At 67.7% G+C, this 54,216-nt stretch carries 61 protein-coding genes (2 of these 61 only partly in view); 26 read left to right on the top strand and 35 right to left on the bottom strand.

The features are described from left to right. The 11 genes from ACE3T8_RS06780 to ACE3T8_RS06730 all read right to left on the bottom strand — a co-directional run. Positions 1-398 carry the start of a serine hydrolase domain-containing protein gene (locus ACE3T8_RS06780; RefSeq protein WP_374607887.1) on the bottom strand. Its footprint begins 823 nt before the window's first position, so 398 of the gene's 1,221 nt are visible here — the first part of the coding sequence; it begins with the start codon at positions 396-398; the stop codon falls past the left edge of the window. A 4-nt stretch (positions 399-402) separates the two neighbouring features. Continuing rightward, complete coding sequence (locus ACE3T8_RS06775) at positions 403-762, bottom strand: type II toxin-antitoxin system HigA family antitoxin (RefSeq protein ID WP_374607886.1); 360 nt, start codon at positions 760-762, stop codon at positions 403-405. Further along, entirely contained in the window at positions 759-1,061 is a 303-nt protein-coding gene (locus ACE3T8_RS06770) for a type II toxin-antitoxin system HigB family toxin (RefSeq protein WP_374607885.1), read from the bottom strand. The genes ACE3T8_RS06775 and ACE3T8_RS06770 overlap by 4 nt, the downstream gene beginning before the upstream one ends. 123 nt (positions 1,062-1,184) lie before the next feature. Beyond that, the gene (locus ACE3T8_RS06765; RefSeq protein WP_374608003.1) at positions 1,185-4,340 is read right to left on the bottom strand and encodes an error-prone DNA polymerase; all 3,156 of its coding nucleotides are present in this window, start codon (positions 4,338-4,340) and stop codon (positions 1,185-1,187) included. 100 nt (positions 4,341-4,440) lie between these two features. Next, a complete protein-coding gene (locus tag ACE3T8_RS06760; RefSeq protein WP_374607883.1) occupies positions 4,441-5,877 on the bottom strand; it encodes a DNA polymerase Y family protein in 1,437 nt (478 codons plus the stop codon). Positions 5,878-5,886: 9 nt separating this feature from the next. After that, positions 5,887-6,537 carry a translesion DNA synthesis-associated protein ImuA gene (imuA, locus tag ACE3T8_RS06755; RefSeq protein ID WP_374607881.1) on the bottom strand — a complete coding sequence of 217 codons (651 nt, stop codon included), beginning with the start codon at positions 6,535-6,537 and terminating at the stop codon, positions 5,887-5,889. A gap of 1 nt (position 6,538) precedes the next feature. Continuing rightward, positions 6,539-7,150 (bottom strand): transcriptional repressor LexA, encoded by a 612-nt coding sequence (gene lexA / locus ACE3T8_RS06750; protein ID WP_374608001.1) that lies wholly within the window; start codon positions 7,148-7,150, stop codon positions 6,539-6,541. Positions 7,151-7,240: 90 nt separating this feature from the next. Then, the gene (locus ACE3T8_RS06745; protein ID WP_374607880.1) at positions 7,241-8,017 is read right to left on the bottom strand and encodes a hypothetical protein; all 777 of its coding nucleotides are present in this window, start codon (positions 8,015-8,017) and stop codon (positions 7,241-7,243) included. Between the two features lie 89 nt (positions 8,018-8,106). Next, positions 8,107-9,411 (bottom strand): type II toxin-antitoxin system HipA family toxin, encoded by a 1,305-nt coding sequence (locus tag ACE3T8_RS06740; protein WP_374607878.1) that lies wholly within the window; start codon positions 9,409-9,411, stop codon positions 8,107-8,109. Continuing rightward, positions 9,411-9,713, bottom strand: a complete 303-nt coding sequence (locus ACE3T8_RS06735) for a helix-turn-helix domain-containing protein (RefSeq protein ID WP_374607876.1) — start codon at positions 9,711-9,713, stop codon at positions 9,411-9,413. The genes ACE3T8_RS06740 and ACE3T8_RS06735 overlap by 1 nt, the downstream gene beginning before the upstream one ends. Before the next feature lie 139 nt (positions 9,714-9,852). Further along, positions 9,853-10,467, bottom strand: a complete 615-nt coding sequence (locus ACE3T8_RS06730) for a DNA-3-methyladenine glycosylase I (RefSeq protein WP_374607875.1) — start codon at positions 10,465-10,467, stop codon at positions 9,853-9,855. A gap of 139 nt (positions 10,468-10,606) precedes the next feature. Between ACE3T8_RS06730 and ACE3T8_RS06725 the strand changes: the two genes are divergently transcribed. Further along, positions 10,607-10,801: a hypothetical protein gene (locus tag ACE3T8_RS06725; RefSeq protein WP_374607873.1), complete on the top strand. Its 195-nt coding sequence runs from the start codon at positions 10,607-10,609 to the stop codon at positions 10,799-10,801. Between the two features lie 148 nt (positions 10,802-10,949). Here ACE3T8_RS06725 and ACE3T8_RS06720 read toward each other — a convergent pair whose 3' ends face one another. The 7 genes from ACE3T8_RS06720 to ACE3T8_RS06690 form a co-directional block, all read right to left on the bottom strand. Continuing rightward, complete coding sequence (locus ACE3T8_RS06720) at positions 10,950-12,923, bottom strand: alpha/beta hydrolase family protein (protein WP_374607871.1); 1,974 nt, start codon at positions 12,921-12,923, stop codon at positions 10,950-10,952. 37 nt (positions 12,924-12,960) lie between these two features. After that, a complete protein-coding gene (locus ACE3T8_RS06715; protein WP_374607870.1) occupies positions 12,961-13,548 on the bottom strand; it encodes an ACP phosphodiesterase in 588 nt (195 codons plus the stop codon). After that, a complete protein-coding gene (locus ACE3T8_RS06710) occupies positions 13,545-14,411 on the bottom strand; it encodes an alpha/beta hydrolase (RefSeq protein WP_374607869.1) in 867 nt (288 codons plus the stop codon). The genes ACE3T8_RS06715 and ACE3T8_RS06710 overlap by 4 nt, the downstream gene beginning before the upstream one ends. 82 nt (positions 14,412-14,493) lie before the next feature. Continuing rightward, positions 14,494-15,474 carry a hypothetical protein gene (locus tag ACE3T8_RS06705; RefSeq protein ID WP_374607867.1) on the bottom strand — a complete coding sequence of 327 codons (981 nt, stop codon included), beginning with the start codon at positions 15,472-15,474 and terminating at the stop codon, positions 14,494-14,496. Next, entirely contained in the window at positions 15,474-15,839 is a 366-nt protein-coding gene (locus ACE3T8_RS06700; RefSeq protein WP_374607865.1) for a hypothetical protein, read from the bottom strand. The genes ACE3T8_RS06705 and ACE3T8_RS06700 overlap by 1 nt, the downstream gene beginning before the upstream one ends. Before the next feature lie 67 nt (positions 15,840-15,906). Beyond that, positions 15,907-16,680, bottom strand: a complete 774-nt coding sequence (locus tag ACE3T8_RS06695; RefSeq protein ID WP_374607864.1) for a LytR/AlgR family response regulator transcription factor — start codon at positions 16,678-16,680, stop codon at positions 15,907-15,909. Further along, entirely contained in the window at positions 16,673-17,920 is a 1,248-nt protein-coding gene (locus ACE3T8_RS06690; RefSeq protein WP_374607862.1) for a sensor histidine kinase, read from the bottom strand. Before ACE3T8_RS06690 ends, ACE3T8_RS06695 begins: the two co-directional genes overlap by 8 nt. A gap of 186 nt (positions 17,921-18,106) precedes the next feature. On the opposite strand from ACE3T8_RS06690, the gene ACE3T8_RS06685 reads away from it, so the two are divergent. Together ACE3T8_RS06685 and ACE3T8_RS06680 are read left to right on the top strand one after the other, a co-directional pair. After that, complete coding sequence (locus ACE3T8_RS06685; protein ID WP_374607860.1) at positions 18,107-19,321, top strand: MFS transporter; 1,215 nt, start codon at positions 18,107-18,109, stop codon at positions 19,319-19,321. A gap of 31 nt (positions 19,322-19,352) precedes the next feature. Continuing rightward, positions 19,353-20,462 (top strand): GGDEF domain-containing protein, encoded by a 1,110-nt coding sequence (locus ACE3T8_RS06680; RefSeq protein WP_374607858.1) that lies wholly within the window; start codon positions 19,353-19,355, stop codon positions 20,460-20,462. Positions 20,463-20,490: 28 nt separating this feature from the next. On the opposite strand, the gene ACE3T8_RS06675 is transcribed toward ACE3T8_RS06680, so the two are convergent. Next, complete coding sequence (locus ACE3T8_RS06675; RefSeq protein ID WP_374607857.1) at positions 20,491-21,339, bottom strand: DNA ligase; 849 nt, start codon at positions 21,337-21,339, stop codon at positions 20,491-20,493. A 98-nt stretch (positions 21,340-21,437) separates the two neighbouring features. Then, positions 21,438-21,815 carry a YciI family protein gene (locus ACE3T8_RS06670; protein WP_374607856.1) on the bottom strand — a complete coding sequence of 126 codons (378 nt, stop codon included), beginning with the start codon at positions 21,813-21,815 and terminating at the stop codon, positions 21,438-21,440. 202 nt (positions 21,816-22,017) lie between these two features. Between ACE3T8_RS06670 and ACE3T8_RS06665 the strand changes: the two genes are divergently transcribed. The 5 genes from ACE3T8_RS06665 to ACE3T8_RS06645 are packed head-to-tail and all read left to right on the top strand — an operon-like array spanning position 22,018 to position 25,063. Beyond that, positions 22,018-22,437: a YciI family protein gene (locus ACE3T8_RS06665; protein WP_374607855.1), complete on the top strand. Its 420-nt coding sequence runs from the start codon at positions 22,018-22,020 to the stop codon at positions 22,435-22,437. A 24-nt stretch (positions 22,438-22,461) separates the two neighbouring features. Further along, on the top strand, positions 22,462-22,869 hold the full coding sequence (locus tag ACE3T8_RS06660; protein WP_374607853.1) for a VOC family protein: 408 nt from the start codon (positions 22,462-22,464) through the stop codon (positions 22,867-22,869). Between the two features lie 29 nt (positions 22,870-22,898). After that, positions 22,899-23,306 (top strand): VOC family protein, encoded by a 408-nt coding sequence (locus tag ACE3T8_RS06655; protein ID WP_374607852.1) that lies wholly within the window; start codon positions 22,899-22,901, stop codon positions 23,304-23,306. 58 nt (positions 23,307-23,364) lie between these two features. Beyond that, a complete protein-coding gene (locus ACE3T8_RS06650; protein ID WP_374607851.1) occupies positions 23,365-23,751 on the top strand; it encodes a VOC family protein in 387 nt (128 codons plus the stop codon). Between the two features lie 43 nt (positions 23,752-23,794). Further along, complete coding sequence (locus tag ACE3T8_RS06645) at positions 23,795-25,063, top strand: RNA polymerase sigma factor (protein ID WP_374607849.1); 1,269 nt, start codon at positions 23,795-23,797, stop codon at positions 25,061-25,063. Between the two features lie 49 nt (positions 25,064-25,112). On the opposite strand, the gene ACE3T8_RS06640 is transcribed toward ACE3T8_RS06645, so the two are convergent. The 3 genes from ACE3T8_RS06640 to ACE3T8_RS06630 all read right to left on the bottom strand — a co-directional run bounded on the left by ACE3T8_RS06640 (position 25,113) and on the right by ACE3T8_RS06630 (position 26,405). Continuing rightward, entirely contained in the window at positions 25,113-25,673 is a 561-nt protein-coding gene (locus ACE3T8_RS06640) for a DUF3016 domain-containing protein (protein WP_374607847.1), read from the bottom strand. A gap of 71 nt (positions 25,674-25,744) precedes the next feature. Then, complete coding sequence (locus ACE3T8_RS06635; RefSeq protein WP_374607846.1) at positions 25,745-26,062, bottom strand: DUF3297 family protein; 318 nt, start codon at positions 26,060-26,062, stop codon at positions 25,745-25,747. 16 nt (positions 26,063-26,078) lie between these two features. Continuing rightward, positions 26,079-26,405: a hypothetical protein gene (locus ACE3T8_RS06630; RefSeq protein ID WP_374607844.1), complete on the bottom strand. Its 327-nt coding sequence runs from the start codon at positions 26,403-26,405 to the stop codon at positions 26,079-26,081. Between the two features lie 146 nt (positions 26,406-26,551). Between ACE3T8_RS06630 and ACE3T8_RS06625 the strand changes: the two genes are divergently transcribed. Genes ACE3T8_RS06625 through ACE3T8_RS06605 form a run of 5 tightly spaced genes read left to right on the top strand, consistent with a single transcriptional unit; the run spans position 26,552 to position 30,043 of the window. Beyond that, on the top strand, positions 26,552-27,133 hold the full coding sequence (locus ACE3T8_RS06625) for an RNA polymerase sigma factor (RefSeq protein WP_374607843.1): 582 nt from the start codon (positions 26,552-26,554) through the stop codon (positions 27,131-27,133). Further along, positions 27,130-27,555, top strand: coding sequence for a hypothetical protein (locus ACE3T8_RS06620; protein WP_374607842.1), 426 nt, complete (start codon positions 27,130-27,132; stop codon positions 27,553-27,555). Before ACE3T8_RS06625 ends, ACE3T8_RS06620 begins: the two co-directional genes overlap by 4 nt. A 30-nt stretch (positions 27,556-27,585) precedes the next feature. Further along, the gene (locus ACE3T8_RS06615; RefSeq protein ID WP_374607840.1) at positions 27,586-28,650 is read left to right on the top strand and encodes a class I SAM-dependent methyltransferase; all 1,065 of its coding nucleotides are present in this window, start codon (positions 27,586-27,588) and stop codon (positions 28,648-28,650) included. After that, positions 28,647-29,357, top strand: coding sequence for a pseudouridine synthase (locus ACE3T8_RS06610; protein ID WP_374607838.1), 711 nt, complete (start codon positions 28,647-28,649; stop codon positions 29,355-29,357). The genes ACE3T8_RS06615 and ACE3T8_RS06610 overlap by 4 nt, the downstream gene beginning before the upstream one ends. Further along, positions 29,354-30,043: an HAD family hydrolase gene (locus tag ACE3T8_RS06605; RefSeq protein WP_374607837.1), complete on the top strand. Its 690-nt coding sequence runs from the start codon at positions 29,354-29,356 to the stop codon at positions 30,041-30,043. The genes ACE3T8_RS06610 and ACE3T8_RS06605 overlap by 4 nt, the downstream gene beginning before the upstream one ends. A 3-nt stretch (positions 30,044-30,046) precedes the next feature. Here ACE3T8_RS06605 and ACE3T8_RS06600 read toward each other — a convergent pair whose 3' ends face one another. Continuing rightward, a complete protein-coding gene (locus ACE3T8_RS06600; protein ID WP_374607835.1) occupies positions 30,047-30,613 on the bottom strand; it encodes a DUF1415 domain-containing protein in 567 nt (188 codons plus the stop codon). Beyond that, on the bottom strand, positions 30,606-31,088 hold the full coding sequence (locus ACE3T8_RS06595; RefSeq protein ID WP_374607834.1) for a YajQ family cyclic di-GMP-binding protein: 483 nt from the start codon (positions 31,086-31,088) through the stop codon (positions 30,606-30,608). The genes ACE3T8_RS06600 and ACE3T8_RS06595 overlap by 8 nt, the downstream gene beginning before the upstream one ends. Positions 31,089-31,137: 49 nt before the next feature. On the opposite strand from ACE3T8_RS06595, the gene ACE3T8_RS06590 reads away from it, so the two are divergent. The 12 genes from ACE3T8_RS06590 to ACE3T8_RS06535 all read left to right on the top strand — a co-directional run bounded on the left by ACE3T8_RS06590 (position 31,138) and on the right by ACE3T8_RS06535 (position 43,008). Beyond that, a complete protein-coding gene (locus ACE3T8_RS06590) occupies positions 31,138-32,031 on the top strand; it encodes a DMT family transporter (RefSeq protein WP_374607832.1) in 894 nt (297 codons plus the stop codon). A 171-nt stretch (positions 32,032-32,202) separates the two neighbouring features. After that, positions 32,203-33,597 carry a dihydrolipoyllysine-residue acetyltransferase gene (gene aceF, locus ACE3T8_RS06585; protein ID WP_374607831.1) on the top strand — a complete coding sequence of 465 codons (1,395 nt, stop codon included), beginning with the start codon at positions 32,203-32,205 and terminating at the stop codon, positions 33,595-33,597. Positions 33,598-33,607: 10 nt separating this feature from the next. Continuing rightward, positions 33,608-35,392 (top strand): dihydrolipoyl dehydrogenase, encoded by a 1,785-nt coding sequence (gene lpdA, locus ACE3T8_RS06580; RefSeq protein ID WP_374607830.1) that lies wholly within the window; start codon positions 33,608-33,610, stop codon positions 35,390-35,392. Between the two features lie 340 nt (positions 35,393-35,732). Next, the gene (locus tag ACE3T8_RS06575) at positions 35,733-36,131 is read left to right on the top strand and encodes a hypothetical protein (protein WP_374607828.1); all 399 of its coding nucleotides are present in this window, start codon (positions 35,733-35,735) and stop codon (positions 36,129-36,131) included. 26 nt (positions 36,132-36,157) lie between these two features. Continuing rightward, positions 36,158-37,000 carry a F0F1 ATP synthase subunit A gene (atpB, locus tag ACE3T8_RS06570; RefSeq protein ID WP_374607999.1) on the top strand — a complete coding sequence of 281 codons (843 nt, stop codon included), beginning with the start codon at positions 36,158-36,160 and terminating at the stop codon, positions 36,998-37,000. 90 nt (positions 37,001-37,090) lie between these two features. Continuing rightward, positions 37,091-37,369: a F0F1 ATP synthase subunit C gene (gene atpE / locus ACE3T8_RS06565; RefSeq protein ID WP_374357915.1), complete on the top strand. Its 279-nt coding sequence runs from the start codon at positions 37,091-37,093 to the stop codon at positions 37,367-37,369. Positions 37,370-37,498: 129 nt separating this feature from the next. After that, a complete protein-coding gene (locus ACE3T8_RS06560) occupies positions 37,499-37,972 on the top strand; it encodes a F0F1 ATP synthase subunit B (protein WP_374357912.1) in 474 nt (157 codons plus the stop codon). A 10-nt stretch (positions 37,973-37,982) separates the two neighbouring features. After that, a complete protein-coding gene (locus ACE3T8_RS06555) occupies positions 37,983-38,510 on the top strand; it encodes a F0F1 ATP synthase subunit delta (RefSeq protein WP_374607826.1) in 528 nt (175 codons plus the stop codon). Positions 38,511-38,570: 60 nt separating this feature from the next. Continuing rightward, positions 38,571-40,121 (top strand): F0F1 ATP synthase subunit alpha, encoded by a 1,551-nt coding sequence (gene atpA / locus ACE3T8_RS06550; RefSeq protein WP_374607824.1) that lies wholly within the window; start codon positions 38,571-38,573, stop codon positions 40,119-40,121. A 76-nt stretch (positions 40,122-40,197) separates the two neighbouring features. After that, the gene (gene atpG / locus ACE3T8_RS06545; RefSeq protein WP_374607823.1) at positions 40,198-41,061 is read left to right on the top strand and encodes a F0F1 ATP synthase subunit gamma; all 864 of its coding nucleotides are present in this window, start codon (positions 40,198-40,200) and stop codon (positions 41,059-41,061) included. A gap of 67 nt (positions 41,062-41,128) precedes the next feature. Continuing rightward, on the top strand, positions 41,129-42,535 hold the full coding sequence (gene atpD, locus ACE3T8_RS06540) for a F0F1 ATP synthase subunit beta (protein WP_374607821.1): 1,407 nt from the start codon (positions 41,129-41,131) through the stop codon (positions 42,533-42,535). Positions 42,536-42,582: 47 nt separating this feature from the next. Then, the gene (locus ACE3T8_RS06535; protein WP_374607819.1) at positions 42,583-43,008 is read left to right on the top strand and encodes a F0F1 ATP synthase subunit epsilon; all 426 of its coding nucleotides are present in this window, start codon (positions 42,583-42,585) and stop codon (positions 43,006-43,008) included. A 186-nt stretch (positions 43,009-43,194) separates the two neighbouring features. On the opposite strand, the gene ACE3T8_RS06530 is transcribed toward ACE3T8_RS06535, so the two are convergent. After that, entirely contained in the window at positions 43,195-43,581 is a 387-nt protein-coding gene (locus ACE3T8_RS06530; protein WP_374607817.1) for a GtrA family protein, read from the bottom strand. Next, on the bottom strand, positions 43,578-45,560 hold the full coding sequence (locus tag ACE3T8_RS06525; RefSeq protein ID WP_374607816.1) for a hypothetical protein: 1,983 nt from the start codon (positions 45,558-45,560) through the stop codon (positions 43,578-43,580). Before ACE3T8_RS06525 ends, ACE3T8_RS06530 begins: the two co-directional genes overlap by 4 nt. 99 nt (positions 45,561-45,659) lie before the next feature. Between ACE3T8_RS06525 and glmU the strand changes: the two genes are divergently transcribed. Continuing rightward, complete coding sequence (gene glmU, locus ACE3T8_RS06520) at positions 45,660-47,033, top strand: bifunctional UDP-N-acetylglucosamine diphosphorylase/glucosamine-1-phosphate N-acetyltransferase GlmU (protein ID WP_374607815.1); 1,374 nt, start codon at positions 45,660-45,662, stop codon at positions 47,031-47,033. A 138-nt stretch (positions 47,034-47,171) separates the two neighbouring features. On the opposite strand, the gene ACE3T8_RS06515 is transcribed toward glmU, so the two are convergent. The 8 genes from ACE3T8_RS06515 to ACE3T8_RS06480 all read right to left on the bottom strand — a co-directional run. Next, the gene (locus ACE3T8_RS06515) at positions 47,172-48,482 is read right to left on the bottom strand and encodes a PAS domain-containing sensor histidine kinase (RefSeq protein ID WP_374607813.1); all 1,311 of its coding nucleotides are present in this window, start codon (positions 48,480-48,482) and stop codon (positions 47,172-47,174) included. Further along, complete coding sequence (locus ACE3T8_RS06510) at positions 48,482-49,822, bottom strand: sigma-54-dependent transcriptional regulator (protein ID WP_374607812.1); 1,341 nt, start codon at positions 49,820-49,822, stop codon at positions 48,482-48,484. Before ACE3T8_RS06510 ends, ACE3T8_RS06515 begins: the two co-directional genes overlap by 1 nt. Before the next feature lie 21 nt (positions 49,823-49,843). Then, positions 49,844-50,332 carry a nuclear transport factor 2 family protein gene (locus tag ACE3T8_RS06505; RefSeq protein WP_374607810.1) on the bottom strand — a complete coding sequence of 163 codons (489 nt, stop codon included), beginning with the start codon at positions 50,330-50,332 and terminating at the stop codon, positions 49,844-49,846. A gap of 53 nt (positions 50,333-50,385) precedes the next feature. Further along, positions 50,386-51,612, bottom strand: coding sequence for an ABC transporter permease (locus ACE3T8_RS06500; RefSeq protein WP_374607809.1), 1,227 nt, complete (start codon positions 51,610-51,612; stop codon positions 50,386-50,388). 155 nt (positions 51,613-51,767) lie between these two features. Continuing rightward, positions 51,768-53,069 carry an ABC transporter permease gene (locus tag ACE3T8_RS06495; RefSeq protein WP_374607807.1) on the bottom strand — a complete coding sequence of 434 codons (1,302 nt, stop codon included), beginning with the start codon at positions 53,067-53,069 and terminating at the stop codon, positions 51,768-51,770. A 13-nt stretch (positions 53,070-53,082) separates the two neighbouring features. After that, on the bottom strand, positions 53,083-53,811 hold the full coding sequence (locus ACE3T8_RS06490; protein ID WP_374607806.1) for an ABC transporter ATP-binding protein: 729 nt from the start codon (positions 53,809-53,811) through the stop codon (positions 53,083-53,085). A gap of 29 nt (positions 53,812-53,840) precedes the next feature. Beyond that, positions 53,841-54,053 carry a hypothetical protein gene (locus ACE3T8_RS06485; RefSeq protein ID WP_374607804.1) on the bottom strand — a complete coding sequence of 71 codons (213 nt, stop codon included), beginning with the start codon at positions 54,051-54,053 and terminating at the stop codon, positions 53,841-53,843. Positions 54,054-54,057: 4 nt separating this feature from the next. After that, positions 54,058-54,216: the 3' portion of an efflux RND transporter periplasmic adaptor subunit gene (locus ACE3T8_RS06480; protein WP_374607802.1), read on the bottom strand. The gene runs 1,131 nt beyond the window's last position; 159 of the gene's 1,290 nt are visible here — the last part of the coding sequence; its start codon lies beyond the right edge, outside the window; it ends in the stop codon at positions 54,058-54,060.

Below are 54,216 nucleotides of genomic sequence, written 5' to 3'. Positions count from 1 at the left end.
ACCTGCCAGTAGCCGGCGCCGTCGGTCAGGCTGGCGGTGTGCGAGAGCAGCAGGCGCAGGGTGATTTTCTTTTTCGGGAAGCTGGGGTTGCGGAGGGTCCAGCCCAGCGCCTTGGAGACATCGGCATCGAGGTCGAGCTTGCCGTCCTCGACCAGCCGCATCACGCCGATCGATAGCACCAGCTTGCTGATCGAGGCGATGCGCACCGGATCATCGATGCTGATCGCGCGCTTGGTGGCGGGATCGGCATAGCCCTCGGTGCGCGTGGAGGTGATGCCGTCGCGGTCGAAGGCCACGCGCACACGGGCCGTCGGTGAAGCCGCCTGCGGTTCCGCGGCGGGGGCGAGTCCGCAAGACAAGGCGAGGATGAGGGCAACCAGCAGGGTGGGCATGCGCATGGGGTCAGACACCAATCAGGCTTTCCGCGGGGATGCCAAGGTTGCGGTGCAGGTTGCGGATCATCTCCAGCGTCAATCCACGCTTGCGGTTGAGCACTTCGTAGACGCGATTGGGCTGGCCGATGGACGGCACGAGATCTTTCACGGTCAGGCCACCTTGTTCCATGCGGAAGCGAATCGCTTCGATGGGGTCGGGCGCTTCGATCGGGAAATGCTTCGACTCGTAGGCTTCCACCAGCGTGGCCAGGATCTCGAAGCGGTCGCCGTCCTCGCTGCCCGGCTCCGGTTCATTGTCGAAATACGCGGAGACCTCGCGGAGCGCGCGCTTGTAGTCGGCCTTGGTGCGGATGGGATGGATTTTCATGCGTCCTCCACGGTGGCGGCATCGATGCGGTCGTATTGCGCGTGCGTGCCCACGAACTTGATGTAGATCGCCTGGAACTTGTACGCCACGGCGACGATGAGGCGGTAGTCGTTGCCCTTGATGTTGAAGACGACGCGGTTGCGGCCCACGAAGCTCGCGCTGGCGTAATGACGCTTGATGTCCTGGGGCGTTTTCCAGTTCGCATGGCGGGCCTCGTCATGCCATGCCTTCAAGGGTTGCTCCGCATCCGGGTGGCGACCCCAGAAGTTGCGGAGCGTGCTGATGGCGATGACCTTCATTGGCGGTGATCATAGTCCCGTTTTGGGACTAATGCAAACGATGCTGCCAATCCATTCGCTCGCAGGCGCATGTCAGGTCCGGTGATGGCGATTCCGGTTTTATGGCAGGCGCGCCGGGCGGCTTCAGTGGAAATCGCGTGACGCGGTCTGCAGATCGCCCAGCAGGTGGCTGATGTCGCGCAGGTCGCGCGCGATCAGGTGCTGCACGCCGTCCACCTGTTCCCAGCGCCCGCGCACCGCCAGCAGGCGCGCGCCGAGCAGGGCCTTGCGCGCGCGCAGGGCGACGTCGCGCCAGACCACCACGTTGACCATGCCGTGCTCGTCCTCGAGGGTGACGAAGATGGTGCCGCCCGCGGTGGCCGGGCGTTGGCGCTGGGTGACCAAGCCGGCGGCATGCACGCCGCGGCCGTGCTTGACCTCGCGCAGCTGGCTGGAGTCGAGCACGCGCTCGCGTTGCAGGCGCGCGCGCAGCAGGGCTAGCGGATGTTCGCGCAGGGTCAGGCCGGTGGCGCGATAGTCGGAGAGCACGTCTTCGCCGGCCCTGGGCGCGGGCAGGGCGATCGCGTCTTCCTCGGGACTGCCCGGCAGCAACGGGCGCTGGCGTTCGATGCCGGCCACCGCCCAGCGCGCGGCATGGCGATGGCCCGCGAGTGGCAGCAGCGCGCCGGCTTCGGCCAGGGCACTGCGCGATTTTTCGTCGAGCGCAGCGCGCAGCGAGAGATCGCGCACATCGGCGAACGCGCGTTGCTGGCGCGCGGCGACGATGCGCTTGCCCACCACTTCGGACAAACCCGCGACTTGCCGTAGCCCCAGCCGGATCGCGGCCTGCCCACCATCGTCGATGCCGCATCGGGCATACCCGCCTTCCAGCGTGTTGTCCCAGTCGCTGACGGTGATGTCGACCGGATGCACGTCGACGCCCACTCGCGCGAGATTCCCGCGGCGCGCGTCCTGCACGATCTGGCTGGCCGAGTAGAAGCCCATTGGTTGCGCGTTGAGCAGGGCGCAGGCGAACGCGGCCGGCTCGTGGCGTTTCAGCCAGCAGCTGATGTAGACCAGCTTGGCGAACGACGCCGCGTGGCTTTGCGGGAATCCGTACGAGCCGAAGCCCTTGATCTGCTCGAAGATCTGGTCAATGAACTCCGATGCATAACCCTTGGCTTCCATCAGCGTGCGGATGCGCTCGCGGTGCGGCTGCATGTCGCCACCCTGTCGCCACGCGGCCATCGAGCGGCGCAGGTTGTCGGCCTCGTGCGGCAGATAACCGGCATGGATCACCAGTTCCATCACCTGCTCCTGGAACAGCGGGATGCCCAGGGTTTTTTCGAGGATGTCCTTGATGCCTTCCGATGGATAGACCACCGGATCCAGCCCCTGCCGGCGGCGCAGGTAGGGATGCACCATGCCGCCCTGGATCGGCCCGGGGCGCACGATCGCCACTTCCACCACCAGGTCGTGGAAGCAGTTCGGCTTGAGCCGCGGCAGCATGCTCATCTGCGCGCGCGATTCGATCTGGAACACGCCCACGGTATCGGCGGCCTGGATCATGTCGTAGGTGGGTTGGTCGCCGGCCGGCAGGCGCGCAAGGTCGATCGTGTAGCCGCGATGCCGGGTGATCAGCTCGACCGCCTTGCGGATGCAGGTCAGCATGCCCAGCGCCAGGCAATCGACCTTGAGCAGCTTCATCGTCTCCAGGTCGTCCTTGTCCCACTGGATGATGGTGCGGTCCGCCATGGCCGCGTTCTCCACCGGCACCACCGTGTGCAGCGGCGCATCGCTGATCACGAAGCCGCCGACGTGCTGCGACAGATGGCGCGGGTGGCCCTGCAACTGTTCGGTCACCGCCAGCACGCGCGCGATCAACGGATTGTCGGGATCGAAGCCGGCCTCGAACAGGCGTTGCTGCATCGGCGCGTCGCCATTGCCCCAGCCGTAGCACTCGGCCAGCAGCGCCAGTTGATCCGGCGGCAGGCCGAAGACCTTGGCCACGTCGCGCACCGCGCTCTTGCCGCGATAGCGGATCACCGTGGCCGCCAGCGCGGCGCGTTCGCGGCCGTACTTCGCGTACACGTACTGCAGCACTTCCTCGCGCCGCTCGTGCTCGAAGTCGACGTCGATGTCCGGCGGCTCGTTGCGTTCCTTCGATAAAAATCGCGCCATCAGCAGGCGGCTCTCGGCCGGATTCACCACGGTGATGCCCAGCGCGAAGCACACCGCCGAATTCGCCGCCGAACCGCGGCCCTGGCAGAGGATGTCGCGCGATTTCGCGAAGCGGACGATGTCGTCCACCGTCAGGAAGAACGCTTCGTACTTGAGGTCTTCGATCAGCGCGAGTTCTTCATCGATCTGCGCCACGATCCTGTCCGGCACGCCTCCTGGCCAGCGTTCGCGCATGCCCTGTTCGGCGCGTGCGCGCAGCCAGCTGGTGGGCGTATGCCCGGGTGGCACCAGTTCCGCCGGATAGGCGTACTCGATGTCCTCCTTCAGGTCGAAGATGCAGCGCCGCGCCAGTTGCACGGCGTTGTCGAGCAACGCATGTGGATGGATGTTGCCGAGCGCACGCCGCGTGCGCAGGTGGCGTTCGCCGTTGCGGAACAGGTGCTCGCCGCAGTCGGCGAGCGTCAGCCCATGACGGATCGCGGTCATCGTGTCCTGCAGCACGCGCTGGCGGCGCACGTCCATATGCACGTCGCCGGCGGCCAGCGGCACCAGTTGCAGCGATTGCGCGAGGTCGAGCAATGCGTGCAGGCGGGCGTCGTCGTCCTGTTCGCGATGCAGTTCGATGGCCAGGTGCGCGCGCTCGCCGAACACCGCGCGCAACCAGTGGCCTTCATCGCGATCCGGTTTTGTCGCCGGGCACCACAACGCGAACAACCCGAGGTCGGCATCGGCCAGCACGGTTTCGACATCCCCGCGCGTGAGCAGGTAGCCGCCCTTCGGCGCTGCGCGGCGCGCATGGGTGATGAGTCTGCACAGCTGTGTGTAGCCGGCGGCATGCTCGACCAGCAACACGCATTTCAGCCCACAGGCGAGGACGAATTCGCTGCCGACGATCAGCTTGAGTCCGGTCGCGCGCGACGCCTCCAGCCCGCGCACGATGCCGGCCAGCGAGCATTCGTCGGTGATCGCCAGCGCTTCGTAGCCGCAACGTCGTGCGCGTTCGAACAATTCCTCCGCGCTGGCCGCGCCGCGCAGGAACGAGAAGTCCGAGAGGCAATGCAATTCCGCATAGGCGGGCAGATCGTCGTGCGTGGGGGCATCGTCGTTGGCGGCGCGCAGGCCGCGGCGCGGCGCGCCTTACCAAGCGCGTGGCATGCGGCCGCCCGGGGTTTCCCGGTCCACGCCATCGACGGCATCGTCCCAGCTCACGCGCCGTCGCTCATGCAAACCAGCCATGCAGCATCCAGCCGTCGCGTTCCCCGGCTGGCGTGAATGCCCACGCGCGCTGCCCCTGCGCGGTTTCCAGCACGTAGTAATCGCGGCGTGCGTCCTCGCCATCCCACCAGCCGCTTTCCAGCCGCTCGGGGCCGGACACGATGCGCAGGCGCGGGTCGCGCAGGGGCACCGGCTTCGGCAACAGCCACGTCGGTCGTGGCGGGCGCGTCGGTGCGATGCCGATGCGGGCCTCGTCGCCATCGATGCGTCGCCAGGCGCGTTCCGGGCGCGGGTCGCCGGTCGGCGCGATGCGATGCACGGCATCGTCGCCGAGGCGTGCGCGCAGGCGTTCGCGCAGTTGCGGCCAGGGCAGGGCCTGTTGCGCGCGCACGTCGAACAGGTCGCGGCTGGCCGGCACGAATGCGGGAAGTTCGCGCGCCAGCAGGCGCACGGCGACCACCGGTTTCGGGATAGACGTGCGTTCAAGCCGGTTGCGGGTGACCTCGAACAGCATCGCCGGTTCGCGTTCGGCGGCGAGCAGGCCGACCTCGACATCGGTATGCGCGCGCGTGTCGTGCCTGTGCACGTCGTGTTCGAGGCGCAGGACGAAGCGCTGCACGCCGCCGTCGCGGATCGACAGGCAGGTGCAGAGGTCGCCGATCAGCCGGCGCAGCGGGAACAGCAGGGCGGTGTGGCTTTCGACCTCGAAGCCCAGTTCCACCTTGGCATCGAAATGGTCCGGCGGCGTGTAGTACGCCAGCGCATCGTCGGCGTCGCCATACAGGCGATCGAGGTGCGGCAGCAGTTCCGCACCGAAGCGCCGGCGCAGGCTGTCACGCGGCAAGCCGCGCAGCGTGCGCAGGTCGCGGATGCCCATGCGCTGCAGGCGTTCGCCGCTGTCGCCGGGCAGCACCGCACGACGCACCGGCACGCGATCCAGCAGGGCGTGCATCGCCGCCGGGTTGGACACCGCTAGGCCGTCCTGCAAGCCGGCGAGTACGCGCGCGGCGCGCGGCGTTGGTGCCATCGCGATGCGGTGGGCGAAGCCGAGCGCGGCCAGTTCCTCGCGCAGGCGCGCTTCGATGCGCGGCCACGGCCCGAGCAGGCGGAAGCTGGCGCGCACTTCCAGCACGATGCAGCCGGCCCACTGCGCGCTGACCAGCGAACTGTGGCGATACGCCCACGCGGCAAGGAAACGTTGCCAGCGCGATTCCGCCCGCGGGTCATGCTCGACCGTCGCCAGCGTGGGCAACAGCGCATGCGCCGCGGCCAGGCGCATGCCGGCGCGCAGCCCGGCATGCGCCGCGCCGGCATTCACCGCATGCAGGGTGCGCAGTTGCGCGGGTCCGCTGGCCAGCGCCAGCGGCGCAGCGGGATCAGGCAAACGCCGGAGGACGGCGTCCAGCGCCAGCTGCGGCAGCACGATGCAGGCCCACAACATGCGCGCGGCTCAATGCAGGCCCGGCGCGAACGCGCGCGTGGGTGCCGGACCGCCGCGGCATTTGCGCACGCGCCAGCCATCGCCATCGCCATCGCCATCGCCATCGCCATCGCCAGTATCACCGTGATACTCCAGGCGCAGCGCGGCAGGCGACGGATTCGCCGCGTGCTTGCGGTCGCGCAGGACGAAGCCCAGGCAGTCGCCACTGTCCGCCGCAACCTGCAGGCGGCGCAAGGCCTGTGCATCCGCCTGCCGCGGCCAACCCACGACGGCCACGCATGCGCCGCTGCGCAGGCATTGCTCGAACGCCCACAACGCATCGCGCGTAGACGCTTCGATGACCTGCAGCACCCCGAGGTCGATGCCGGCCGCCTGCCACGCAGGCGCATACGGCAGGTAGGGCGGCGCGACCAGCGCCAGCGTGCCGCCGTCTCGGCTGAGCCGCGCCAGCGTGGGCATCAGCAAGGCCAGTTCGCCCACGCCATCCGCGGGCAGCAGCAGTTCGGTCAAGGCGCGTCGCGGCCAGCCGCGTTGCGGCAGCAGGGCATCGAGCGCGGCATGCCCGGTCGGCTCACCCTCGTTGGCGGTCGCCGGATGGCGCCCGGCATGCCAGAGCGTCTGCGCGGCCAGCAGTGAATCGAGGGTCGCGACCGCCTGCATCTCAGCCCTGCCGGACCAAGCCGCAGTACACGCCTTCGATCGCGAAGTCCTGCCCGCGCGCGATCTCGATCGGCGCATGCGCGGGATTGCGCGGCAACAGGCGCAGCCGCCGGGCGTTGCGCTGCAGGCGCTTGATGGTCAGTTCGCCATCGATGCGCGCGATCACGGTCTGGCCGTCGCGCGCGTCGGCGCTGCGCTGCACGCCGACCAGGTCGCCGTCGAGGATGCCGTCGTCGATCATCGAATCGCCCTGTACCTTCAGCAGGTAGTCGGGCGTGGGCGAGAACAGCCTGCGATCCAGCCAGAGCCGATCTTCCAGGCCGTTGTCCAGGCCGATGTCGGCACCGATCGGCTGGCCCGCGGCGACGCGGCCCAGCACCGGCAAGGGCAGCAGGTCCACCGGGCCACCGGGCAATCGCAATCCGCGCGAGCGTCCCGTGGCCTGCTCCAGCAGACCGTCGGCGACCAATGCCTGCACATGCTTCTGCGCGGCATTGCGCGAGGCAAAACCGAAGGCCAGGGCGATCTCCGCCAGGCTGGGCGCGCGGCCGGCTGCCAGCTCCCGCTGCAGGAAGGCGAGGACGGCGGCGCGTTGCGGAGAAAGGTGCTCGATGGCGTCCATGGTGTACATTTGTACACCGATGCGTCGCACAAGGCGAGACCGGCAAACGCCGGCCTCGCGGTCATGCGGTCTGGCGGTACCTCAGCCCGGCGCGCGCGCCGGATTGGGCAACAGCCCGCCCGGGTACTTGCGGCGCAGCATCACGGTCTGCAGCGCCAGCACCACCGCGATGCCGACCGCCACCCAAGCGGCGGTCTGCGCGCCGGCCATATCGCTGCCGGACTGCTTCACGTACACCGCCGCCAGCGCCCACAACGCGGCGACCACGTAGTCGATGTTGCCGCGCATGCGCAGGTTGACCATCAGCAGCATCAGCGCGGCCAGGCCGAAGATCGCCAGGCTCCATGGCAATTGCTGGGTGGTCGACGCGAGCTCATAAGCCACCACCACCTGCGCCAGGTTGAGGAACGCGGCCAGTGACAGCCAGCCGGCATGCAGCGAGAGCGGCAGCCACGCCCACATCCACTGGCCTTCCTGCGGCGTGCTGTCGTGCGAGAGGATCATCGCGCAGCGGATCAGGCAGAACGTCGCGCCGAAGATCACGATCAGGCACAGCCAGAACTGCGACATCGCGAACAGCGGCATCCACAGCGTGGTCAGTGCGAAACCGGCCGCAGCCCATGGCGCGATGCGGGCCAGGGTGTCGTCGGTCTTGCGCGTGCCGGTCAGTTGCCAGCCTGCGTAGATGAGGTCCAGGAGGAAGATCAGGCCCCAGATCGCGAATGCATAGCCGGCGGCGACCAGCAGGGTGGGGTAGCGGTCCGACATCGTCCCGTTGTCGGGGCCGAAGGTGCCGGTGTTGGTGAGCCACGCCACCACGGGCATGGCGATGGCGAAGAGCAGCACGAGCGCGCGCATGGCAAAGGCTCCTTGGTCGGTCGATGGGTGGCGACTCTGGACATGCGCGCGTGATGCCGGGGTGGATGCATCGCCGGCGCTGCAGGCGTTTACAGCGATTGGTGCAGCCCGGCGATGCGGGCGGTCTCCGCCTCGCCCAGGCCGGCCTCTGCGGCGAAGGCCGGCCACTCGGCCAGCGACGCGTTGACCTGGGCGAATGCATTCGCCGTGCCGCCGATCGAGAAGCGATCCGCGACCTGCAGCAGTTCGCTGCGGCCGATGCCCTCGAATTTGCCGGCCACGCTCATCTGGTGGGCGGACAACCACTTGTTGCCAGGATCCATCGCGAAGGTGATGTCGAAGGCGGGTGCCAGTTCCCACGTCCCGCCCTCGCGCAGCAGGAAGGCGAAGTTGCGGGTGTGGTCGTCCTGGTTGCGCGCCGCCACGTTGAAGGCCATGCGCGCGAACAACCGGGTCATCGCGGCATCGTCCAGGCCCAGCATGCGCGCGGTCAGGAACAGGCTTTCGTAGGCGTGGGTACGGGTGAAGTTGTAGCTCATGTGCTGCAGCGCGCACAGCGACTGCACATGGTGCTTGCGGTTGCCATCGCGGTCGAAGCGGCGGGTCATGAAATGCGCGCGCCCGCCCTCGTGGTGCAGGCGGCAGGGCTGCATGTCGATGCCGGCGCGCACGGCCATGCGGTGGTAGGCGTATTCGATGCGGCCGTAGTGCTGGCTGGGGCCAAGTTGCTGGTCGTGGCCCATGCCGTCGAACTTCAGCAGCCAGTGCTCGAAACCCTCGGGCAGGTCGAACTGGCCGGCCACCAGTTCGTTGGTCCGTGGATTCCATCCCAGCACCGCCTTCGCCCGCGCGCCGCCGGCAGAGGTCCCGACCGAAATCAGCTGGTTGAGCGCCCTGGCATCTTCATCGCTCTCCTCCAGCTGGCCCTGGAATGCGCGACGTGCCTGTTCGACCAGCCGCGCCAGCTGGATCGGGGTGCTGGAGGTGGTCTGGCCGCCGCGCGCCGGGCGGAATTCCAGCGCGCCCATGCCGCGCTTGTTCATGTACGCCAGCCGGTCGAGCGTGGTGACCTGCGCCGCACTGTAGCCGTGGGTGGCCATCCATGCGTCGATCAACTGGTTGCCGAAATGGTCCGGCAGGGCATCCGAGAGCAATCCCGGCAACTGCCGAAACGTGGTTTCGTCCAGCCCCGGGAACAGGAAGCGGCGGCTGGCAGGTGCGGGGTTGCCCGGATCGACCGGCATCATGATCGGCGCGAGTTGCACGCCGCTGCGCCACCAGTCCGGGTCGTATTCGAAGACGTGCGTGCGCCGGTTCGGGTCCCACGCCACCGCGCCGACGCGCTGGCCCCAGATCCAGGCCTCGATGACCTCGACGTGGCGGAACGTGGCCATCAGCGATTGCCCCGCGCGCGTCCCTTCGGTTGTTGCAGCATCGCCATCGGGCTGATCGTGGGGTGCGGCGCCAGCGCCTGCAGGTCGTGCTCGGCGCCCAGTGCCTTCAACGTGCGGATCAGGGTCAGTACGGTGGAGCCACGCCCGGCTTCCAGGTCGCGCAACGCGCGCAACGATACTCCCGCCTTGTCCGCCACCGTGGCCTGGGTCCACGCCTGCGACAGGCGCAATGCGCGCAGTCGCTCGCCCAGTTCCGCAGCGAGCTCATCGGGGTTCTGGATCGCCTTGTCGTTGACTTGCATGATGCAGCGATTTTCCGCCTGTTATCGGCTTCAAGTCAAATAAAAGGCGGATAAATGCCTTTTATTTCATTTTTCGATAAAAGGCAAAAAATTGCCTATTAATACAATTTAATCTATCAAAAGGCAAAACTCTGCCGTTTCAAGGAATGATTGTTGATTTGCGTGCGTCGCGGGCGATCGGGCGCACATGGCAATCGTGCTGGTGGTCGTTGACCAGTCCCATCGCCTGCATGAAGGCGTACATCGTGGTCGGGCCGACGAACTTCCAGCCGCGCTTCTTCAGGTCCTTCGACAGCGCGATGGCTTCGGGCGCGGTGGTAAAGGTACGCAGGACATCGACGGTGAGTTTCTTCGGGCGCTTGCGGGTGTCGACTTCGTATTGCCAGAAGTAGCGCGCCAATGAACCGAATTCTCGCTGCAGCTCGATCGCGCGGCCCGCGTTGTGGATCGCCGCCTCGATCTTGCCGCGGTGGCGGACGATGCCGGCATCGCCCAGCAGGCGCTCGACGTCGCGTTCGGTGTAGCGCGCGACCTTGTGGAAATCGAAGCCGTCGAAGCCGGCGCGGAAGTGTTCGCGCTTCTTGAGGATCGTGATCCAGCTCAGCCCGGCCTGGAACCCTTCCAGGCTGATCTTCTCGAACAGGCGCACGTCGTCGGTGACCGGCCGGCCCCATTCGTGGTCGTGGTAGCCGTCATACAGATCGGAGCCATCGCTCCAGAAACAGCGTTGCAACGCGGCGGCCGCTTTCGGCATCTCTGTCTCCTGTGGGATGCAGGCAGGTTAGCTGAACGAATCCCATCGATTGCGACACGCATGACTTCCTGCCCATGCGCTTTATTGTTTTGGTGTTTTACATTACCAACACACTAACAAACCAGTACAGGAGACGTTCATGTTCCGCACCCAGTCCCCCATCCCGGCCGCCTATGTCGAGCGTCGCCTGACCCCGCGCCGCGGGGACGGCGGAGCAGAGCCGGCCCGCATCCATCGTGAGCGCGACTTCGGCGTGGGCTACGGCAACAGCAGCGGCTACGCCAGCAATCGCAGCTATTCCACCCCGCAGACCAACTACTTCCGCTGCCGCTGAGTTTCAGGCCACCGGCCGGGTCGCGACTCCCCGCGCGGCTCGGCCGGTCAAGCCATCCGATCATGGTTCCTCGTCGCGCGGATGCGGGCCGGCCTCCCCTCCGGTCCGCATCCGTCCGGCACTTTCGACCAGGCTCGGAGATGGATCGTCACTTGCCGCCCGCGGCGTTCTTGACGGCACGTGCTCCCCCGACGTTATCGGCCAGGAAGTCCAGCAACTTCGTGTAGAAGGCGCGCCGGTGTTCCTCTGTGTAGAAGCCGTGGCCTTCGCTGTCGAAGTAGAGCGTGTCCACCGGCTTGCCGGCGTTCCGCAGGGCGCGCGCCATCGCCTTGCTGTGCGAGATCGGTGCGATGAAGTCGGCACCGCCCGCGGCGAGCAGCACCGGTACCTTGATCCGCGAGGCCAGTTCGGTGGGTGATCGCGCCGCCAGCGTGCCGCGTTCGCCGACCCAGTCGTCCATCCAGTTGCGTACCCACTTGGCGTCGCGCGAATCCTCGCGATGCTTGGCCTCCAGGTCGTACACGCCGACGTAGCCCACCGCGCAGCGATACAGGTCGGGTTCCTTGGCCACGCCCATCAGCGCGGCATAGCCGCCGTAGCTGGCACCGTAGATGCAGATGCGCGCGGGATCGGCGATGCGTTCGGCGATCGCCCAGCGGGTGGCGTCGGTCAGGTCGTCCTGCATCGCGCCACCCCATTCGCGCGCACCGGCCTGGTGGAACGCCCGGCCGTAATTGCCGGAGCCGCGGAAGTTGATCCGCAGCACCGCATAGCCGGCCTCGGCCAGCAGATGGGTGTCGTCGTCGAATTCCCATTCGTCGAAGAGGCCGAACGGCCCGCCATGCGGCATCACCACCATCGGCAACGGGATGGTCTCCCTCGCGCCGAACGGCAGCGTCAGGTAACCATGCAGGACCAGGCCGTCGCGGGCCTTGACCGTGATCGCGCGTGCCTTGGGCAGCTTGGCCGGATCGAACCACTCGCGCTGGATGAACACATCCTTGGCCGACATCGCCGCGGGGTCGAAGATGTAGGTGTCGCCCGGGGTGCGGTCGTTCCAGGCCTGCACCAGCGCCACGCCGTCGCGGGTATACGAGGTGACGTTCACGGCGTGGTCGGGGAAGGCCTTTGCCAGCGCGCGATGCACCCGCGACGCGGGCGCACTGTCATCCAGCATGCGGGTCTTCACGCCCCCCGACATGAACTGCACGCCCAGCACGGTGTGCCCGTCGCGGTCGTGGATGATGGCGTAGGGATCCACGGTGTCGTCGCGCAGGACCTGCTTGCGTTGATCGGTGGCGATGTACCAGGCCACCAGCGCATCCGGGCCATCCTCCGTCGAGGAATTGAAGTAGGCGACGCGCCCATCGGCGGAAAACCCGACCGGGATGTCGACGCGCCCGCTGCTGCTTTCGTCGTTCACCAGCCGCCATTCGGACTGGTTGTCGTCGCGGTAGTAGAGCTTGCTGTAATTGTCGTTCTGCGCGCCACGCGCAAAGCGGACCTGGCCCTTGGCATCGGTCAGGAACACGGCGCGGTTCACCGGTGCCGTAGCGATGCGCTTGCGCCGGCCGTTGTTCACGTCCATCAGGTCGACCGTGGTCAGCGGATTGGGGCCGAGCTTCCAGGCCGAGATCAGCACGTTCTCCGGATCATTGGGCAACGGATCGATCAGGTCGGTCATTTCCCATGGGCCGGCGTGGCCGATCACGGTGACCAGTCCGGGTTCCTGCTTCGGCCCGACCAGTTGCCTGCCGCGCTTGCCGTCCACCCCGATCGAGAACAGTTGCCCGGTGCGGTAGGGTTGGTCGCGGCTGCCGAAGCGCTCGGCCATGGCGATCACCACCTGGTGGTCGTTGACCCACCAGAAATCGGCGACCACCGAGTCCTTGATCCCGGCGGCGCCGTTGACGAGTTTCTTGTCCGAGCGCCGCAGGAGGGCCAGACCCACGCTGTCCTCGAGCTGCACGGTGGCCGCGTAGTACTCGCCGTCCGGCGAGATCTTGATGCGGCCGTAGCCATCCTGCTTGAGGTAGCGATCCAGCGATACCTGCGCATGCGCGGGGGCCAGCGCCAGCAGCAGCCACAGGACGACGAACAACGCACGCGCGATTCTTGGCATCTGCAATCCTTGCGGCCACGGCGGGAAAGCCGGAAGTCTAATCGCGCATCGCCGCCGCGGCGTCCACCAAGTCCGGGAAGAACGCCTCGAAGGCGGCATCGATGCGCGCTTCCTCGACGCGCAGCACGTCCAGGCAAGCGACCAGCTTGTCGCCATTGCGCGACAGCCGGGTGGCGATGCCGCGCACCGCGTGATCCACGTTGCCGCGTTGCACGTACGAGCCCAGCCGGTCGTGCGCGGCCATGCGCGGGGCGATGGCGTGCAGGCGCGGCGGCAATGCATCGCGACGCGCAAGCAGGACGCGATAGACACGGGCGGTGAAGTCGCCGAGCGGTGTGTCGTTCCAGCGCGACCAGTGGCGCGCCAGGCAATGGTCGAAGTGCACGTCCAGCACGATGCCGGCATAGCGGCGCAGGCCGGCATCGTCGAACAGGCCGCGTGCCACGACGACCGCCGGGTGCGCATCGGTGTACAGGTCGATGCGGCGATGGCGGACGATCTCGGCGCGCACGGCCGGCGGCCAATCCTGCAGTCCCGATTGCCCGAACACGAAGTCGCCGAGGATCGCGCCGAGGATGGCGTCGTCCGAATGGCGGGCCAGCCAGGCGTGGGCGAGGTAGTTCACGCCCCCGATGGTAACGGTGGGGCGTCGCCGTCGCGCCAGATCCATTGCAGTGCGAGTGGCGTGGCCTTTCGCGCGTTGTCGTCGTGCACCGCGCCGGGCGTTGTCAGCGCGCGCCATTGCAGGCCGCGTGGGGCTTCATCGCGCAACACGGCGAGCGCCTGTCGATAGGCCTGCGTCATCTTCGCGTTCTCAGCGCCGCCCAGGCTCAGGAACAGGCGGGTGCGTGCATCGGGCGTATCGCGCAGGAAACGTTGCAGCCGCTTCACCATCTCGCCGTCGTCGCGCCAGAGCGCGGGACTATTGGCGATCCAGGCATCGAACAGCGCCGGCTGCGTGGTCAACGCATGCACCACGAACAGGCCACCGCGCGAGTTGCCGGCCAGCACGCGCATGTCGCTGGCGCGGAATTCGCGTTCGACGTGCGGGATCAGTTCACGCTGCAGGAAGCCGAGGAAGCGAGCGGCCTCGCCATCGGGACTGTTCGCGTCGTCGCTGTCCTGGCGCATGCCCGCGGGCGTGTAGTCGCGATTGCGTTTGTCGCCGCTGGGGATGCCGATGACGATGGCCTCGGGCATCGCGCCGATCCGCGCCATCACTTCGGCGCTGGCCGCGGTGTGCGTGCTCTGCGAGGTGCCGTCGAGCACGTAGAGCACGGGATAGCGCTGCGTCGGCGAGCGCACGTAGCTGTCCGGCAAATGCACGAAATACGTGCGCGACTCGCCCAGCAGCGACGATGCGAAGGTCCTCTCCTGGATGGATGGGTCTGGAATCTCGCGACCGAACCAGTAGGCGGTGGCCAGCCAGCTCGCAGCGGCAACGAACACCAGCGAAAGCAGGCAACGGATCCGCATGGTGTTCTTCATGTCGTGCCTCTCGGGGAATGCTGTGCCGTTGCGCGTGGCCGTGGCCCCGCGCAGGCATGTCGATCCGGATGGGTGGAACGCCTTACCGCGGTGCAGCTAGCTCCCGCCTGAAGAACGCGGTGGAGCGATCCTGCAATGCCTTGCGGTCGTGGCCGATACCGGGCGCCAGCTCGAACCGCGCATGCGCGCCGGCGCGTGCGTACAGCGTTTCCGCATGCGTCCAGCGGGCGAGCGGCGTATCGCCGAACAGGCGATCCACTTCCGCGGACATCGGCTTGTCCCAGCCGTCGCCGAGATCCAGCGAGTCGTTGTCGTCGGCATCGCCCATGTAGACGTACTGCGGCACGCGGGCGAACGCGGCGGCATCGAACGGCGTCCCTGTCAGTGCGGACAGGTCGGCGATCCCGGCCGGATACGGCAAGGCATCCGCGCCGACCGTCGCCACCGGCGCGATCGGCCAGCCGCCGGGCGAGCCGATGCTCGCCGCACGCACGCGATCCGGATGCAGCGCGGTGAAGCGGTTGGCGAACAGCGCGCTGGCGGAGAAGCCCTGCAGCAGCACTTTTCCATCGACCGGCGTGCCGGTTTTCTGCAGGCGCGCGCGGGCATCGTCGATCATCGCGATCAGTTGCAGGTCGAGGCGTGCCAGCAACGGGTCGCGGGTGGTCAGCACGTCGCGGTCGAGCGCATGCGTGTAGACCTTCCAGTCGCTGGCAGTGCGTGGGAAGGCGGGTACCAGCAAGGCCACGCCGAGTTCATCGGCGATGCGCTTGCGCTCGAAGCCGGTCATCCACGCATCGCGGCGGTGCAGGCCGATGTCGTCGGAGGTCCGCCCGGAATTGTTGGGCTGCACCAGCAGGATCGCGTTGCCGTTGGCGTCGCGATGCAGCGTCTCCGGCACATACAGGTAGTAATCGGAACGGAAACCGATGCGTGGATCCGCGCTGACGTGCTGGACCCGCCACGCATACGGTCCGAGCAACACGGCAACGCCGATGGCGGCAAGCAGCACCAAGCCCAGCATCACCTTCGGTGCCCAGCGCAGGAAGCGCCGCAACGCCATCAGCGTGCCTTGGTCGCAGCCGCGGGTTGGCAGTCCGCAGCGAGTGCCGCCGCCGTTGTCGCAACGCAGGGGCGGAAGTCGATCAAGCCGGCGACCTGGTGGCTTTCGCCGCTGGCCACGGTGAAGCGTTGCAGCGGCGCCAGCTGGCAGTCGGCCTTGCCGGAGCAGGCCTCGGGATAGAGCGTGTAGTGACAGGCGCCGCTGCTGCTCTCCACGCAATCGAAGCGCGCCACGCCATCCTGCACCCGCACCTTGCTGTGCAGTTGTTCCTGATCGCTGTCGATCCGATTGCTGTAGGTAGTGCCGCCGACAGAACAACCACACAGGGCCAGCAGGAACTGCAGCAAGGCGATGAACCTGGACATGGGGATGCCTCGTTTCTTGCGCGCGCGATGCGCGGGATATGACCGCAACGGACGTCGAGTGGGTGGTTTACATCTGCTTGAACAGGGCCATGAACGGCTGGCTCACCGCCAGCGTTTCCGGGCGATGCTTCAGCCGCAGCGTGCCGCGGCCGCTGTCGTCGCGCAGGATCCCCGCGACCGCTTTCAAATTGACGATGGTCGAGCGGTGGATCTGCTTGAACGTGGCCGGGTCGAGACGCGGCAGCAGCTCGCGCAGCGGCGTGCGCAGCAGCGCTTCGCCGTCCGCGGTGACCACGGTGGTGTACTTCTGGTCGGCGTGGAAATAGATGACTTCATCGACCAGCACCAGCCGGGTTTCGCGGCCGGCGCTGGCGGTCAGCCAGGTCAGCGGTTCCGGCGAACCGGCCGGATCCGGCATCGCGCCGAGCTTGTCGAGCAGTGCGGCCAGGGTTGCGGCATCGGGCAAGGTGTCCTGCGCCTGCAGCCGCGCCACCGTGGCATCCAGCCGTTCCGGCTTGACCGGCTTGAGCAGGTAGTCGATGGCGCCGCGGTCGAAGGCATCGATCGCGTACTGGTCGTAGGCGGTGACGAAGACGATGCGCGTGCGCGGGCTGGCATCGGCGGCCGTGGTCGCCACTTCCAGCCCGGTCAGGCCGGGCATGCGGATGTCGAGGAAGGCGACATCCGGCTGGTGTTCGGCCAGGGCTTCGACCGCGCTCGCCCCATCTTCGCACTCGGCGACGATGCGCAGCGCCGGCCACGCGCGCTTGAGTTCGGCGACCAGGGCGTGGCGCAGCAGCGCTTCGTCCTCGGCCACGATGCAGGTGCGGATGTCAGACATGAGTCTTGTGTCCATTGGCCGGCACGGTCAGGGTGGCGGCGACGCCGGCGGGGAAGTTGGCGACAACGGCGAGGTTGGCTTCACCGGCGTAGCGCAGGCGCAGGCGCTCACGCACGTTCTTCAGGCCGATGCCGGTGCCGCTGGTCTTGGTGTTGAAGCCTTCGCCGTTGTCGGCGACGGTGACCGCCACGGTGTTGTCGTCGCGACGCGCGCGGATCCACACGGTGCCGCCGCCGGTACGCGGCTCCAGGCCGTGCTTGATCGCGTTCTCCACCAGCGTCTGCAGCATCATCGCCGGCATCGGCGTACCGCGCAGCGACTCGGCCACGTCGGTCTGCACGTCGAGCCGGTCGCCCATCCGCACCTTGAGGATCTCCAGGTAGGCCAGCGCGCGTTCGAGCTCCGCACCGAGCGTGGACATCTCGCCTTCCGCATTCGGCAACGAACGGCGCAGGTACTGGATCAGGTGACCGAGCATCGCCTCGGCACGCACCGGATCGCTGCGGGTCAGCAGCTGCGCGCTGGCCAGCGTGTTGTAGAGGAAGTGCGGTTCGACCTGCGCATGCAGCAGGTTGAGCTTGGCCTCGGTGAGTTCCTTTTCGGTCGCGGTCTGCGCGGCGCTGGCCTGCTCGCCGCGGCGGCGCTCGCCGATGCGGCGGGTGATCGCGCGCAGGATCGCCTCGGCGTTCTCGTAGTTGGTGCCGTCGTCGACCAGGAACCAGTCGCTCCACGCGGGATTTTCCGGTTCGCAAATCAGGGTCACGCTGCCGCTCTCGCCGGACGGCGTGACCGTGGCCAGCAACTGGTTGCGCGTCTGCCCCAGGACAAGCAGCGGGTTCCAGCGCCGCAGCGGGTGCTCGCCGTAGATCCTGGGGCGCACCACCTTGGCTTTCACCTGCAGGCTGTCGCGCGCCGACTCCACCTGCTCCACGCCCGGCAGTTCGCGGATCGCGGCATCGACCAGGTCGAAGGCCTCGCCTGCTTCGAACGGGATCTCGACGATGCGCTTCTGCCGGTTGTCCAGGGTGTCGCTGGTGACCCGGCCGGCGATCAGCTTCACCCGATGCAGGTGCGAGAACGCGCCGGCGACCACCAGGCCCATGGTGAACATGGTGAAGAGGATCGCCGGCAGCTCGAAGCGGCCCAGCAAAGGCACGCTGGAATACAGCGCCACCACCACGAACACCACCATGCCCCAGGCGATGGCGATGCGGAGGACGAAGAACAGTTTCTTGAACATGGGCGGCGGGTCGTTGATGGCGTGCCGCGAGGATAGTGGGGCATCCCGTGGATGGCAGCCGGCCTGCGACGGAACCCGGGTCGATGGCGATGAAACCGCGACGCGGCGTCATCGACCGCATGGCTGCAACAGCCCGTGCCATCGTTTCCATCCGCCGCGCACGATGCTGCGTTGCACAATACGCGGATGCCCCATGTCATCCCGCCGCACCTGACGCCACGCCACGTCGCATTGATCCTGTTCGCGCTGGCGATGGGCGGCTTCGCCATCGGCACCAGCGAATTCGTGGTGATGGGCCTGATCAGCGAGATCGCCCGCGACCTGGGCGTGACCGAGCCGCAGGTCGGTCATGTGGTCAGCAGTTACGCCCTGGGCGTGGTGGTCGGCGCGCCGTTGCTTGCGATCCTGGGCGCGAAGCAGCCGCGGCGTCGCCTGCTGCTGTGGTTCATGGCGTTCTATGCGGTCGGCAACCTCGGCAGTGCAATGGCACCCGACTACCCGACGCTGATGCTGTCGCGGTTCATCGCCGGCCTGCCGCATGGCGCGTATTTCGGCGTGGCGGCTTTGGTCGCCGCCCACATCAGCCCGTCCGCGCAGCGCGGCACCGCGGTGGGCCGGGTGATGCTGGGTCTTTCGGTCGCGTTGCTGATCGGCAATCCGCTGGCGACCTGGCTGGGCCAGGTCATGGGCTGGCGCTATGCCTTCGGCGTGGTGGTACTGGTGGCGCTGGCCACGGTGGCGATGACCGCGCGGGTACTGCCCGCGGGCCTGGGCGCGCCGCGCACCGACGCCGTCCGCGAACTCCGCGACTTCAACCGCGCGCCGGTCTGGCTGACCCTGTGCATCGGCGGGATCGGATTCGCCGGGATGTTCAGCGTTTTCAGCTATCTCGCGCCGACCCTGCAGCACGTGACCGGCACCGGGCAAGGCTTCGTGCCGGTCGCCTTGCTCGCATTCGGCGTGGGCAGCGTCATCGGCACATTGCTCGGCGGCTGGCTGTTCGACCGCTTCGGCTTCCGCGCCGCGGCACTCGTGCTGGGTGGGGCGGTGGTCGTCTTGCTGCTGTACCCGCTTGCGGCGCAGTCGCCGTGGACGATCCTGCCTGTGGTCGCCGCGACGGCCTGCATGGGTGCGCTGGGGCCGATCCTGCAGTCGCACCTGATGGACGTGGCGCGCGACGCGCAGACCCTGGCGGCGGCCTCGCACCATGCCGCGTTCAATTTCGCCAACGCGCTGGGTCCGTGGCTGGGCGGGATGGCGATCACCGCGGGATACGGCTGGACGATCACCGGCCCGGTCGGTGCGGCCACGGCCATTGCCGGCCTGCTGGTCTATGCGCTGGCGGTGCGCGAACGCCGGAATGCCGCATCGCGCGTGGATGCGAGCACTACTGCCAAGTGAACCGCGCGCTAGACTGCCCGCAGGGGGTGGCATGCCACAGCCGGCGATCGACAACCTGCGCAGCGACGCACCCGGCCTGCCCTGGGCCGAACAGGATGCGCGCGACCGCCGTGCACGCCTGACCGAACTGCTGGCGCGGGTCTCGCGCGAGGCCGCCGAGGGCGAGAACCTGGAAGCGGTGCTGCGGCGGATCGTGGACTGCCTGGTCGAGCGCATGCCGGTGGCGATCGCCAGCATCGTCCTGCTCAACGAAGCCTGCACCCACTTCGTCCACGAGGTCTGGGCCGGCGAACTGACCCTCAACGTGCTGCAGCCCGCCGACGACTGGCCGGTGAGCAAGGGCGCGGCGGGGCGCTGCGCGCGCAGCGGCGTGGCCCAGCTGATTACGAACGTCGACCTCGACCCGGATTACCTGGCCGGCAACAGTGAAGTGCGTTCCGAATACCTGGTGCCGATCCGCCATCGCGGCCGCCTGCACGGCGTGCTCAATATCGAGAGCACGCAGTCGGATTTCTTCACCGCGGAAGCCTGCGAGGTGTTCGACGCGATCGCCGCGCAGGTCGCCGGGACCATCCACCTGGCGCGGGTGGTGCGCGAACTGGAACTGGCCAATCGCAAGCTGCAGGCCTTGTCGATGCAGGACGGCCTGACCGGCATCGCCAACCGCCGCCAGTTCGATGTCGCCTTGCAACAGCTGTGGGCGCGGCTGGTCAAGGGCAGCGTGCCGCTGGCCCTGCTGATGGTGGATGCCGACTGGTTCAAGGCACTCAACGACACCGCCGGCCACCTGCATGGCGACGAGTGCCTGCGCGCGCTCGCCCGCCTGTGCGCGGCGCAGCTGCGCGACGAGGACGACCTGGTCGCACGCTTCGGGGGCGAGGAATTCGTGCTGCTGCTGCCGGGTCGCGACCTGGAGGCGGCGGTGGCCGTGGGCGAGGCCCTGCGCAAGGCCGTGGCCCGTGAGCGGCTGGCGCATCCGGCCTCGCCGATCGCGCCCCATGTGACCGTCAGCATCGGCGCCGCGTCGACCTGGCCCTCCGAGGGCGGCGAACCGGATGGCCTGCTGCTGGCCGCGGACCGGGCGATGTACGCGGCCAAGGCGCGCGGCCGCAACTGCGTGGTCGCCAAGTACGTGGGTTGAATTGCCGGGATGGCATGCGTGTCGATCTTCAATCGCGGCGCACCCGCAAGTAGCGGGCGAAGCGCGGGTTGCCCTGTTCGGTGAGGCCGTCGTAGCGGAAGGTGACGGTGCTGCCGATCGCCGGCGGCGCGGCGCGGTCGGCATCGCGCAGGCCGCTGCCCAGGGCGAAGCGGCGGCCATGCGCATCCTCCACCAGCAGCGCGCCGACCATGCCTTCGTACTTGCCCTTGCCGGGCCGGTAGCCGACTACCCGGGCTTCCGCATCGCGGCCGCGCTTGTGCTTGAGGAGGGTGTCGCTGCGCCCGGCGCGGTAGTGCGCCAGTGCGTGGTGCAGCATCAGGCCTTCGCCGCCGCCGGCCATGACGGCGTCCAACTGTGCGTCGAGCAATGCCCGATTGGTGAAGTGGCGCTGGGGGATGTACTCCAGGTGGATCGAGTCGGCGGCCGCCACCACGGCTTGCAGGCGCAGGGTGCGGCGGGCGAAGTGGCTGCCGTCGCCGGGCAGGTCGAATGCCATGAAACGGACCGCTCGCCATGCGCGGTCGTCGCGTTGCAGGGCGCGGACCAGGTCGCTGATGGCCTGGAAGCGACCACGACCGAGCCATAGTTCCCCGTCCATCGGCTGCGCGGGCCAGCCGCGGGTGAAGGCCGGCGGCGCATCGATGCGGTTGCCGCTGCGCGTCCACAGCGCGCGGCCATCCCAACGGGCGCGCACCCCATCGAGTTTCTCGCTGACCAGGTAACTGGCGATGTCGATGTCGCCGGCGACGCGGCTGGCCAGCATCGGCGCGGGCGCTGCGTGCAGCTGGGCACTGGCATGCAGGGTTTGCTGCGGGGCGAGCAGCAGCACGGCGAGCAGGGCAGGGTGGAGATCCATGGCGGGTCCGGCGATCGGGAACAGCGCCAGAATCCCGCGATCAAGTTCGCATCACCGTCCGTCGCGCCCCCGCGCGCGAGTCAGGGTTTTCCGCGTCGTCAGTCGGCGCCGACCCGGTCCCGCACCGCCTGCATGTCGCGCACCGGGCGCACTTCGATGCTGCCGAACTGCGACCACGGGAACGCGTGGGCGATCTGCATCGCTGCGTCGAGGTCGACCGCTTCGATCAGGTTGAAGCCGGCGAGGAACTCGCGGGTTTCCGCGAACGGCCCATCGGTGATCCGCGCCACGCCATCGCGCACGCGCAGGGTGCGCGCGCTGCCCGGATCCTGCAGCTGCTGCGAGGCGTGCAGGCAACCGGCATCACGCAATGCATCGGCTTTTTCGAAGCAGCCAAGCATCAGCCGGTCGTAGTCCTCCGCCGGCAGTTCGGCCATGCGTTCCGGGTCGATGTAGATCAGGGTGAGGAATTGCATCGCGGGTTCCGGTGGTGGCGCGGTGGGCGGATGATGCAGGGCATGGCGGCGGGCGACAACCTGGATGCGAACGCCCGTCCGTCTGCCCGCTTCACTCGGGATGCCGGAAATTTTTTTGGACGATGTGTCGATTGCAGCCGTCACCATCCGTCGTGTTGCATGAAGGGCGGAACCTCCACCCGATCCAACCAGGGAGTGCGAGATGAAAGTGATGGTATTGGTCAAGGCCACGGCCGATTCCGAAGCCGGCGTCATGCCGACCACCGAATTGTTCGAGGCGATGGGCAAGTTCAACGAGGAACTGGTGAATGCCGGGGTGATGCTGGCCGGCGAGGGCCTGAAGCCCAGTTCCAGCGGTGCGCGGATCGCGTTCGATGGCCCGTCGCGGCGGGTGATCGACGGGCCGTTCGCGGAAACTCGGGAGCTGGTCGCCGGGTTCTGGCTGTGGCAGGTGCGCTCGATGGACGAAGCGATCGAGTGGGCCAAGCGTTGCCCCAACCCGATGCCCGGCCCGTCCGAGCTGGAAATCCGCCCGCTTTACGAAGCCGAGGACTTCGGCGCCGAATTCACCCCCGAGTTGCGCGAGCAGGAAGACCGCCTGCGCGAGCGCCTCGGCAACTGACACGACAACCGACAGGAGCACACCATGAAACTGATCCCGTACCTGATGTTCCGCGAAGGCAAGTGCCGCGAGGCCTTTGCGTTCTACGCGCAGGCGCTGGGCGGCGAGATCGTCTCGACCGCGACCTATGGCGACATGGGGCCGGAGATTCCCGAGCCGATGCGGCCGTTCATCGCCAACATCCAGTTGCTCGCCGGTGGCGCGGTGATCATGGGCGCGGACGCCATGGAGAACCCCGATGGCCAGGCGACGACCTCGGTGAATATCGAAGTCGACAGCATCGAGGACGCCGAGCGCATCTTCGCCGCCATGTCGGAAGGCGGCGAGGTGCGGATGCCGCTGGCCGAGAGCCAGTGGGCGCTGCGCTTCGGCATGTTCGATGACCGCTACGGCCAGCCGTGGATGATCAACCTCATGAAGCCTGCGCCGTAACCCGCACGCGCCCAACGAAGGACAAAACGATGCCCCGCAACCTCTACGTCAACCTTCCGGTGAAGGATCTCGAACGCACCGTCGACTTCTTCACCGCGCTCGGCTTCGCGTTCAATCCGATGTTCACCGACGAGAACGCCACCTGCATGATCGTCAACGACGGCACCAGCGTGATGCTGCTGGTCGAATCGTACTTCGCGACCTTCACGAAGAAGCCACTCGCCGATGCGCATGCGGTCACCGAAACACTGCTCGCGCTCTCGCTGGACAGCCGCGCCGAGGTCGACGACTTCATCGCGAAGGCCCTCGCCAAGGGTGCCGTCGAGTATGCGGAGCCGAAGGATCTCGGCTTCATGTACCAGCGCGGCATCGCCGACCTGGACGGACACCAGTGGGAAGTCTTCTTCATGGACGAATCGCAGTTCCCCGGCGCCTGAGCGAGGCGCATCCTATGGCGCGGCAAGCGCTGCCGCGCCATCCACAAGGAGCAATCCGATGAGTGCATCCAATCCGGTGGTCTGGTTCGAGATCTACACCGATGATCTGGCCCGCGCGCGCGTCTTCTACGAGGCCGTGCTGGACGTGACCCTGGAACCCCTGCCGTTGCCGGACGGCACGGATGGGTTCCAGATGCTGGCCTTCCCCGCGAACATGGAAAACCCTGGCGCAGGCGGCACGTTGTGCAAGATGGAAGGCGTCTCGCCCGGCATGGGCGGCACCCTGGTGTACTTCAATTGCACCGATTGCGCGGTGGAAGCCGGCCGGGTCGAAGCGGCAGGCGGCAAGCTGCACCAGGCCAAGATGTCGATCGGCGACTACGGCAACATCGCGCTGGCTTTCGACACCGAGGGCAACATGTTCGGCCTGCATTCGATGGGTTGAATGCTGCTTGCGCGTGGCGTCGGGCGATGCTGTGATCGGCGGCGTGAATGACGCCGCCATCCATCGCCGCCTCGACGCCCTGTGGCGGATGGAATCGCCGAAGCTGCTCGCCCGGCTGGCGCGCATCACCGGCAACATCGACACCGCCGAGGAACTGGCGCAGGACGTGCTGGTCGGCGCGCTGGAGCGCTGGCCGCGCGAGGGCGTGCCGGACAACCCGGCGGCGTGGCTGATGACCGCGGCCAAGCACCGCGGCATCGACCACGTGCGCCAGCGCCAGCTGCACGCACGCAAGCAAGCCGAGTTCGGCATTGAACTGGAGCTGCACGGAGCCGACATGCAGGGCGACGATGCGCAACGACGGGCGGACGACGACATCGGCGACGACCTGTTGCGCCTGTTGTTCACCAGTTGCCATCCGGTGTTGCCGATGGAGTCGCGGGTCGCGCTGACCCTGCGCATGCTCGGCGGCCTGAGCACGCCGGAGATCGCCCGCGCGTTCCTGCAGCCGGAGCCCACCGTGGCGCAGCGCATCGTGCGCGCCAAGCGCACCCTGGCCGAGAAGCAGGTGCCGTTCGAAGTGCCGCGCAAGGCGGAGTTGCCGGAACGCCTGGATGCCGTGCTGGAAGTGCTTTACCTGGTCTTCAACGAAGGCTATGCCGCGACCAGCGGCGACGACTGGATGCGGCCCGCGTTGTGCGAGGAAGCCCTGCGGCTGGGGCGGGTGTTGGTCGGCCTGCTGCCGAACGAGACCGAAGCGCTGGGCCTGCTCGCATTGATGGAATTGCAGGCCTCGCGCATGCCGGCGCGCACCCGCGGCGATGGCAGTCCGGTCCTCCTGCCGGAGCAGAACCGCGCGCGCTGGGATCGCCTGCAGATCCAGCGCGGATTGCAGGCGCTGGCGCGCGCGATCCGCCTGGGCGGTGCCGATGGTCCCTATGCCTTGCAGGCCGCCTTGGCGGCCTGCCATGCGCGCGCGCGGCGCTTCGAGGACACCGACTGGAGTGCGATCGCCGCACTCTACGCACGCCTGATGCAGGTCGCGCCATCGCCGGTGGTCGAACTCAACCGCGCGGTTGCCGTTAGCAAGGCGCAGGGGGCGCTGGCCGCCTTGGCGATCGTGGATGGCCTGGCCGGCGAACCGAAACTGCGCGGCTATGCCCCGCTGCCGGCGGTGCGCGGCGACCTGCTGCAACACCTTGGTCGCCTGGATGAGGCCCGCGTCGAATTCGAACGCGCGGCATCGCTGACCGGCAATGCCCGCGAGAGCGCCGTGCTGTTGGCGCGCGCGGCGGCCTGCGACGGCGCCTGAAACGACGAAGCCGCCTTGCGGCGGCTTCGATTGGATCGCATCGAATGGATCAGCGCGAGGCGGTGCGCCAGTCGCTGCGAAGCCAACTGTCGACCATGCGCTTCTCGTAACGCAGCGGATCGCTGTCGTTGAAGCGCGAGGCATTCATCAGGAACGCCGGGTCGGACAGCTTGCGCTCACCTTCGGCCAACACGGTGCCGTCGGCATCCAGCTCGCGGAAGCGCAGGGTCATGCGCGGTGGATACATGTCGCGGATGATGCGGGTGTCCTGCATCTGCGGGCCCAGCCACGGTTCGTACCGGCCGGCGCGCTGGATGTCGACGATGGTCAATTCCAGCCGATGACCGGTCGGCAGGGTCTCCTCGGCTTCCTTGCGCATGTAGGTGGCGAGGTTGTTCAGCCAGTTGCCTTCGGCGGCCGCCCAGCGGTTGCCGCTGTGGCGCATTTCGGTGAAGCCGGCCGGGTCTTCCCAGGCCACGCTGACCGGGCCGGCCGCAGGCAGGGCGCGCGGTGCGTCGGGGGCGAGCATGCTGGTGCTGCCGGTGGACGCGCAGGCCCCGAGCGCAAGGACCGTGGCGAGCAGCAGGGGCAGGGTGCGCAAGCGGTTCATGGCAGGACTCCGGTAGGGGACGCGGCCAGTCTGCGCCCGCCATGCCGCCACGGGCGAGGCTTCGGCGGCGTTCAGTCAGCCGGCGTTTCGTTGCCGGCGGCGTTGTCCAGGAACCAGGCCTCGACCGCGCCCTTGAACTTCATCGTCATCGGCTGCCCGAGGCGATCCAGGGAACGACCCGCGGCCATCCGCACCCAGCCTTCGCTGATGCAGTATTCCTCGACGTTGTTGCGCTCCACGCCGTTGAAGCGGATGCCGATGCCGCGCTCCAGCACCGCGGCATCGTGGAACTTGCTGCGCGGGTCGTTGGACAGGTGGTCGGGCGGGGTATCGGTGTTCGGGGTTGCGTCGGTCATGGGCATGCTGCCGGCCTCGGGGGTCGACAGCATACCCGCCAGGCGTGGATCAGCCGAGCTTGCGCGACGCCGCGAACGAACCGAGGTTGCCGATGCCGACCGCGCCGACCAGCACCGCGATCACGCCGGGGGTGATCTCGCGCCAGCCGGCGGCTTCGACGATGGCGAAGCCGATCGACAGCGCGACCAGGGTGATGCCCCAGCGCAGCGAGGACAGGCGGCGGTTGGCTTCGTCGCCCTCCAGGATGCTGCGGACCAGGTCGGGCGCGCCGTTGCTGGCGACCAGTTGCTTGCGCACGCGGGCATCGACCACCGCCTTGATCGAATAGGCGATGGCGGCGAACAGGGTGATGGGGACGAGCAATCCGGCTTCCATGGTGTTGTCTCCGTTGGATGGGCTGCGGCCGCACGGGCCGTTCGGGCAAAGAGATACGGCGGTCAGCGGACCGGTTGCACTCGCATCCCGGATGCCGGCGAAAAATTCCTTGCAACCGCCGGCCCGCCGGGCGTATCCCATGCCCCATGGATGCCGACCGCGCCCTCGTCGAAGCCGTGCTCGCGAACCGCGCGGGCGCATTCGAGCAATTGGTGCGCGAGTACCAGGGGCTGTGCTGGCACGTGGTCCAGCGCATGGTCCGGCATCCCGAGGATACTCGCGAGCTGTGCCAGGAAGCCTTCCTGCGCGTGCACCGCTACCTGCACCAGTACCGCTTCGACAGCCCGCTGAAGTCGTGGATCGGCCAGGTCGCGTATTCGGTGGCCAAGCGCCACCTGGAGCGCAAGCGGATCGCGCTGGCGGACGTGCATGTCGGCGGCGGCATGGACGAGGACGACGGCCCATCCCTGCTCGACAACCTCGGCGATGGCACCGACCTGCAGGACGCGCACGCGCAGGCCGGCGAGGAGCGCGAGCTGCACGCCGCCATCGAACAGCTGCCGCCGCTGCAACGCACGATCCTCACGCTCTACCATCTGGAAGGACTGCCGATCGGCGAGATCGCCACCATTACCGGCCTGGCCGAAGGCACCATCAAGAGCCATCTGTTCCGCAGCCGCAACAAACTGCGCGAGATCCTCGCGCCGCGCATCGGAGTCGCCGCATGAACATCCACGACCGCGAAATTCCCGTCGACGACCAGGCCTGGCAAGCGCAGGAGAACGCGCGCCGTGGCGATCCCGACGCCGATCCCACCGACCTGCGCATCGCCAGGGCGCTCCGCCTTGCGCCATCGATGGACTTGCCGCCCGATTTCGCGGCGCAGGTCGCCGTACTGGCGCGCACGCAGGCGATCTTCAGTGCGGTGCTGGAGCAACGCCTGCTGCGCGGCCTGGTACTCGTGTTCGCGCTGTCGGCCGCGGTGGTGGTGGCCTGGTTCGGCCATGGCTGGGTGGCCGAACTCGGGACTGTCCTGCCGGGTGGCCAGGACGCGGTGGCCTGGAGCGGCATCGCCGCGCTGTGCGTGCTGGGCAACTGGGGCTTCGGCCTCTTGCGCGACCGGATCGAACGCGGGGCGCACGCCGCCTGATCCTCGGCCTCGGCTCGTTACACTTGTCGCATGGCTTCCCCGCATCGCGACATCGCCCTCGACGCCCTCCTGCATCCCCTCGCCGAAGGCGCGCTGCGCTGGCCGCCGGCGGGCGACGCCCTGTTCCTGCGCGCGCGCGAAGGCGCGGCCCTGCATGCGCGCGGCGGGCTGCAGGCGCTGGCCTGCAGCCAGCCATTCAAGCCGGAAGCCGACCGATTGCAGCGCATCGGCGCAGGACTCATCGACGAAGACGCACTGCCCACGGCGCGCTATCCGCTGGTGCTGGTGCTGCCGCCGCGCCAGCGCGAGGAAGCCCGCGCGCTGCTGGCCAAGGCCTGTGCTGCGGTGGCGCCGGGCGGCATCGTGATCGCCTCGGTCGCCAACGACGAGGGCGCGAAGTCGCGCGAGGCCGACCTCAAGCAGCTCGCCGGCGGTCTCAGCGTCATCAGCAAGCACCATTGCCGGGTGTTCTGGACGCGGCCGGATGCGGTGTTCGATTCCGCAATCCTTGCGCCATGGGCGAAGGCCGATGCGCCGCGCAGGGTGATCAGCCCGAACGTGCCCGCCGGCAGCTTCCTGAGCCGGCCCGGCGTGTTCGCCTGGGATCGCGTGGATGCGGCCTCGGCGATGCTGGCCGAGGCGTTGCCGAATGACCTGGGTGGCCGCGTCGCCGATTTCGGCGCGGGCTGGGGCTATCTGTCGATGCAGGTGCTGGCGCGCTGCCCGAAGGTTGCCTCGCTGGACCTGTACGAAGCCGATGCGCGCGCCCTGGCCTTGGCCGAAGCGAATCTCGCCGATGCGCCTGTCCCGGTGACATGCCATTGGCACGACGTCGCTGCCGGCGTGGCCGAGCGCTTCGACGCCATCGTCTGCAATCCGCCGTTCCATGCGCTGGGGCGCGGCGACCGCCCCGACATCGGCCGTGCCTTTATCGCCACCGCAGCGAGTGCATTGAAGCCCGGTGGTCGGTTGTGGCTGGTCGCCAATCGGCACCTGCCTTACGAACACGCGTTGGGCGAGGGTTTCGCACAAGTCAGCACATTGGCGCAGAACGCGGGCTTCAAGATCGTGCAAGCGACGAAGGCGATGCGATGAAGCTGGTCAAGCACATCGCCAACCTGGGCTACGGCAGCCGCAAGGACGTGCAGCGGATGTTCCGCGAGGGCCGCATCACCGATGCCGCCGGCGAGGTGCTGTATGCCGACGATCCGCTCGACCACGACAACGTCCGCGTCGACGGCGAGCCGCTGGACCTGCCGCCGGGCCTGTTGCTGATGTTGCACAAGCCGATCGGCTACACCTGTTCGATGAAGGATCCGGGGCGGATCGTGTTCGACCTGTTGCCGCCGCGGTTCCGCGAGCGGAATCCGACGTTGTCGACGGTCGGCCGACTGGATCGGGACACCTCCGGCGTGCTGCTGTTCACCGACGACGGCCAGTTGCTGCACCGGATCATCGCGCCGAAATCGAAGCTGCCGAAGGTCTACCTGGCGACGCTGGCGGATGACCTGCGCGGCAATGAAGCCGCGCTGTTCGCGAGCGGCACGCTGATGCTCGACAACGAGAAGACCCCGTTGCTGCCGGCCGAGCTCGAACCGCTCGACGCGCGTCGCGCACGGCTGGTCCTGCACGAAGGCCGCTACCACCAGGTGCGGCGCATGTTCGCGGCGATCGGCCATCACGTGCAGGCACTGCATCGCGAACGCATCGGCGGACTGACCTTGGGCGATTTGCCGGAAGGGCAGTGGCGCGCACTCGATACGGACGATCGCGACCAACTGTTTGCCGGGGAGTCCGCGTGACCCCTGTCGCGATACCGCCGCTGCCGTTCCTGCCGGAGGCGGTCGTGTTCGACATGGATGGCCTGATGCTGGACAGCGAACGTGCGATCAACGACTGCATGGCGCGCGCGGCGAGCGACCTCGGCCACGATCTGCCGGCCAGCCTGTGGCTGCAGATGATCGGCGGTGGCGATGGGCTGTGCCGGCGCCTGCTGGCCGACCGCATCGGCGCCGATGCCACCGTGGAACTGCTGGCGCGCGCCGAAGCGATGTACGACGCGGTCGCCGATGCCGGCATTGACCATCGGCCGGGTATCGTCGACCTGCTCGACTGGCTGGTCGCACGCGGGATCCCGCGCGCCGTCGCGACCTCGACCCGACGCCCGCTGGCGATGCGCAAACTCGCCGCAGCTGGCCTGCTGCCGTATTTCGCCGCGGTGGCCACCAGCAGCGACGTCGCTGCGCCCAAGCCTGCGCCGGATGTGTGTCTGCTGGCGGCATCGAAGCTCGGTGTCGCCCCGGCGCGTTGCCTGGTGCTGGAGGATTCGCCGACCGGCGTGCGTGCCGCATTGGCTGCGGGGATGACCCCGGTGCAGGTGCCGGACATGCTGGTGCCGGATGATGCCGCGCGTGCGCTGGGCCATCGCATCGTGGCGTCGCTGGGCGATGCGCAGCGCCTGCTGGAAGCGCGCCTGGCCGAAGCCTGAGCTTCAGTCGCCGAGCGGCGGGCTTTTCAGCAGCTTGTCCCAGCCGGCGAAACCGAGTTCTCGCACCGTGGCGATGTTGCGCTCGATGATCGCGTCCGGGTCCGGATACGCCGCCACCGCGCGGTCGATACTGGCTTCGCGCAGCAGGTGCAGGATCGGATACGGCGCGCGGTTGGTCAGGTTGTCGGCATCGTTGGGTTCGCTGCCGGCGAACTGGTACTGCGGATGGAAGCTGGCGACCTGCAGCACGCCGTCGAGGTCCATCGCCTCGACCAGCGCGTCGGCGTCGCCGAGGAAATCGTTGTAGTCCAGGAAGTCGCCCAGCACCTGCGGGTGCACGAGCAGGGTGGTGTCGATCTCATCGGCGGGCGTGTCGCGCAGCAGCGCCAGTTCCTCACCCAGTTCTTCCAGCAATGCGCGTTCGGTGCTGGCATCGCTGACCACGAGCCGCACCTGCTGCTTCACGACCACCGCCTTCGCGAACGGGCACAGGTTCAGGCCGATCACCGCGCGTTCCAGCCAGCGACGGACGCCGGCTTCGATCCCCGCGGGATCGATCGGGTCAGTCACGGAAGTTGTCGAACTGCAGCGGCTGCTCGAAATTGCCGGCGCGCAGCAGCGCCATCGCGGCCTGCAGGTCGTCGCGCTTCTTGCCGGTGACGCGCAGCTTGTCGCCGTTGATCTGGGTGTCGACCTTGAGCTTGGCGTCCTTCATCGCGCCCTGCAGCTTCTTGGCCAGTTCGCGCTCGATGCCCTGCTTCACGGTGACCTTCTGGCGTGCGCCGGCGAGGTTGGTCTCGATGTCGCCGAACTCCAGGCAGCGCGCGTCGATCTTCCGCGCGATCAGGCGTGCGCGCAGGATGTCGGTCATCTGCTGCAGCTGGAATTCGCTGGGCGCGGACTGCGAGATGACCTTGTCGTCGAGGACGAACGTCGCCTCCACGCCCTTGAAGTCGAAGCGCGTGGACAGCTCGCGGTTGGCCTGGTCCACGGCGTTGGTGAGTTCGTGGGTATCCACTTCGGAAACGATGTCGAAGGACGGCATGGCGGCGGCTGCGGGTGACGGGGCGCGCAGGTTACCGCATGCTGGGCGGATGCACGCTTCGTCCACTGCCCACGACCACGCCCGCCGCGGCATGCTGCTGATGCTGGTCTCGATCCTGCTGTTCTCGCTGATGGACGCCGGGCTGAAGACCTTGTCGGCGCACTACCCGCCGTTCCAGGTCGCGGCATTGCGTGGTGCCTCATCGTTGCCGCTGGTGCTGGCGTGGGCGTTGTCGACCGTGGGCTGGCGTCCGCTGCTGAAGGTGCGGTGGCCCTTGCACCTGCTGCGCGGCGTGCTGGGCATCATGATGATGGCCAGTTTCGTGTACGCGCTGAAGCGATTGCCGCTGTCCACCGCGTATTCGATCTTCTTCGTTGCCCCGCTGCTGATCACCGCGCTGTCGGTGCCGATCCTGCGCGAACGCGTCGGCCCGCGGCGCTGGGCCGCGATCGGCATCGGCCTGGTCGGGGTGCTGGTGGTGCTGCGTCCGACCGGCGAAGGCGTGCTCACGACTGCCGGCTTTGCCGTGCTGGTCGCCGCGCTGGGCTACGCAGTGTCGGCCATCACCGTGCGCGTGCTGGCGCGTACCGACAGCACCCAGGCGATCACGTTCTGGCTGCTGGCGTTGATGGCGCTGGGTGCGGGCGCGCTGGCCTGGCCGGACTGGGTGCCGCTGCGCGCCGAACATGCGTGGATCGTCGGCGGCATCGGCATCGCCGGGGCGATCGGACAGTACGCCATCACCGAAGCGTTCCGCCTCGGCGAGGCCTCGCTGATCGCGCCACTCGAGTACACCGCACTGGTGTGGGGCGTTGCCCTCGACCTGGCCCTGTGGGGCGTGCTGCCGGATGCGATCACCTGGCTCGGTGCGGCCATCATCATCGCCAGCGGCTTGTACCTGATCCGGCGCGAAAAGGTCCACGCCGAGGCCGAACACCCCTGATTGCACCCCGGTGAATACCCTCGAAATTGCTCTGGTAACCGCAACATTCGGGACATTTCGAGACAAGAAAATGAATTAACCGGGTAAATCAGGAAAATTGCCGCAGTGCGGTTTGTCGATGCCGCCGGGATGTGCCAACAATACGGTCCCAACTCGAAACCGGAGACCGGCATGGCCGACCTCAAGGAAGCGCGCGTCCCCGACATCGGCGGTCACGACGACGTGCCGATCATCGAAGTGCTGGTGAAGGTGGGCGACACCGTCGCCGTCGACCAGGGCCTGGTCACGTTGGAGTCCGACAAGGCGACGATGGAAGTGCCGTCGCCGTTCGCCGGCGTGATCAGGGAACTCAAGGTCAAGCTGGGCGACAACCTGTCCGAAGGCGCGCTGGTCGCGATCATCGAAGTCGCCGCCGGCGCTGCCGCCGAGGCGCCTGCTCCTGTCTCCGCGCCGACGCCTCCGCCCGCCCAGCCGATCGCCGCCGTGGCAACGGCCACCGCATCCGAAACCGGTGCCAAGGTCGAGCCGGTCGTGGTCATGCCTCCTGCGCCCGCACCGACGCCTGCCGCCGCGCCGATGGGCGCCGGCTTGCCGCCAGTCCGCTTCGAGGCCGACGCGGTGTTGCCGGACAAGGTGCCCTACGCCAGCCCGGCGGTGCGGTTGTTCGCCCGTGAACTCGGTGTCGACCTGATGCAGGTGACCGGCAGCGAGCGCGGCGGCCGCATCGGCAAGCTGGATGTACAGAATTTCGTGAAGTCGGCGCTGGCCGGTGGTGTCGCAGCTGCACCGTCGGCGGTGTCCGCTGGCGGTGGAGGCGGGCTGAACCTGATCCCGTGGCCGAAGGTCGACTTCGCCAAATTCGGCGCGATCGAAAGCAAGCCGCTGTCGCGCATCCAGAAGATTTCCGGCGCCAACCTGGCGCGCAACTGGGCGATGATCCCGCACGTCACCCAGTTCGACGATGCCGACATCACCGACCTGGAAGACCTGCGCGTCGCGCTCAACAACGAGAACGCCAAGGCGATCGCCGCGGGCAAGGCCGGCAAGGTCACCATGCTGGCCTTCATGATCAAGGCCAGCGTGGCCGCGCTGAAGAAGTACCCGACCTTCAACGCGTCGCTGGATGGCGACAACCTGGTGCTGAAGCAGTACTACAACATCGGCTTCGCGGCGGATACGCCGAACGGACTGGTGGTGCCGGTGCTGCGCGACGCCGACAAGAAGGGCGTGATGCAGATCGCCGCCGAGATGGGCGAACTGGCCGCCGCCGCGCGCGACGGCAAGCTCAAGCCGGAGCAGATGCAGGGCGGCTGCTTCACCATCAGTTCGCTGGGCGGGATCGGCGGCACGTCGTTCACCCCGATCATCAATGCGCCGGAAGCCGCGATCCTGGGCGTGTCGAAATCGGAGACGAAGCCGGTCTGGGACGGCAAGGCGTTCCAGCCGCGCCTGATCGTGCCGTTGTCGCTGAGCTACGACCACCGGGTGATCGACGGCGCCGCCGCCGCGCGCTTCACCGCCTATCTCGCACAACTGCTGGCCGACCTCCGTCGGGCCGTGCTGTAAGGGGCTGGTCATGGCAGACATCGAAAGCAAAGTCCCGGACATCGGCAGCCACGGCGACGTCCCGGTCATCGAGATCCTGGTCGCGGTCGGCGACACCGTGAAAAAGGACCAGGGCCTGGTCACCCTGGAATCCGACAAGGCCACCATGGAAGTGCCGGCCATCGCCGATGGCGTGATCAAGGCGCTGAAGGTGAAGCTGGGCGATGCGGTGTCGGAAGGCGCGGTGATCGCGGTGATCGAGGGTGTGGGCACCGCTTCCGAAGCGGCTGCGCCTGCGAAGGCCGCTGCAGCGCCGCCTGCGGTGGCTTCGGTGGCAGCGCCTGCGCCGGCACCGCCCGCGCCGCCCGCATCACAGGCAGCGTCCTCGTCCGGTCGTGTGGCCGACATCGTGTGCGCCACGGTCGTGCTGGGCGCCGGTCCTGGCGGGTACACCGCCGCGTTCCGCAGCGCCGACCTGGGCATCGACACCGTGCTGATCGAACGCTACGCCAGCCTGGGCGGCGTCTGCCTCAACGTCGGCTGCATCCCGTCGAAGGCCCTGCTCCACGCGGCCGACGTGATCGACCAGGCGGCGCATGCCAGCGATTACGGCGTCGATTTCGGCGCGCCGAAGATCAACATCGACACCTTGCGCGGCTACAAGGAAAAAGTGGTCGGCCAGCTCACCAAGGGCCTGTCCGGCATGGCGAAGCAGCGCAAGGTGCGCGTGGTCCAGGGCACTGCGAAATTCCTGTCCGCGAACGAACTCGAGATCGTCGGCGATGACGGCAAGGCGCAGGTGCTGCGCTTCGCGAACTGCATCATCGCCGCCGGCTCGCAGCCGGTGAAGCTGCCGTCGTTCCCGTGGGACGACGCGCGGGTGATGGATTCCACCGATGCGTTGAACTTGGCCGACGTGCCGAAGAAGCTGTTGGTCGTCGGCGGCGGCATCATCGGCCTGGAGATGGCGACGGTGTATCGCGCGCTGGGCAGCGAAGTCACCGTCGTCGAATTCATGCCGCAGCTGATGCCGGGCGCGGACCTCGACCTGGTCAAGCCGTTGGCGGATCGACTGAAGAAGCAGGGTGTCGCCGTGCATCTCAAGACCAAGGTGGTCGAGGCCAAGGCCGGCAAGAAGGGTATCGAGGTCGCCTTCGAGGGCGAGAGCATCCCTGCGGGCACGCTGTACGACCGCGTGCTGGTGTCCGTGGGCCGCGCGCCGAACGGCGGCAAGCTCGATGCGGGCAAGGCCGGCGTGGCGGTGACCGAGCGCGGCTTCATCGAGGTCGACCGGCAGATGCGTACCAACGTGCCGCACATCTTCGCGATCGGCGACCTGGTCGGGCAGCCGATGCTGGCGCACAAGGCCACGCACGAGGGCAAGCTGGCCGCCGAAGTCGCGGCCGGCGAGAAGAAGGAATGGGTGGCGCGGGTGATCCCGAGCGTCGCCTACACCGATCCGGAAATCGCCTGGGTCGGCGTCACCGAAACCGAGGCGAAGGCCAAGGGCCTGAAAATCGGCATCGGTAAGTTCCCGTGGGCGGCATCGGGACGTGCGATCGGCCTGTCGCGCACCGAGGGCTTCACCAAGCTGGTGTTCGACGAGGCCAGCCACCGCATCATCGGCGGCGGCATCGTCGGCGTGCATGCCGGCGAACTGATCGCCGAGATCGCGCTGGCGATCGAGATGGGCTGCGAGGTCGAGGACATCGGCCACACCATCCACCCGCACCCGACCCTGAGCGAGTCGGTCGGCATGGCCGCCGAGGTCTACGACGGCACGATCACCGACCTGTACATCCCGAAAAAGAAGTAGTCAGGGCGACCGCCGGCGCAAGGCTGGCTGATCCGGATGGAGTGTGTGGAGGGCCCGTCGGTCGACGGGCCCTCGGTGTTTCCGGTCAAAAAAAGAAGCCCCGGCGCGGGCCGGGGCTTCAGGACGCCGCGCCAGGAGCTGACGAGGAGGGGCGGCGCACGGGTTCTGACTGGTGCCCTGCGTGAAAGGTTCCAGCCGTTTGCAAGGGCCTTTGGCGGTTGCCCCGGGATTTTCACGCCTGCTATACTTTTGCGGCTCCGCAGGACGGTTTTGGTGCGTTTCGGCCAACCTGACTGCGGCACCGTACCGATGGCTGGGTGATTCCTCGGGAAATGTCCGCGTGCTGAACTCCGCTGCCGAGGGCTGGCGGCAGGCGCTGCGGGTGGTGGCCTTCCAGGCCGTCGCCGCGCTGCTGACTGCCGCAGCCTGCTTCCTCCTCGGGCCGCGTGCCGCCTTGGCGGCGCTGGTCGGGGGCGGGTCGATGGCGCTGGGCAGCCTGCTGGCGGCCTGGGGGGCGTTCGGGGGTGGGGTGGCAGGAGCAGGCACGGCGCTGGGGCGCTTGCTGCTCGGCACCGCGCTCAAGTGGTTGGTGGTTGCCGGGGGCTTGTACCTGGCGATGGCGTTATGGCGGTTGCCGGCGGTGCCGGCATTGGCCGGTGCGGCGATGGCCGCGGCGGCATTCGTGGTTTCGATGAAGTACGCGGCGGCAAGGCCGAGCACGACGAGGGCGAGTACGTGATCCTGGAAGGCGCGATCCTGAACAGCATGGCCCTGGAACCGAGCGGCGGCGAATCCGGCGGCGGTGGCCTGACCGGTTACATCGTCCACCACCTGACCCACAACGTGGTCTACGTGGCTGGCCAGAAGCTCCACTTCGACTCGTGGGTCGTGGCGCTGCTGCTTGGCCTGCTGGGCTGCTTCCTGCTGTGGACCCAGGCGCGCAAGGCGACTGCCGGCGTGCCGTCCAAGCCGCAGGCCTTCGTCGAGCTGGTGGTCGAGTTCGTCGACTCCCAGGTCAAGGACACCTTCCACGGCGACCGTCGCTTCATCGCGCCGCTGGCCCTGACCATCTTCGTCTGGGTGTTCTTCATGAACGCCATGGACCTGCTGCCGCTCGACCTGCCCGCGGGCGTGGTTACCGCAGTCGCCGGTGAGGAAGCCGCGCACCACACCTACCTGCGCTGGGTGCCGACCGCCGACGTGAACACCACGTTCGCGATGTCGATCACCGTGTTCTTCCTGATCATCTTCTACTCGATCAAGGCCAAGGGCGGCTGGGGCTTCACCAAGGAGCTGTTCACCGCGCCGTTCCACGCGCACGGCACCTTCGCCAAGATCGTGCTGGCGGGCCCGAACCTGTTCCTCAACCTGGTCGAATACCTGTCCAAGCCGGTCAGCCTGGGCATGCGGTTGTTCGGCAACATGTACGCGGGCGAGCTGGTCTTCATGCTCATCGCCGGCCTGTTCATGTCGTGGATCACCTTCCCGTTCGGCCTGGTGGCCAACTCGGTGTGGGCGATCTTCCACATCCTGATCATCCTGCTGCAGGCCTTCATCTTCATGGTGCTGACTGTCGTCTACCTGGCGATGGCCCACGAGCATCACTGATCCGCACGCTGCAGACCCACGCGTTCCGCTTCAACTCGTTCCATCCCCTTTCATTTTCCACCGCTCAGCACTGAAAACCGGAGATCCACCATGGAAGCACTTGCCAACGTCCAGGCCTTCACCGCCGTCGCCATCGGCATCATCGTCGGCCTGGGTGCGCTCGGCGCCGCCCTCGGCATCGGCATCATGGGCTCGAAGTTCCTCGAATCCGCTGCCCGCCAGCCGGAACTGGTCCCGATGCTGCAGGGCCGCATGTTCCTGCTCGCCGGCCTGATCGACGCGGCGTTCCTGATCGGCGTCGGCGTGGCGATGATGTTCGCGTTCGCGAACCCGCTGCTGGCTGCCGTGCAGGCCGCCACCGGCGCCTAAGCGACGACGCGTCACGGTGCGCGCGGCAGTCGTCGCGCGCATCGGCGATTCAAGCGCCGCGGCATGCCGCCGTGGCGTTGCCCCTGACGGGCGCGCATCGCGCCGCCCGTTCGACACGCAAGGTACGACATGAATCCGACCTTCATGACATTGCTGGGCCAGATGATCACGTTCGCGATCCTCATCTGGTTCACCGTCAAGTTCATCTGGCCGCCGCTGATGTCGGCGATCGAGGAACGCCAGCAGAAGATCGCCGAAGGCCTCGCTGCCGCCGACAATGCGCAGAAGAACCTGGCGCAGGCGCAGGACAAGGTCAACGAGGAACTCAAGGCCGCGCGCACCAAGGCCAACGAGATCATCGACCAGGCCCACCAGCGCGCCAACCAGCTGATCGATGCGGCCAAGGCCGATGCGATCGCCGAGGGCAATCGCCAGAAGGCGTTGGCCGAGGCGGAGATCGTGTCCGCCGCCAACCGCGCCAAGGAAGACCTGCGCAAGCAGGTGTCCGTGCTGGCCGTGTCCGGTGCCGAGAAGCTGCTGAAGCGCGAGATCGACGCCAACGCCCACAAGGCGCTGATCGACGATCTGGCCGCGCAGCTCTGAGGCACGACCGATGAGCCAGGCCCTGACCCTCGCCCGTCCCTACGCCCGCGCCGCCTTCGCGATCGCGCGCGACGCGAATGCGCTGCCCGCATGGTCGGACGCGCTGGCGTTCGCCGCCCGCGTGGCCGCCGATCCGTCGGTCGCCGCGTTGCTCGGCAACCCGGGCCTGACCCAGGCCGATGCCACCACGCTGCTCGCGCCTGACGGCGCGGACGCGTTGTTCGGCAACTTCCTCGGCCTGCTGTTCGAGAACCGCCGCCTGTCGCTGCTGCCGGAAATCACCGGCCAGTTCGATGAGCTGCGCTTCGAGGCCGAGCGCGTCGTGAAGGCGAAGGTGACCTCCGCGGTCGCCCTGCCGGCCAGCGAACTCGACACGATCAAGGCGGCGCTGGCGAAGCGCTTCGGCCGCGAAGTCGAAGTCGAGGCCTCGGTCGACGAAAGCCTGATCGGCGGCGCGGTGATCGATGCCGGCGACGTCGTCATCGACGGTTCGCTGAAGGGCAAGCTGGGCCGCCTGCAGGCGGCGCTGGCGCACTGACGTATTTCTGAAACCTTCTGAATCTTGCCAGCGGCAACGCGGCACCAAGGAATAACCAAGATGGCCACCACCACGCTCAACCCGTCCGAAATCAGCGAACTGATCAAGACCCGCATCGAGAAGGTCAAGCTTTCCGCGGAAGCGCGCAACGAGGGCACCGTCACCTCGGTGTCCGACGGCATCGTGCGCGTCCACGGCCTGGCCGACGTGATGCAGGGCGAAATGATCGAGCTGCCGAACAGCACCTTCGCGCTGGCGCTGAACCTGGAGCGCGATTCGGTGGGTGCGGTGGTGCTGGGCGACTACAAGCACCTGCGCGAAGGCGACACCGCCAAGACCACCGGCCAGATCCTCTCGGTGCCGACCGGTCCGGAACTCCTGGGCCGCGTGGTCAACGCGCTGGGCGAGGCGATCGACGGCAAGGGCCCGATCGAGGCCAAGGTCAGCGCGCCGGTGGAAACCATCGCCCCGGGCGTGATCTGGCGCAAGTCGGTCAGCCAGCCGGTGCAGACCGGCTACAAGTCGGTCGACAGCATGATCCCGATCGGCCGCGGCCAGCGCGAGCTGGTCATCGGCGACCGCCAGACCGGCAAGACCGCGCTGGCGATCGACGCGATCATCAACCAGAAGCACAGCGGCATTAAGTGCATCTACGTGGCGATCGGCCAGAAGAACTCGACCATCGCCAACATCGTGCGCAAGCTCGAAGAGAACGGCGCGCTGGCGTACACCACGGTGGTCGCCGCGTCGGCCTCCGAATCGGCCGCGATGCAGTACATCGCGCCGTACGCCGGTTGCACCATGGGCGAGTACTTCCGCGACCGCGGCGAAGACGCGCTGATCATCTACGACGATCTGTCCAAGCAGGCCGTGGCCTACCGCCAGATCTCCCTGCTGCTGCGCCGCCCGCCGGGTCGCGAAGCGTATCCGGGCGACGTGTTCTACCTGCACTCCCGCCTGCTGGAGCGCGCCGCGCGCGTGTCCGAGGAGTACGTGGAGAAGTTCACCAACGGTGCGGTGAAGGGCAAGACCGGTTCGCTGACCGCGCTGCCGATCATCGAGACCCAGGCCGGCGACGTGTCGGCGTTCGTGCCGACCAACGTGATCTCGATCACCGACGGCCAGATCTTCCTCGAGACCGACCTGTTCAACGCCGGCATCCGCCCGGCCGTGAACGCCGGCATCTCGGTGTCGCGCGTGGGTGGCGCGGCGCAGACCAAGATCATGAAGAAGCTGTCGGGCGGCATCCGCATCGCGCTGGCGCAGTACCGCGAGCTCGCGGCGTTCGCGCAGTTCGCCTCGGACCTGGACGACGCGACCCGCAAGCAGCTGGAGCGCGGCCAGCGCGTCACCGAGCTGATGAAGCAGCGCCAGTACGCGCCGATGTCGGTGGCCGAGCAGTCGCTGTCGATCTACGCGGTCGACAAGGGCTACATGGACGACGTGCCGGTGAACAAGATCGGTGCCTTCGAAGACGCGCTGCACGCGCACTTCAAGAACACCGCCGGCAGCCTGATGGATTCGGTGGCCGCCAGCGGCGACTGGAACGACGACATCGAAGCCGCGTTCAAGAAGGGCATCGAGGACTTCAAGGCGACAGGTTCCTGGTAAGCAATTGTAGGAGCGCCTTGTAGGCGCGATTCGATCGCGGCTGTAAGCCGCTCCCACAACAGCAGCGAGAAAGAGCATGGCAGGCGGCAGGGAAATCAAAACCAAGATCAAGAGCGTGCAGAACACCCGCAAGGTGACGCGCGCGCTCGAAATGGTCTCGGCCTCCAAGATCCGCAAGGCGCAGGACCGGATGAAGGCCTCGCGCCCGTACGCGCGGGCGATGAAGCAGCTGATCGGCCACTTGGCGCAGGCGAATTCCGAGTACCGCCACCCGTACCTGGTCGAGCGCAAGGACATCAAGCGCGTCGGCTACATCATCGTGTCGTCGGACCGCGGCCTGGCCGGCGGCCTGAACAACAACATGTTCCGCAAGCTGCTGGTCGAGTTCCGCGGCTGGCAGGAGAAGGGCGTCGAGATCGACGTCGTCACCATCGGCCAGAAGGCCTCGGTGTTCTTCCGCCGGCTGAAGGTCGGCATGCTCGCCTCGGTCACCCACCTGGGCGACATTCCCAAGGTCGAGCAACTGGTCGGCGTGATCAAGGTGATGCTGGACGCGTACACCGCCGGCGGCGTGGACAAGGTGTTCCTGTCGTACAACGACTTCGTCAACACCATGACCCAGAAGGCGACCTTCGACCAGTTGCTGCCGCTGCCCGCGGCGGAGACACAGGTCGCCCGCCACGACTGGGACTACCTGTACGAGCCGGATGCCGAGTCCGTGCTGGCCCACGTGCTGACCCGCTACATCGAGTCGCTGGTCTACCAGGCGGTGATGGAGAACGTGGCCTCCGAGCATGCCGCGCGCATGGTCGCGATGAAGGCCGCGAGCGACAACGCCACCAAGCTGATCGGCACGCTGAACCTCGTCTACAACAAGGCGCGCCAGGCGGCGATCACGCAAGAAATCTCCGAAATCGTCGGCGGCGCCGCGGCGGTCTGAGCGGCACGACCAGCTTCAAGCCAAGCATTCACACAAGCAGCATTCAAGAGTTCCCGAGGAATCATCCATGAGCAACCAGGGCAAGATCGTCCAGATCATCGGCGCCGTCGTCGACGTCGAATTCCCGCGCGAGAGCGTGCCGAAGGTGTACGACGCGCTGAAGGTGCAGAACACCGCGATCACGCTGGAAGTGCAGCAGCAGCTGGGCGACGGCGTGGTCCGCTGCATCGCGCTGGGCTCGACCGACGGCCTGAAGCGCAACCTGCTGGCCGATAACACCGGCCGCGCGATCTCGGTGCCGGTCGGCATCGGCACGCTGGGCCGCATCATGGACGTGCTGGGCAACCCGATCGACGAGGCCGGTGCGGTCAAGGCCGACACCACCTGGGAAATCCACCGTGCAGCGCCGTCCTACGAGGACCAGGCCGCGACCACCGAACTGCTGGAAACCGGCATCAAGGTGATCGACCTGATGTGCCCGTTCGCCAAGGGCGGCAAGGTCGGCCTGTTCGGCGGCGCCGGCGTGGGCAAGACCGTCAACATGATGGAACTGATCAACAACATCGCGACCGAGCACAGCGGTCTGTCGGTGTTCGCCGGCGTGGGTGAGCGCACCCGCGAAGGCAACGACTTCTACCACGAGATGCAGGAATCCGGCGTCGTCAACGTGGCCGAGCCGGAGAAGTCGAAGGTGGCGATGGTGTACGGCCAGATGAACGAGCCGCCGGGCAACCGCCTGCGCGTCGCGCTGACCGGCCTGACCATGGCCGAGTACTTCCGCGACGAAGGCCGCGACGTGCTGCTGTTCGTCGACAACATCTACCGCTACACCCTGGCCGGTACCGAAGTGTCGGCGCTGCTCGGCCGCATGCCGTCGGCGGTGGGTTACCAGCCGACGCTGGCCGAGGAAATGGGCGTGCTGCAGGAACGCATCACCTCTACCAAGACCGGCTCGATCACCTCGATCCAGGCCGTGTACGTGCCCGCCGACGATTACACCGACCCGTCGCCGGCCACCACCTTCGCCCACCTGGACTCGACCGTGGCGCTGTCGCGCAGCATCGCGTCGCTCGGCATCTACCCGGCGGTGGACCCGCTGGACTCGACCAGCCGCATGATGGATCCGAACGTGATCGGCAACGAGCACTACGAGACCGCGCGCCGCGTGCAGGGCACCCTGCAGAAGTACAAGGAACTGAAGGACATCATCGCGATCCTGGGCATGGACGAGCTGTCGGAAGAAGACAAGCAGGCCGTGGCCCGCGCGCGCAAGATCGAGCGCTTCTTCAGCCAGCCGTTCACCGTGGCGGAAGTGTTCACCGGTTCGAAGGGCAAGTACGTGCCGCTGAAGGACACCATCCGCGGCTTCAAGGGCATCGTGGACGGCGAGTACGACCACCTGCCGGAGCAGGCGTTCTACATGGTCGGCTCGATCGACGAAGCCGTCGAGAAGGCCAAGAAGCTCGCCGCGTAACATCGTAGGGATGGGCCCCCGTGCCCGTCCCGGTTGAAAGGACAGACATGGCATCCACAATCCGTTGCGACATCGTCAGCGCCGAAGCCGAGATTTTCCACGGCGAGGTCGAGCTGGTCGTGGCCACCGGCGAACTCGGCGAGCTGGGCATCGCGCCCAAGCACGCGCCGCTGATCACCCGCCTGAAGCCGGGCAAGGTCGTGGTGACCCTGCCGGGCGGCGAGAAGCACGACTTCGCCATTTCCGGCGGCATCCTCGAGGTGCAGCCGACCGTGGTCACCGTGCTGGCCGACACCGCGGTGCGCGCGCAGGACATCGACGAGGCGGCCGTGCGCGCGGCCAAGGAAGAAGCCGAGCGCATCATCGCCCACCGCGGCGAGAAGATGGACATCGCCGAGGCGCAGCAGAAGCTGGCCGAAGTCACCGCGCAGCTGCAGGCGCTGGAGCGCCTGCGCAAGAACCTCAAGCACTGAGGTCTTCGCGACATCGCTTCATCGAAACGCCGGCCTCGTGCCGGCGTTTTCGTTTTTGCATTTCCATGTGGCCCGGGTTGTACATGTAGCCCGGGTAAGGCCGAAGGCCGCACCCGGGCTGTGGTGGTGCACGGTTGGTTCGGGTGCCCCGGGTGCGCTGCGCTTACCCGGGCTACGCCAGCGGGATCAATACTTGTTGTAGACCCAGTGCCGCGACAGCAAAAAGCCGATGCCGCCGGACAGCAGGTCCGCGCCGGGCTTGAGCAGCTGTGCCATGCGCAGGCCGAAGGCATCGTCCAGGTGCGCCACGATCCACGTGTTCAGCACGGTCAGGGCGATCCACATGACGAGGAAACGCATCGCCGCATGGCGACCGACGTGGGTGTCGTCGGCGGCGAAGGTCAATTTGCCGTTGAGCCAGAATCCGAGCACGGCGCCGCACAGGCGGCCGATCACGTTCGCCGGTTCCACCGGCATCACCCACTCGCTGAGCGCCAGCATGAGTCCGTATTCGACCAGCCATTGCAGCAGGCCGATGACCGCATAACCGCTCAGGTGCCGGCGCAGGGTCATGGCGTCGCCTCCACCGGCAGCGACCAGCGCTGCGAGTCGCCGGCCTGGTCCGCCATCCGCGCATTCGCGATGGCGAGCCCGGCTCGCAGCGCGGCACTGGTCTTGCGCGTGTCGAGGATCACGTGGCCGAGGCGTTCGCGTTGCAGCAAAGCGGCCCAGGCCTTGCCGCTCGGGTCGGCATCGACGCGCGCGAACTCCGCTTCCCACTGAGGCGAGTACCAGCTCACGTTGCGCCCGCGCTGGCCGAGTTCGGCAAGCGCGCCGTAGCTGCCCGGCATGACCAGGACGAGGGCGTCGTCGTCGGGCAACCGCCGCACCAGCAGGCGTTCCGGTGCGTAGCGCAGCAGCAACGGCGCATCGTCGAGCGGATGGCCGATGTCGCGCTTCAGCGCGCCGGTGCGCAGCATCCAGTTGGCATTGCTGGCGAAGGCGAGGTTCAACACGCACACCCCCCAGAACGCGATCGCGCCGTGTCGTACCCGCGGCCAGGCGACGACCAATGCCGGCAACAGCAGCACCAGGGTTGGTTGCAGATAGCGCGCGTACTGCAGCGGCAACAGCGTGAGCAGCAGGCCGATGCCGGCGACCAGCGCCAGGCCGCGCGTGCGTCGGTCGTGCAGCGCAAGCAACCAGGCACCCAGCATCGCCACCAGCACGAAGCCGAAGCCGCCCGGGTACGCCTCGAAGTAGCGGCCCGTATCGAAGGTAATGTCCCACAGGACATCGGCATCGACGCCGCCGTTCCAGCGCGGATCGCTGAAGTCGCGTGGCGCGAAGAATGGCGAGCGGAAAAATCCGTTGAACAGCGGCAGCAACGGATTGCCGGTGAGCGCCCATGCGTGCACATAGCTGGAACCACCCACGATGGCCGCCAGCAACGCGCCGACGGGCAACACGCGCCAAGGCAGGCGCGCGCGATACCGCCACGCCGCCCATGCGAGCAGCGGCAGGGCGACCACGCCGTGCATGAGCTTCAGCCCGCATAGCGCGCCGAACAGCAGCGCGCCCGCGAGCAGGGTGCGTGGCGATGACGCATCCGCGTTGCGCAACACCAGCCAGGCCAACGCGGGCAACCACGCCATTGCCACCAGTTCGGTCTGCATGCCGGCGGCCAGGTGCATGGTCAGCGGGAGACTGGCCATCAACGCGACCGCCCACCAGCGTCGTGTCGCATCGCCGCCGAGTGCGCCGGCCAGTGCGTGCATCGCACCGGCGGCGATCAGCAACCACAAGGCATTCAGGGCACCGCGTGCCTCGCCACCGGCCAGGACCTGCACCACGCCCTGCAGCACGTCGCCATTCCACGGCGCCAGGGCCCAGACCTGCAGGTGCGCGTCCATGGCGTAACGCGCAGTGGCCTGCAGCTGCGCGGGCAGGCCGAGGTGGTAGGCCACGTCGTCCGACTGCATCGTCGGCAGCCAGGCCGCAGTGCTGGCGAGGCCGAGCAGCAAGATCGCGCCGGTCGCGGCGCCGGGCGATGCACGCACGCCGGCATCGAATTGCTGCCACGTGGCGCGCGCGGTTTCGAGGATCGCCCGGCGTCGCCACGCGACCACCGTGATGCAGGCGATGACATGGACGGTGCGATGATGGATCGGCAGCGACAGCAGCCAGCCCAACGTACCGGCGATCATCGCCAGGCCGATCGGCAGCGCGATGGCACCGCTCAGCAGCAGGCTGCCCAGGCCGATCGCGGTTGCGGCGAGCAGGGCGGTGGCGAGTACCGGCATCGGCCCGGAAAACACCGCCAGCGCCAGCAACCACACCATCCCAAGCGATGCCGCGCGCGACCACTGCAGCCCGCGTTGCAGCGGCCATGCCGCGGCAAGTGCGAGCAAGGCCAGCAGGCCGTGTTCGAAGGCGCGCGGGAACGGCAGCTCTTCCCACAGGCGATGCGCGGCCAATCCTGCCAGGCACAACGCAATGCCGGTCCAGAGCAGGAGGGCGGAAATCGGCGAGGGGCGCGTGCGGTCGGGCATCGGCGCCATGCTAGGGGCTGGCGGGAGGGCGTCAATGCCGCGTGCGCGACCTCCGCTGGGCAGCCGTTAGAATCAGCGCATTTCCACGCGAGCCCGTCCATGAGCGCACCCCTGCATGTCGTCGTCCTGGCCGCCGGTGAAGGCAAGCGGATGAAATCCGCATTGCCGAAGGTGCTGCAGAAGATCGCCGGGCGACCGATGCTGGCGCATGCCATCGACGCCGCACGCGCGCTGTCGCCGCAGGGCATTCATGTCGTCTACGGGCATGGTGGCGAGGCGGTGCGCGCCGCGTTCGCGGACCAGCCCGACCTGCAATGGGCGGAGCAGACGCAGCAACTCGGCACCGGTCATGCGGTGCAGCAGGCGATGCCCGGCGTACCCGACGATGCCCGCGTGCTCGTGCTCTATGGCGACGTGCCGTTGATCACCGCGCACTCGCTGCAGCGCCTGCTGGATGCACCCGGCCGGCTGGCCGTGCTCGCGGCCGACCTGCCCGATCCCACCGGCTATGGCCGCATCCTGCGCGATCCCGAGGGGCGCGTCGCCGCGATCGTCGAACAGAAGGATGCCGACGAGGACCAGCGCCGCATCCGCCTGGTCAACACCGGCGTGATCGCCGCCGATTCCACTGCGCTCAAGCGCTGGCTGGAGCATCTTGGCAACGACAACGCGCAGGGCGAGTACTACCTGACCGATGTGTTCGCAGCGGCGGCGGACGAATACGCAGCCGCGGAGATCGTCGTGGTCGCCGACCCACTGGAAACCGAAGGCGCGAACGATCCCTGGCAGCTTGCGCGGCTGGAGCGCGCCTTCCAGCTGCGCCAGGTGCAGGCACTGTGCACCGACGGCGCGCGGGTGGCCGATCCGGCGCGCATCGACATCCGCGGCACGGTGCGCGTCGGTCGCGATGTCGAGATCGATGTCGACGTGGTGTTCGAGGGCGATGTCGAACTCGGCGATGGCGTGCGCATCGGCCCGTTCTGCCGGATCAAGGACAGCACGCTGGCCGCCGGCACCGAGGTGCGCGCGCATTGCGACCTCGACGGCGCGCGCAGCGAAGGTGCGGTGCAGATCGGCCCGTACGCGCGGCTGCGCCCCGGCACGGTGCTTGCCGACGGCGCGCACATCGGCAACTTCGTCGAGACCAAGAACGCGACAGTGGGCGTGGGCAGCAAGGCCAACCACCTCACCTACCTGGGCGACGCCGTGGTCGGTGCGGGCGTCAACATCGGCGCCGGCACCATCACCTGCAATTACGACGGCGCGAACAAGTTCACCACCACCATCGAGGACAAGGCCTTCATCGGCTCCAACAGCGCACTGGTCGCGCCGGTCACGATCGGCGAAGGCGCGACGATCGGCGCGGGTTCGGTGATCGGCCGGAACGCACCCGCGGGCCAACTGACGGTGGCGCGCGCGCGCCAGGTCACCCTGGAAGGCTGGGTGCGGCCGGTGAAGCAGCCGAAGGTGTGAGGCAAAGTAGGGTTCTGTAGCCCGGATAAGGCCGAAGGCCGCATCCGGGGATGTCGGTCGCCACCCATTGAAGAGCCCCGGGTGCGCTTCGCTTACCCGGGCTACAAGAGCGGGTTCAGTGAGCGCGTGACACGCAGCTCAGGCCGGCAGCACCATCGACACGCACAACCCGCCGCCGTCGCGGTTGAGCAGGGCGATGCGCCCGCCATGCGCTTCGGCGATCTCGCGGGCAAGGGCGAGGCCCAGGCCGGTGCCGTGGCGCTTGGTCGAATAGAACGGCAGCAGCGCGTTCGCCAGCACCGCGTCGTTCATGCCGCTGCCGCGGTCGAGCACATCGATGCGCCAGCCTTCCGGCGTGCGTCGCACCGACGCGCGCACTTCGTCGGCCGGCGTGCCGGATTCGTGCGCGTTCTTCAGCAGGTTGAGCAGCGCCTGTTCCATCTGCGCCACGTCGAAGCGTCCGATGCCGTCGTCCGGCTGCACGTCTGGCACGAACTCCACCTGGGTGCGCAGTTGCGAGAAGAAGCGCGACCATTCCACCGGCGTGCTGCGCGGTGCCGGCAGCTTGGCGAAGCGCGCGTAGTCGCGGATGAAGCCTTCCAGGTGCCGTGCGCGGTCCTCGATGGTCGCCAGCGCGGCAGGCAGGCGTTCGTGCTGGCCGCGACGCAGCAGCTCGGCGCCGGAATGCGCCAGCGAGGCGATCGGTGCCAGCGAGTTGTTGAGCTCGTGGCTGATCACCCGGATCACTTTCTTCCAGGTCTGCACTTCCTGCCGGCGCAGCTCGGCGGTGAGCTGGCGCAGCAATACAAGTTCATGCGGCCGACCGTTGAGGCGGAAACCGCGCCGCGACAGATGGTAGATGTCCTCGTCGTCCTCGCTGCCGACGGTGAACATGCCGTCGCCACCGCGTTCGAAGGCTTCCTGCAGCGCGGTGTCGGCGTTGGCCAGGACGTCCTCGAACGCACGGCCTTCCAGCCGCCGGCCTTCGCCGAGCATGCGTCGCGCGGCCAGGTTGCCCAGCACGATGCGGCGCGCGGCATCCACCAGCACCATCGCCACGGGGGTGTTCTGCACCATCGTGTCGAGCAGCAGTTCGCGCTGAACCAATGCCAATCGCTGCTCGCGCAATGCATTGCCCAGCGCATTGTGCGCATCGACCAGTTCGATCAGGTCGCTGGCCTTGTCCCAGGTGATGCCGAAGCTGAAATCGCCGTCGCGATAGCTGGCCACGGTACCGGCCAGCGCGCGGAACAAGGCGCGCATCGGCACCAGCGCGCGCCAGATGATCGCGGCGACCACACCGCCGATGACGACCGCGGATACGACCGCCGCGATCCACAACGGCATCCAGCGTGCGAGCAGCACGGTCGACGTGGTGGCGGCCGCGATGCCGCCGACCGTGATCGCGATCATCCGCACCGCGATCGGAAGCACGCGAAGGACGCGCATCAGCTTCTTGCGATGCCGAGCCGGTCGAGCCGGCGGTACAACGCCTGCCGCGAGAGGCCCAGGTCGGCGGCGGCCTGCGCCAGCACGCCGCCATTGCGCTCGAGTGCGGCTTCGATGCTGGCGCGGTCGGGCTCGTCGCCACCGTTGCTGGTGGTATCCAGCGTGCCCGGCGGCAGGGCGAGGTCGGAGGCCGCGATGACATCGCTGCGCGCGAGCAAGGCCGCGCGTTGCACCGCATTGCGCAGTTCGCGCACGTTGCCAGGCCACGCGTGGCGTTGCAGTGCGCGTTCGGCATCGTCGCCGAGTCGCTTGCCGGCGGGCAGGAAATGACGGGCCAGCGGCAGGATGTCGCGCGGGCGCTGCGCCAACGGCGGCAGGCGCAGTTCGATGCCGTTGAGCCGGTAGAACAGGTCTTCGCGGAAACGACCGTCGGCGATCAACGCCTGCAGGTTCGCATTGGTCGCGCTGACGATGCGCACCTTGACGCTGCGCTCGCGATTGCTGCCGAGCCGCTGGAAGCGGCCGGTCTCCAGCACGCGCAGCAGCTTGACCTGGCCGGCCAGCGGCAGGGTACCGATTTCGTCGAGGAACAGGGTGCCGCCATCGGCTGCCTCGAACTTGCCTTCGCGCGGCTTGTTGGCGCCGGTGTACGCGCCGGCCTCGGCGCCGAACAGTTCGGCTTCGATCAGTTCGCTGGGCAACGCGCCGCAGTTGAGCGCGACGAACGGCCCGTTCCGCACCAATGAATTGGCGTGGATGATCTCGGCGTAACGTTCCTTGCCCGCGCCGTTCGGTCCAGTCACCAGCATCGGGATATCCGAGCGCGCCACCTGGCAGGCCAGCGCAAGCGCGTTCTCGCTGGCCGGGTCGGCATAGACGATGCCGCGCAGGTCGTAGTCGCGCAGCAATGCATCACGACGGCGACGTTCGCCCGCCTGCGTTTGCGTGAGCTCGCGACGCGCCTCGGCGAGTTCCAGCAGGTTGTTCACCGTCACCAGCAGCTTGCGGTCGTCCCAGGGCTTGGCCAGGTAATCCGCGGCCCCGGCCTTGACCAGGTCGATCGCCGATTCCAAGTGCGTCCATGCGGTCAGCAGGATCACCGGCAGGTCGGGATGGCGCGTCCGCAGTTCATGGAACAGCGCGGTGCCCTCGTCGCCCGAGGTCGTGTCGGCCTCGAAATTCATGTCCTGGATCACCAGGTCGACCTGCTCGCGTTCGAGCAGGTCCAGGCCCTCGCGCGGCGACTCCGCATGCAGCGTGTCGATGTCGTGCAGCGAGAACAGCACCTCGAGCGCGGTGCTGACCGCGCGGTTGTCGTCGATGACCAGGATGGTGGGCATGGGGTCCAGTCGGCCGTCGGTTCAGGGCGTTGCCGGGCTGGGCCGGTGGCCGTAGCTCAGCACGCGGGTGATGGTCCATTGACCGTCGCGCAACCGCCAGACGATGGTGAAGTCGGCTTCGCCCTCGCAGCGGTCGGTGCCGACTTGGCAGAACCGATGCACGCCGTGTTCGATCGCGCCGAAGTCCTTGACCGGAGACACCTGCAGGCTGCCGGCGACCAGTTCGCGGGTGTAGTGGCCGCAAGCGTACTTCGCGGTGTTGGCGATCATCGCGTCGCGCGTCCAGGTGACGCCGCCGGTGTCGTGGTAGAACTCTACGTCATCCGCGAAGTGCGCCGCATGGGCCTGCAACTGCACCGGATCGGCGCAGTGGTTGAAGGCATCGAACACCGACGTGTCGAGTGCGGCGATGGTGGCCTGCAGCAGCGGCGGTTCCGGCTTGGCCGCGTAGGCGGCCATGGCCACCGTCGCGACCAACGCGATACCGCACCGTCCGAAGACGGCCTTCATGGCGATTCCGTGCGGAGCATGCGCATGGCGCGATTGTAGGCGGAGGTCATCGATCAGACCGAACGCGTGGCGATGGCCGGCGGCACCGATGCCGCGCGCCGTGCCGGCCAGTACACCGCGACCTGGCCCAGCAGCCACAGCGCGACGGCGCCGATCGGCAGGTACAGCAGCGGCAGTCGCGGCAGTTCGTACTTGGCCATCAGCAACTGGTTGATCGCGTATGCCATCAGCATGCCGAGGACGATGCCGGCGCTGGCCAGCAGGAAGTTCTCGATCTGGAAGTAGCGCAGGATCTGCCCACGGGTGGCACCCAGCGCTCGGCGCACGCCGATCTGCTTGGTGCGCTGCTGCACCCAGAAGCTTGCCAGGCCGACGATGCCCAGCGCGGTCACCAGCATCAGCGCCGCGATCACCACCATCAGCATCCCCGCCATCGAGCGGTCCTGCTCGAAGAAGCCCGCGCGGATTTCGTCGAAGGTGTCTTCATTGACCACCAGTGTGTTCGGGTCGGTTTTCTTGAGTGCGGCAACCGCGGCCTTGAGCACCTCCGCGCGACGGCCGGGATCGGTGCGCAGGATGAAGTGCCGGCCGGCGCCGTACTCGCGGAGTGCGAAGACCATGGCGTAAGGCCCTTGGTCGATGCTGTTGGGGCGCGCCAGGTCCTCGATCACGCCGATCACCGCGGTCGGCGATTCGCCCCAGCTGTAGAAGACCTTGCCCAGCGGGTTCTGGCCAGGGAACAGTTTTTCGGCCATCGAACGATTGATGATGGCGCCGGGGATGCGCGCCTGCTCGCTGGACTTCTCCAGCACCGCCATGTCCTGGTATTCGTCGGCGGTGAAGTCGCGGCCGGAGAGCAGACGCAGGCCCAGGGTTTCCAGCAGGTTGCCTTCGTCCAGGTAGACGGTGGCGTTGAGCGTGTTGTGTTGCTGGTCGTTGCTCAGCCTCACGCCGCTGTTGTTGCTGGAGCCGCCGAAGGGGATCTGATTGGCCAGGCCGGCCTGCTTGACGCCCGGGACCTTGCGCAGCGCGTCCAGGTATTCGCGGGTGATCGAGGCGTTCAACGCATCGTCGCCGGACAGCTGGCGCATGCTGGCGGCCTGGATGCGCACCAGCTCGCGTTCGGCGAGGCCGCTGGACATGTTCATGCGGTCCAGGCGTTCCCCGATCAGGAACAGCGCATTGCAGATGATGGCGCAGGACAGCGCGATCTCCAGCACGATCAGCGTCGCCGCGATCCTGTGGCGCATCAGGGTGGAGAGGATGGGGCGGAATTCCATGGTGGTGCTCCGGGATATTGAATCCCCTCTCCCTCCGGGAGAGGGGTTGGGGGTGAGGGTTCGGCGAGGATGCGAGGTTGGGTCGTGTTGTTCCCCCGCACCCTCATCCGGCCCTGCGGGCCACCTTCTCCCGGAGGGAGAAGGGAAAGAACGCCTTACTGGCTCTTGAGCTGGATCGCCGGCGCCACCTGCATCGCCCGCCAAGCCGGCAGCACGCCGGCGAGCAGACTGGCGAGGATCGCCAGTGCGAAGGTCGACAACAGCATCGAAGCATCGAGGTGGGCGAGCGAGGCATAACTGGCCGGTTGCTGACGCACCGCCCACAAGCCAAGCAGGGCAAGCAGCAGGCCCAGCACGCCACCGGCGACGCCGACGGTGCCGGCTTCGACCAAGCACTGCTTGAAGATCTCGGATCGCGAGGCGCCCAGTGCGCGGCGCACGCCGATCTCGCCGCTGCGGCGCAGGAACTTGGCCAGCAGCAGGCCCACCGTGTTGACCAGGCAGACCAGCAGGAAGCCGAACGCCAGCCACAGTTGCAGGCGCACGTCGCCGGGCACCACTTCGTTGAACTCCATCAGTTCCATCACGTTGCGCAGGCGCACGTTGGTCGGGCGTTCGAAGCGTCCAGCCTTGCGCTGCTGGTCGGAATAGTTGACCAGGTAGCTCCTGTAATCTGCGGCCTTCGCCGGCGATTCCAGCTCCACCCAGTACTGCACCCAAGCGCAGGGCACGTTGAGCGCGCGGCTGTCGCCGCCGGAATCGCCCCAGCAGTTGGTGTTGCCCTGGGTGCCCATCTTCAGGTCGCGCGAGGTGCTGAAGGGCAGGAACATGCCCTCGGTGGTGTCGTACTGGTCGTTGTAGAGATCGTAGAAGCGCGGCACCAGTCGCCAGGTGTCGAGCACGCCGATGACGCGGAAATCGTAGGGCACGATGCGAAGGGTCTTTCCCGTGCTGTCCGCACCACCGAAAAGCTTGTCATTGAGTTCCTTGCTGATCACGGCGACGCGCGCCTTGCCCTCGTCTTCCGCCGCCGTCCAGCCGCGGCCGAACTGCAGGGGAACGTCGAACATTCTGAAGAAATCGCCGCTCGCATAACGCGCGTCGACGAGTTCCGGCGTCGCCCCCGATTTGTCCGGGCTGATGACCACGTTGCCGCCGCTGGTCATCACCTGGCGCAGGCCGCGCTTCTGCGCCAGCAGCGCCTCCGCATCGAAGCGGGTGAGCTGCGTCTCCGGCTCCTCGCCGGGCCGGTAGCCCTGCATCGTTTCGGGGTCGAGCTGCACGTAGAACAGGCGGTCGCTCTTGTCCGGGATCGGGTCGCCGGACAACACGTGGAACACGGTCAGCGTGGTCATCGACGCGCCGATGCCCAGCGCGATCGCCAGCACCATCAGCACGGTGAGCGCCTTGTTGCGCCTGAAGCTGCGCACGGCGAGGTTGAGGTAATAACCGAACATGGCGGTCTCCGGGTCAGGCGCCGGCGGCGACAGGTTCGGCCTGCGCATGGGGTGCGCGTGCCAGGCCGGCATCAAGCGACAGGTCGGTGGCCATGCCGTCGACGATGTGCACGTTGCGCTGTGCACGCGCGGCGAGTTCCGGGTCGTGGGTGACCATGATGATCGTGGTGCCCTGCTGGTTGATGTCCTCCAGCAGCTCCATCACGCTGCGCGCCATCTGCGAATCCAGGTTGCCGGTGGGTTCGTCCGCCAGCAGCAGGCGCGGGCTGCCCGCCAGCGCGCGCGCGATCGCCGCGCGTTGCTGCTGGCCACCGGAGAGTTCCGCCGGATAGTGCTTGATCCGCGAGCCAAGCCCGACCATGCCCAGCGCGTCCTCGATGCGCAGCTTGCGTTCGCTGGCCGGCATGCCGCGATAGCGCAGCGGTACGTCGCAGTTGTCGAACAGGTTGAGGTCGGGGATCAGGTTGAAGCCCTGGAAGATGAAGCCGATCTTCTGGTTGCGCAGGCGGCTGCGTGCATCGTCGTTGAGCCTGCGCACGTCCTGGCCGTCCAGGCTGAAATGACCATCGGTGAAGGTCTCCAGCAGGCCGGCGATGTTGAGGAAGGTGGTCTTGCCGGAACCCGACGGGCCGGTGACGGCGACGAATTCGCCTTCGCCGACATGCAGGTCGAGCGAGCGCAGCGCATGCGTTTCGACGAGTTCGGTGCGGTAGACCTTGGTGACTTGGCGCATGTCCAGCATGGCGATGTCCTTTGTGGGCGGATGTGGGGTCAGGAGATGCGGAAGCGCGGCGGCAACGCGGCGGCCGCACGGTAGTGATGGGCGATGCGCAGGCGCTCGCGCGGCGCGTTGGCGGCGGCCAGGCTGCCGTGCAGGCAAGCGGCATCGAAGAGCGCTGCCTCCGACAGTCGCAGCGGCACCGCTTCGGCGAGTTGCTGCGGGGTCCAGTTGAAGGCGTGGGGGAGGGCGACGAATGCGTTCATGGGTTCAATTTCCCGAGATGCGGACGCGGTCCGCGTTGTCGAACTGGTCGGTGCCCGAGACGATGATGCGATCGCCGGCCTTGAGTCCCGAAATGATTTCCACGTTGTCCAGGCTCGAAGCGCCGACCTGGACCGGCTGCCGAACGGCGTTGTCGCCGTCGAC

The sequence above is a fragment of the Thermomonas sp. genome, assembly GCF_041919455.1.
Classification (GTDB): domain Bacteria; phylum Pseudomonadota; class Gammaproteobacteria; order Xanthomonadales; family Xanthomonadaceae; genus Thermomonas.
This window is presented reverse-complemented; position numbering and strand designations above follow the sequence as displayed.

Coding starts and splice junctions, on each gene's coding strand:
- ACE3T8_RS06775 (WP_374607886.1), bottom strand. CDS start 762: ATGAAAATCCATCCCATCCGCACCAAGGCCGACTACAAGCGCGCGCTC.
- ACE3T8_RS06770 (WP_374607885.1), bottom strand. CDS start 1,061: ATGAAGGTCATCGCCATCAGCACGCTCCGCAACTTCTGGGGTCGCCAC.
- ACE3T8_RS06760 (WP_374607883.1), bottom strand. CDS start 5,877: ATGTTGTGGGCCTGCATCGTGCTGCCGCAGCTGGCGCTGGACGCCGTC.
- imuA (WP_374607881.1), bottom strand. CDS start 6,537: ATGCAGGCGGTCGCGACCCTCGATTCACTGCTGGCCGCGCAGACGCTC.
- ACE3T8_RS06745 (WP_374607880.1), bottom strand. CDS start 8,017: ATGCGCGCGCTCGTGCTGCTCTTCGCCATCGCCATGCCCGTGGTGGCG.
- ACE3T8_RS06740 (WP_374607878.1), bottom strand. CDS start 9,411: ATGGCCACGTTCCGCCACGTCGAGGTCATCGAGGCCTGGATCTGGGGC.
- ACE3T8_RS06735 (WP_374607876.1), bottom strand. CDS start 9,713: ATGCAAGTCAACGACAAGGCGATCCAGAACCCCGATGAGCTCGCTGCG.
- ACE3T8_RS06730 (WP_374607875.1), bottom strand. CDS start 10,467: ATGCCGAAAGCGGCCGCCGCGTTGCAACGCTGTTTCTGGAGCGATGGC.
- ACE3T8_RS06725 (WP_374607873.1), top strand. CDS start 10,607: ATGTTCCGCACCCAGTCCCCCATCCCGGCCGCCTATGTCGAGCGTCGC.
- ACE3T8_RS06720 (WP_374607871.1), bottom strand. CDS start 12,923: ATGCCAAGAATCGCGCGTGCGTTGTTCGTCGTCCTGTGGCTGCTGCTG.
- ACE3T8_RS06710 (WP_374607869.1), bottom strand. CDS start 14,411: ATGAAGAACACCATGCGGATCCGTTGCCTGCTTTCGCTGGTGTTCGTT.
- ACE3T8_RS06705 (WP_374607867.1), bottom strand. CDS start 15,474: ATGGCGTTGCGGCGCTTCCTGCGCTGGGCACCGAAGGTGATGCTGGGC.
- ACE3T8_RS06700 (WP_374607865.1), bottom strand. CDS start 15,839: ATGTCCAGGTTCATCGCCTTGCTGCAGTTCCTGCTGGCCCTGTGTGGT.
- ACE3T8_RS06695 (WP_374607864.1), bottom strand. CDS start 16,680: ATGTCTGACATCCGCACCTGCATCGTGGCCGAGGACGAAGCGCTGCTG.
- ACE3T8_RS06690 (WP_374607862.1), bottom strand. CDS start 17,920: ATGTTCAAGAAACTGTTCTTCGTCCTCCGCATCGCCATCGCCTGGGGC.
- ACE3T8_RS06685 (WP_374607860.1), top strand. CDS start 18,107: ATGCCCCATGTCATCCCGCCGCACCTGACGCCACGCCACGTCGCATTG.
- ACE3T8_RS06680 (WP_374607858.1), top strand. CDS start 19,353: ATGCCACAGCCGGCGATCGACAACCTGCGCAGCGACGCACCCGGCCTG.
- ACE3T8_RS06675 (WP_374607857.1), bottom strand. CDS start 21,339: ATGGATCTCCACCCTGCCCTGCTCGCCGTGCTGCTGCTCGCCCCGCAG.
- ACE3T8_RS06670 (WP_374607856.1), bottom strand. CDS start 21,815: ATGCAATTCCTCACCCTGATCTACATCGACCCGGAACGCATGGCCGAA.
- ACE3T8_RS06665 (WP_374607855.1), top strand. CDS start 22,018: ATGAAAGTGATGGTATTGGTCAAGGCCACGGCCGATTCCGAAGCCGGC.
- ACE3T8_RS06660 (WP_374607853.1), top strand. CDS start 22,462: ATGAAACTGATCCCGTACCTGATGTTCCGCGAAGGCAAGTGCCGCGAG.
- ACE3T8_RS06655 (WP_374607852.1), top strand. CDS start 22,899: ATGCCCCGCAACCTCTACGTCAACCTTCCGGTGAAGGATCTCGAACGC.
- ACE3T8_RS06650 (WP_374607851.1), top strand. CDS start 23,365: ATGAGTGCATCCAATCCGGTGGTCTGGTTCGAGATCTACACCGATGAT.
- ACE3T8_RS06640 (WP_374607847.1), bottom strand. CDS start 25,673: ATGAACCGCTTGCGCACCCTGCCCCTGCTGCTCGCCACGGTCCTTGCG.
- ACE3T8_RS06635 (WP_374607846.1), bottom strand. CDS start 26,062: ATGCTGTCGACCCCCGAGGCCGGCAGCATGCCCATGACCGACGCAACC.
- ACE3T8_RS06630 (WP_374607844.1), bottom strand. CDS start 26,405: ATGGAAGCCGGATTGCTCGTCCCCATCACCCTGTTCGCCGCCATCGCC.
- ACE3T8_RS06625 (WP_374607843.1), top strand. CDS start 26,552: ATGGATGCCGACCGCGCCCTCGTCGAAGCCGTGCTCGCGAACCGCGCG.
- ACE3T8_RS06620 (WP_374607842.1), top strand. CDS start 27,130: ATGAACATCCACGACCGCGAAATTCCCGTCGACGACCAGGCCTGGCAA.
- ACE3T8_RS06615 (WP_374607840.1), top strand. CDS start 27,586: ATGGCTTCCCCGCATCGCGACATCGCCCTCGACGCCCTCCTGCATCCC.
- ACE3T8_RS06610 (WP_374607838.1), top strand. CDS start 28,647: ATGAAGCTGGTCAAGCACATCGCCAACCTGGGCTACGGCAGCCGCAAG.
- ACE3T8_RS06595 (WP_374607834.1), bottom strand. CDS start 31,088: ATGCCGTCCTTCGACATCGTTTCCGAAGTGGATACCCACGAACTCACC.
- ACE3T8_RS06590 (WP_374607832.1), top strand. CDS start 31,138: ATGCACGCTTCGTCCACTGCCCACGACCACGCCCGCCGCGGCATGCTG.
- aceF (WP_374607831.1), top strand. CDS start 32,203: ATGGCCGACCTCAAGGAAGCGCGCGTCCCCGACATCGGCGGTCACGAC.
- lpdA (WP_374607830.1), top strand. CDS start 33,608: ATGGCAGACATCGAAAGCAAAGTCCCGGACATCGGCAGCCACGGCGAC.
- atpB (WP_374607999.1), top strand. CDS start 36,158: ATGGCCCTGGAACCGAGCGGCGGCGAATCCGGCGGCGGTGGCCTGACC.
- atpE (WP_374357915.1), top strand. CDS start 37,091: ATGGAAGCACTTGCCAACGTCCAGGCCTTCACCGCCGTCGCCATCGGC.
- ACE3T8_RS06560 (WP_374357912.1), top strand. CDS start 37,499: ATGAATCCGACCTTCATGACATTGCTGGGCCAGATGATCACGTTCGCG.
- ACE3T8_RS06555 (WP_374607826.1), top strand. CDS start 37,983: ATGAGCCAGGCCCTGACCCTCGCCCGTCCCTACGCCCGCGCCGCCTTC.
- atpA (WP_374607824.1), top strand. CDS start 38,571: ATGGCCACCACCACGCTCAACCCGTCCGAAATCAGCGAACTGATCAAG.
- atpG (WP_374607823.1), top strand. CDS start 40,198: ATGGCAGGCGGCAGGGAAATCAAAACCAAGATCAAGAGCGTGCAGAAC.
- atpD (WP_374607821.1), top strand. CDS start 41,129: ATGAGCAACCAGGGCAAGATCGTCCAGATCATCGGCGCCGTCGTCGAC.
- ACE3T8_RS06535 (WP_374607819.1), top strand. CDS start 42,583: ATGGCATCCACAATCCGTTGCGACATCGTCAGCGCCGAAGCCGAGATT.
- ACE3T8_RS06530 (WP_374607817.1), bottom strand. CDS start 43,581: ATGACCCTGCGCCGGCACCTGAGCGGTTATGCGGTCATCGGCCTGCTG.
- ACE3T8_RS06525 (WP_374607816.1), bottom strand. CDS start 45,560: ATGCCCGACCGCACGCGCCCCTCGCCGATTTCCGCCCTCCTGCTCTGG.
- glmU (WP_374607815.1), top strand. CDS start 45,660: ATGAGCGCACCCCTGCATGTCGTCGTCCTGGCCGCCGGTGAAGGCAAG.
- ACE3T8_RS06515 (WP_374607813.1), bottom strand. CDS start 48,482: ATGCGCGTCCTTCGCGTGCTTCCGATCGCGGTGCGGATGATCGCGATC.
- ACE3T8_RS06510 (WP_374607812.1), bottom strand. CDS start 49,822: ATGCCCACCATCCTGGTCATCGACGACAACCGCGCGGTCAGCACCGCG.
- ACE3T8_RS06505 (WP_374607810.1), bottom strand. CDS start 50,332: ATGAAGGCCGTCTTCGGACGGTGCGGTATCGCGTTGGTCGCGACGGTG.
- ACE3T8_RS06500 (WP_374607809.1), bottom strand. CDS start 51,612: ATGGAATTCCGCCCCATCCTCTCCACCCTGATGCGCCACAGGATCGCG.
- ACE3T8_RS06495 (WP_374607807.1), bottom strand. CDS start 53,069: ATGTTCGGTTATTACCTCAACCTCGCCGTGCGCAGCTTCAGGCGCAAC.
- ACE3T8_RS06490 (WP_374607806.1), bottom strand. CDS start 53,811: ATGCTGGACATGCGCCAAGTCACCAAGGTCTACCGCACCGAACTCGTC.
- ACE3T8_RS06485 (WP_374607804.1), bottom strand. CDS start 54,053: ATGAACGCATTCGTCGCCCTCCCCCACGCCTTCAACTGGACCCCGCAG.